This window comes from Nonomuraea sediminis, assembly GCF_018531495.1.
Lineage (GTDB): Bacteria > Actinomycetota > Actinomycetes > Streptosporangiales > Streptosporangiaceae > Nonomuraea > Nonomuraea sediminis.
Genome location: NZ_JAHDTI010000009.1, coordinates 506368 through 563166, shown reverse-complemented (window position 1 = coordinate 563166; position 56799 = coordinate 506368). Strand labels below are relative to the sequence as shown.

At 69.9% G+C, this 56799-nt stretch carries 49 protein-coding genes (1 of these 49 only partly in view); 25 read left to right on the top strand and 24 right to left on the bottom strand.

Annotated elements, in window-relative coordinates:
* The first annotated feature begins 5 nt into the window (after positions 1-5).
* Positions 6-1298: an RNA-guided endonuclease InsQ/TnpB family protein gene (locus KIK09_RS34260; protein ID WP_250574146.1), complete on the top strand. Its 1293-nt coding sequence runs from the start codon at positions 6-8 to the stop codon at positions 1296-1298.
* Positions 1299-1349: 51 nt separating this feature from the next.
* On the opposite strand, the gene KIK09_RS34255 is transcribed toward KIK09_RS34260, so the two are convergent.
* The 3 genes from KIK09_RS34255 to KIK09_RS34245 all read right to left on the bottom strand — a co-directional run bounded on the left by KIK09_RS34255 (position 1350) and on the right by KIK09_RS34245 (position 5114).
* Positions 1350-2522 carry a trypsin-like serine peptidase gene (locus tag KIK09_RS34255; RefSeq protein ID WP_214323531.1) on the bottom strand — a complete coding sequence of 391 codons (1173 nt, stop codon included), beginning with the start codon at positions 2520-2522 and terminating at the stop codon, positions 1350-1352.
* A gap of 199 nt (positions 2523-2721) precedes the next feature.
* Complete coding sequence (locus tag KIK09_RS34250) at positions 2722-3804, bottom strand: trypsin-like serine peptidase (protein WP_214323530.1); 1083 nt, start codon at positions 3802-3804, stop codon at positions 2722-2724.
* 188 nt (positions 3805-3992) lie between these two features.
* A complete protein-coding gene (locus tag KIK09_RS34245; RefSeq protein ID WP_214323529.1) occupies positions 3993-5114 on the bottom strand; it encodes a trypsin-like serine peptidase in 1122 nt (373 codons plus the stop codon).
* 263 nt (positions 5115-5377) lie between these two features.
* Between KIK09_RS34245 and KIK09_RS34240 the strand changes: the two genes are divergently transcribed.
* The 4 genes from KIK09_RS34240 (at position 5378) to KIK09_RS34225 (ending at position 9620) form a co-directional block, all read left to right on the top strand.
* On the top strand, positions 5378-6817 hold the full coding sequence (locus tag KIK09_RS34240) for a TLP1 C-terminal extension domain-containing protein (RefSeq protein WP_214323528.1): 1440 nt from the start codon (positions 5378-5380) through the stop codon (positions 6815-6817).
* Positions 6818-6862: 45 nt separating this feature from the next.
* The gene (locus tag KIK09_RS34235) at positions 6863-7744 is read left to right on the top strand and encodes a hypothetical protein (protein WP_214323527.1); all 882 of its coding nucleotides are present in this window, start codon (positions 6863-6865) and stop codon (positions 7742-7744) included.
* A gap of 9 nt (positions 7745-7753) precedes the next feature.
* Complete coding sequence (locus KIK09_RS34230) at positions 7754-8710, top strand: zinc-binding dehydrogenase (protein ID WP_214323526.1); 957 nt, start codon at positions 7754-7756, stop codon at positions 8708-8710.
* Between the two features lie 76 nt (positions 8711-8786).
* On the top strand, positions 8787-9620 hold the full coding sequence (locus tag KIK09_RS34225; protein WP_214323525.1) for an oxygenase MpaB family protein: 834 nt from the start codon (positions 8787-8789) through the stop codon (positions 9618-9620).
* On the opposite strand, the gene KIK09_RS34220 is transcribed toward KIK09_RS34225, so the two are convergent.
* From KIK09_RS34220 to KIK09_RS34200, 5 genes are all read right to left on the bottom strand, one after another.
* A complete protein-coding gene (locus KIK09_RS34220; protein WP_214323524.1) occupies positions 9617-10360 on the bottom strand; it encodes a PadR family transcriptional regulator in 744 nt (247 codons plus the stop codon). The two genes, KIK09_RS34225 and KIK09_RS34220, sit on opposite strands and share 4 nt — an antisense overlap.
* The gene (locus tag KIK09_RS34215; RefSeq protein WP_214323523.1) at positions 10357-11157 is read right to left on the bottom strand and encodes a DUF4097 family beta strand repeat-containing protein; all 801 of its coding nucleotides are present in this window, start codon (positions 11155-11157) and stop codon (positions 10357-10359) included. Before KIK09_RS34215 ends, KIK09_RS34220 begins: the two co-directional genes overlap by 4 nt.
* Before the next feature lie 69 nt (positions 11158-11226).
* A complete protein-coding gene (locus KIK09_RS34210; protein ID WP_214323522.1) occupies positions 11227-11403 on the bottom strand; it encodes a DUF6104 family protein in 177 nt (58 codons plus the stop codon).
* Positions 11404-11470: 67 nt separating this feature from the next.
* A complete protein-coding gene (locus KIK09_RS34205) occupies positions 11471-15118 on the bottom strand; it encodes a multifunctional oxoglutarate decarboxylase/oxoglutarate dehydrogenase thiamine pyrophosphate-binding subunit/dihydrolipoyllysine-residue succinyltransferase subunit (protein ID WP_214323521.1) in 3648 nt (1215 codons plus the stop codon).
* A gap of 204 nt (positions 15119-15322) precedes the next feature.
* Positions 15323-15967, bottom strand: coding sequence for a B3/B4 domain-containing protein (locus tag KIK09_RS34200; protein WP_214323520.1), 645 nt, complete (start codon positions 15965-15967; stop codon positions 15323-15325).
* A gap of 72 nt (positions 15968-16039) precedes the next feature.
* Here KIK09_RS34200 and KIK09_RS34195 point away from each other — a divergent pair, with 72 nt between their 5' ends.
* Both KIK09_RS34195 and KIK09_RS34190 read left to right on the top strand, forming a co-directional pair.
* Positions 16040-16597, top strand: a complete 558-nt coding sequence (locus KIK09_RS34195) for a winged helix-turn-helix domain-containing protein (RefSeq protein WP_214323519.1) — start codon at positions 16040-16042, stop codon at positions 16595-16597.
* Positions 16594-17883, top strand: a complete 1290-nt coding sequence (locus tag KIK09_RS34190) for an MFS transporter (protein WP_214323518.1) — start codon at positions 16594-16596, stop codon at positions 17881-17883. The genes KIK09_RS34195 and KIK09_RS34190 overlap by 4 nt, the downstream gene beginning before the upstream one ends.
* On the opposite strand, the gene KIK09_RS34185 is transcribed toward KIK09_RS34190, so the two are convergent.
* The gene (locus KIK09_RS34185; protein WP_214323517.1) at positions 17810-18679 is read right to left on the bottom strand and encodes a glutathione S-transferase family protein; all 870 of its coding nucleotides are present in this window, start codon (positions 18677-18679) and stop codon (positions 17810-17812) included. The two genes, KIK09_RS34190 and KIK09_RS34185, sit on opposite strands and share 74 nt — an antisense overlap.
* A gap of 46 nt (positions 18680-18725) precedes the next feature.
* Between KIK09_RS34185 and KIK09_RS34180 the strand changes: the two genes are divergently transcribed.
* The 7 genes from KIK09_RS34180 (at position 18726) to KIK09_RS34150 (ending at position 25343) form a co-directional block, all read left to right on the top strand.
* The gene (locus KIK09_RS34180) at positions 18726-19781 is read left to right on the top strand and encodes an MBL fold metallo-hydrolase (RefSeq protein ID WP_214323516.1); all 1056 of its coding nucleotides are present in this window, start codon (positions 18726-18728) and stop codon (positions 19779-19781) included.
* Between the two features lie 186 nt (positions 19782-19967).
* Complete coding sequence (locus KIK09_RS34175) at positions 19968-20954, top strand: ABC transporter substrate-binding protein (protein ID WP_308164450.1); 987 nt, start codon at positions 19968-19970, stop codon at positions 20952-20954.
* Positions 20951-21715 carry an ABC transporter ATP-binding protein gene (locus KIK09_RS34170; protein ID WP_214323515.1) on the top strand — a complete coding sequence of 255 codons (765 nt, stop codon included), beginning with the start codon at positions 20951-20953 and terminating at the stop codon, positions 21713-21715. Before KIK09_RS34175 ends, KIK09_RS34170 begins: the two co-directional genes overlap by 4 nt.
* Positions 21716-22334: 619 nt before the next feature.
* Positions 22335-23069, top strand: a complete 735-nt coding sequence (locus KIK09_RS34165; RefSeq protein WP_308164449.1) for an ABC transporter permease — start codon at positions 22335-22337, stop codon at positions 23067-23069.
* Positions 23069-24343, top strand: coding sequence for an LLM class flavin-dependent oxidoreductase (locus tag KIK09_RS34160; RefSeq protein ID WP_214323514.1), 1275 nt, complete (start codon positions 23069-23071; stop codon positions 24341-24343). Before KIK09_RS34165 ends, KIK09_RS34160 begins: the two co-directional genes overlap by 1 nt.
* Entirely contained in the window at positions 24340-24852 is a 513-nt protein-coding gene (locus KIK09_RS34155) for an NADPH-dependent FMN reductase (RefSeq protein WP_214323513.1), read from the top strand. Before KIK09_RS34160 ends, KIK09_RS34155 begins: the two co-directional genes overlap by 4 nt.
* Positions 24849-25343, top strand: coding sequence for a flavin reductase family protein (locus tag KIK09_RS34150; protein WP_214323512.1), 495 nt, complete (start codon positions 24849-24851; stop codon positions 25341-25343). The genes KIK09_RS34155 and KIK09_RS34150 overlap by 4 nt, the downstream gene beginning before the upstream one ends.
* 316 nt (positions 25344-25659) lie before the next feature.
* Here the strand turns inward: KIK09_RS34150 and KIK09_RS34145 are convergent, their stop codons facing one another.
* Both KIK09_RS34145 and KIK09_RS34140 read right to left on the bottom strand, forming a co-directional pair.
* Positions 25660-30123, bottom strand: a complete 4464-nt coding sequence (locus KIK09_RS34145; protein ID WP_214323511.1) for a ThuA domain-containing protein — start codon at positions 30121-30123, stop codon at positions 25660-25662.
* 302 nt (positions 30124-30425) lie between these two features.
* Complete coding sequence (locus KIK09_RS34140) at positions 30426-31475, bottom strand: NAD(P)H-dependent amine dehydrogenase family protein (RefSeq protein ID WP_214323510.1); 1050 nt, start codon at positions 31473-31475, stop codon at positions 30426-30428.
* A gap of 157 nt (positions 31476-31632) precedes the next feature.
* Here KIK09_RS34140 and KIK09_RS34135 point away from each other — a divergent pair, with 157 nt between their 5' ends.
* The gene (locus KIK09_RS34135; protein ID WP_214323509.1) at positions 31633-32505 is read left to right on the top strand and encodes an SDR family oxidoreductase; all 873 of its coding nucleotides are present in this window, start codon (positions 31633-31635) and stop codon (positions 32503-32505) included.
* On the opposite strand, the gene KIK09_RS34130 is transcribed toward KIK09_RS34135, so the two are convergent.
* Positions 32502-32657 (bottom strand): alpha/beta hydrolase, encoded by a 156-nt coding sequence (locus KIK09_RS34130; protein ID WP_214323508.1) that lies wholly within the window; start codon positions 32655-32657, stop codon positions 32502-32504. The two genes, KIK09_RS34135 and KIK09_RS34130, sit on opposite strands and share 4 nt — an antisense overlap.
* Entirely contained in the window at positions 32654-33013 is a 360-nt protein-coding gene (locus KIK09_RS34125; protein WP_214323507.1) for a hypothetical protein, read from the bottom strand. Before KIK09_RS34125 ends, KIK09_RS34130 begins: the two co-directional genes overlap by 4 nt.
* 81 nt (positions 33014-33094) lie before the next feature.
* Between KIK09_RS34125 and KIK09_RS34120 the strand changes: the two genes are divergently transcribed.
* Complete coding sequence (locus tag KIK09_RS34120; protein WP_214323506.1) at positions 33095-34246, top strand: ROK family transcriptional regulator; 1152 nt, start codon at positions 33095-33097, stop codon at positions 34244-34246.
* Here the strand turns inward: KIK09_RS34120 and KIK09_RS34115 are convergent.
* Genes KIK09_RS34115 through KIK09_RS34085 form a run of 7 tightly spaced genes read right to left on the bottom strand, consistent with a single transcriptional unit; the run spans position 34218 to position 41894 of the window.
* Positions 34218-35561 (bottom strand): alkaline phosphatase family protein, encoded by a 1344-nt coding sequence (locus tag KIK09_RS34115; protein WP_214323505.1) that lies wholly within the window; start codon positions 35559-35561, stop codon positions 34218-34220. The genes KIK09_RS34120 and KIK09_RS34115 overlap by 29 nt on opposite strands.
* The gene (gene eboE / locus KIK09_RS34110) at positions 35561-36652 is read right to left on the bottom strand and encodes a metabolite traffic protein EboE (protein WP_214323504.1); all 1092 of its coding nucleotides are present in this window, start codon (positions 36650-36652) and stop codon (positions 35561-35563) included. The genes KIK09_RS34115 and eboE overlap by 1 nt, the downstream gene beginning before the upstream one ends.
* Positions 36652-37494, bottom strand: coding sequence for a TatD family hydrolase (locus tag KIK09_RS34105; RefSeq protein WP_214323503.1), 843 nt, complete (start codon positions 37492-37494; stop codon positions 36652-36654). The genes eboE and KIK09_RS34105 overlap by 1 nt, the downstream gene beginning before the upstream one ends.
* Positions 37481-38782, bottom strand: coding sequence for an EboA domain-containing protein (locus KIK09_RS34100; protein ID WP_214323502.1), 1302 nt, complete (start codon positions 38780-38782; stop codon positions 37481-37483). Before KIK09_RS34100 ends, KIK09_RS34105 begins: the two co-directional genes overlap by 14 nt.
* Complete coding sequence (locus KIK09_RS34095; RefSeq protein WP_214323501.1) at positions 38779-39645, bottom strand: SCO3242 family prenyltransferase; 867 nt, start codon at positions 39643-39645, stop codon at positions 38779-38781. Before KIK09_RS34095 ends, KIK09_RS34100 begins: the two co-directional genes overlap by 4 nt.
* Positions 39642-40760: an inositol-3-phosphate synthase gene (locus tag KIK09_RS34090; RefSeq protein WP_214323500.1), complete on the bottom strand. Its 1119-nt coding sequence runs from the start codon at positions 40758-40760 to the stop codon at positions 39642-39644. The genes KIK09_RS34095 and KIK09_RS34090 overlap by 4 nt, the downstream gene beginning before the upstream one ends.
* Before the next feature lie 21 nt (positions 40761-40781).
* On the bottom strand, positions 40782-41894 hold the full coding sequence (locus KIK09_RS34085; protein ID WP_214323499.1) for an ROK family protein: 1113 nt from the start codon (positions 41892-41894) through the stop codon (positions 40782-40784).
* 151 nt (positions 41895-42045) lie between these two features.
* Between KIK09_RS34085 and KIK09_RS34080 the strand changes: the two genes are divergently transcribed.
* The 8 genes from KIK09_RS34080 to KIK09_RS34045 all read left to right on the top strand — a co-directional run bounded on the left by KIK09_RS34080 (position 42046) and on the right by KIK09_RS34045 (position 54173).
* Positions 42046-43476 (top strand): sugar ABC transporter ATP-binding protein, encoded by a 1431-nt coding sequence (locus tag KIK09_RS34080; RefSeq protein WP_214323636.1) that lies wholly within the window; start codon positions 42046-42048, stop codon positions 43474-43476.
* Positions 43469-44416: an ABC transporter permease gene (locus KIK09_RS34075; protein WP_214323498.1), complete on the top strand. Its 948-nt coding sequence runs from the start codon at positions 43469-43471 to the stop codon at positions 44414-44416. Before KIK09_RS34080 ends, KIK09_RS34075 begins: the two co-directional genes overlap by 8 nt.
* Positions 44413-45336, top strand: coding sequence for an ABC transporter permease (locus KIK09_RS34070; RefSeq protein WP_214323497.1), 924 nt, complete (start codon positions 44413-44415; stop codon positions 45334-45336). The genes KIK09_RS34075 and KIK09_RS34070 overlap by 4 nt, the downstream gene beginning before the upstream one ends.
* Positions 45326-46528 (top strand): ABC transporter substrate-binding protein, encoded by a 1203-nt coding sequence (locus KIK09_RS34065; RefSeq protein ID WP_214323496.1) that lies wholly within the window; start codon positions 45326-45328, stop codon positions 46526-46528. Before KIK09_RS34070 ends, KIK09_RS34065 begins: the two co-directional genes overlap by 11 nt.
* Positions 46525-47352 carry a sugar phosphate isomerase/epimerase family protein gene (locus KIK09_RS34060; RefSeq protein WP_214323495.1) on the top strand — a complete coding sequence of 276 codons (828 nt, stop codon included), beginning with the start codon at positions 46525-46527 and terminating at the stop codon, positions 47350-47352. Before KIK09_RS34065 ends, KIK09_RS34060 begins: the two co-directional genes overlap by 4 nt.
* Positions 47353-47412: 60 nt before the next feature.
* Positions 47413-51918, top strand: coding sequence for a ThuA domain-containing protein (locus tag KIK09_RS34055; RefSeq protein ID WP_214323494.1), 4506 nt, complete (start codon positions 47413-47415; stop codon positions 51916-51918).
* Positions 51919-52005: 87 nt separating this feature from the next.
* The gene (locus tag KIK09_RS34050) at positions 52006-53103 is read left to right on the top strand and encodes a Gfo/Idh/MocA family protein (protein WP_214323493.1); all 1098 of its coding nucleotides are present in this window, start codon (positions 52006-52008) and stop codon (positions 53101-53103) included.
* A 41-nt stretch (positions 53104-53144) separates the two neighbouring features.
* Entirely contained in the window at positions 53145-54173 is a 1029-nt protein-coding gene (locus KIK09_RS34045) for a sugar phosphate isomerase/epimerase family protein (protein WP_214323492.1), read from the top strand.
* Here the strand turns inward: KIK09_RS34045 and KIK09_RS34040 are convergent.
* The 4 genes from KIK09_RS34040 to KIK09_RS34025 all read right to left on the bottom strand — a co-directional run bounded on the left by KIK09_RS34040 (position 54163) and on the right by KIK09_RS34025 (position 56571).
* Positions 54163-55026 carry a pyridoxamine 5'-phosphate oxidase family protein gene (locus tag KIK09_RS34040; protein WP_214323491.1) on the bottom strand — a complete coding sequence of 288 codons (864 nt, stop codon included), beginning with the start codon at positions 55024-55026 and terminating at the stop codon, positions 54163-54165. The genes KIK09_RS34045 and KIK09_RS34040 overlap by 11 nt on opposite strands.
* Positions 55027-55028: 2 nt before the next feature.
* Positions 55029-55454: a VOC family protein gene (locus tag KIK09_RS34035; protein WP_214323490.1), complete on the bottom strand. Its 426-nt coding sequence runs from the start codon at positions 55452-55454 to the stop codon at positions 55029-55031.
* Positions 55455-55540: 86 nt separating this feature from the next.
* Entirely contained in the window at positions 55541-56146 is a 606-nt protein-coding gene (locus KIK09_RS34030; RefSeq protein ID WP_214323489.1) for an NAD(P)-dependent oxidoreductase, read from the bottom strand.
* Positions 56143-56571: an SgcJ/EcaC family oxidoreductase gene (locus KIK09_RS34025; RefSeq protein WP_214323488.1), complete on the bottom strand. Its 429-nt coding sequence runs from the start codon at positions 56569-56571 to the stop codon at positions 56143-56145. Before KIK09_RS34025 ends, KIK09_RS34030 begins: the two co-directional genes overlap by 4 nt.
* 107 nt (positions 56572-56678) lie before the next feature.
* Here KIK09_RS34025 and KIK09_RS34020 point away from each other — a divergent pair, with 107 nt between their 5' ends.
* Positions 56679-56799 carry the beginning of a 2-hydroxyacid dehydrogenase gene (locus tag KIK09_RS34020; protein WP_214323487.1) on the top strand. Its footprint extends 815 nt past the window's final position, so the window shows 121 of its 936 coding nt (coding positions 1-121); it begins with the start codon at positions 56679-56681; its stop codon lies off the right edge, out of view.

Sequence of the window (56799 nt, the reverse complement as noted above, 5' to 3'; positions counted from 1 at the left end):
TCACCATGCTGAATCCGCATGTCTACCAGCTGGTATTCGGCTGCCTCGCTCACGGCTCAGGCGATAATGTGTTCGATACGCGAGGCGAGGAGGTGCTGCTGGTGCTGACGGGCCGCCGCTACCGGCTGGAGTTCACCTCGGGGCAGGAACTGTTCGCTGAGAAGATCGGTGCGATCTGTCGCAGCGTCTGGAATACCGGCCTGGAGCAGCGCCGCCATTATCGGCGGCGGGGCGCGTTCATTGGCTACGCCGAGCAGTGCCGCCAGCTTGCCGAAGCCAAAGCGGAGTTCCCCTGGCTGGGCGAGGCCCCGGCCCAGGTGCTCCAGCAGACCTTGAAGGATCTGGATGCGGCCTGTGCTCGGCATGGCGCGTGGAAGGTGCGCTGGCGTGCGGTCCGCCGATGGCAGTCCTCGTTCCGGTTTCCCTCGCCGGGCCAGATCGCGGTCGAACGACTTTCCCGCAGGTGGGGTCGGGCCAAGCTGCCCAAGTTCGGATGGGTCCGGTTCCGCTGGACCCGGCCGCTAGGTGGGATCATCCGATCGGCAACCGTCTCCTTCGATGGCGCGCACTGGCACATCAGTTTCTTGGTCGAGGACGGCCTGACTACCCCTGCGGCGCATCCTGGCCCGGCCGTGGGCATCGACCGGGGTGTGGTGGTGGCCGCCACCACCTCTGACGGCGACCTGTTCAACCGCGTCTTCATCACGGCGGGCGAGGCCGCACGGTACCGCAGGCTGCAGCAGCAACTCGCCCGGAGTTGGAGAGGAAGCAACCGACGTAAGACAGTGGTGGCTCAACTCGGGGCGATCATGCGGCGGGTCCGGTACCGCCGCGCGGACTTCAACGCCCGCACTGCGGCGAGTCTGTGCGATCGGTACGGCACAGTTGTACTCGAAGACCTAAAAACGAAGAATATGACTGCCTCGGCGGCCGGCACTGTCGACCAGCCAGGGACGAACGTCGCCCAGAAGTCCGGGCTCAACCGGGCCATCCTGGACAAAGGCTGGCACGGGCTGGAGCGCTCGCTCGGCAACGCGGCTCGCCGTACCGGCACCCGGATTGTCAAAGTCAATCCGGCTTACACGAGCATCACGTGCTCGGCCTGCGGGTGGGTGGACGCGACATCGCGTGAGAGCCAAGCGCGGTTCGCCTGCACCTCCTGTGAGATGGTCGCGCACGCGGACGTGAACGCCGCTGTCAACATCAAAAACGCGGCAGGACATGCCGTGTCAGGACGTGGAGACCTCGCCGTTGGGCGGTCTACGAAGCGTCAACCAACCAGAACGCCGACGCGGTAGCAGCCCGCGCCGGCGTACTGGGAGTCCCGGTCTTTTAAGACCGGGGGGACGTCATTTGTAGAGTTCGCCGTTCGGGCCGACGATCTTGCCGGACCAGACGCTCTTGGCCGCGTTGTACACCGCCGCCGTCTCGCCGTCGAAGTACGGCGAGGTGATGGTGTCGATGCGGTCGTTCCCGTCCTGGTCCGCGAAGGTGCTGGTGACACCGTTGACCAGGCCGAGACGGCGCCCGTTGTTGTACTGGATCAGCCAGGGGCCGCCGTCGTAGCCGGGCGTGACGGCGCACTTGAGGCCGATGTGCTCCTCGATCTTGAGCCAGGGCGCGCCGACGGCCTTCGCGGTGGTCGGGCCGTAGCAGGTCTTCGGGGTGACACCGGAGTAGGGCCGGTTGCCATCGGGGTGCGGGGCCGCGGGGTAACCGAAGGTGCGGACCGTCTTGCCGGTGGGCTGGTTCCAGGCGATGCCCTGGCCGCCGACGGCGTCACCGAGGCGGCCGGCGTCCTTGGACAGCAGGATGTAGTTGTGCCCGCCGTGGCTCCACTTGGGCCCGGTGAAGCGGCCGTAGTCCTTGGCGTCGACCTGCTTGACCCCGTCGAAGAGGATGCCGTTGTAGACGGTGACGAACGCGTAGTCGCGGTCGTAGTCCTCGTAGGTGTCGAAGTCGTAGTGGGTGAAGGCCTGCTTGCCGACGTAGATGCCCCACGGCATCTTGCCCTGGTAGTAGCCGGGCACGAAGACCCAGTTGTCCAGCACGTCGGTGTTCGCGTCGGTGTCGTAGACGCAGTGGCCGGCGGTGGCGACCAGGTTGCGGTACTGCGACTGGACGGAGGTGGCCGAGCACCAGCGGAACTTGCCCTGCCCGTCGACGAAGAAGACCTTGCCGACGGTCCTGGGGATGTTGACGTTCTGGGCCCTGACGGTCGGCGCCTTGTCCTGGCCGGTCGGGTTGACCGAGCCCGGGCGTCCGTCGGGGGTGTAGGCGCCCTTGGAGACGACCTTCTTCGACACTTCCTTGGAGTCCCAGGTGTACTGGGTCGCCTGGCGGAGAGCGGCGAAGTTGGAGGCCGCCCAGAACGAGGCGATCTTGGAGGCCTCTCCGGTGTTGGAGGCCATCGGGTCCTTGGCGATGTCGTCGGCGGCCTGGGCGGTGCCGCCCATGAGGCTCGCGGCGAGCAGGCCGGTCGCCAGTACGGCGCCGCCGACCGGGAGGAGGATTCGCTTCACGGTTAAGACTCCAGGCTTGCCTTGCGCTGAGTCCGGGCGCGCCCGATAAATCAGCAGATGGTCAGCGCAGGAACCTACCGGTCTGACTCTGGTCATGGGAATTTCCGGTATGCCCAGTCAAAGGCCACCCAAAGATCCAAAACCGGAGAGTGATCGTATCGTCGCTGATCAGCGCGGAGGAGATCGAGTCGGATGTGACTTACGTCACTTTTGACGGCGTGGTCAGCGCCGCGGCGTGTCGGTAGATCTCGCCGGTGACCGAGTCGAAGTTGGGCGAGGAGACCGCGTCGTAGGCCCCCTTGGCGTCCCGGTTCCAGGTCAGGCTGTTGATCCCGGTGAGGTCGCCCAGCTTCTGCGCCGCGTTGTAGTTGACCAGCCAGGGCCCGCCGCTCGCGCCGGCGGTGAAGCTGCACGGCTGCAGCTGCACGCCCTTCTGCAGGTCGAGGCCGGGGGCGACGGTCCAGGAGGTGAGCCCCTTGCACAGCTCGAGGGTCCTGCCGTCGTACGGCCGGCTGCCGTCGGGCTGCGGGCCCGCCGGGTAGCCGAAGGCCAAGGCCGCGCCGCCGATCTTCTGGTTGATCGCCAGGCCATCGCCGCCCACGTTGTCCTGGAGCCGGCCGACGTCCGTCATGACGTACTTGCCGTCCTTCTCGGTCCAGGTGAACCCGCGGTGCACGGTGACGAAGGCGTAGTCGAAGTCGTAGTCGCCCTTGCCCGCCCAGTCCAGGTGCATGCTGATCGAGGAGCCCACGTAGATCCCGTTCGGCGTCTCGCCGTTGGGTCCCGGGTTGGGGACGAAGATCCAGTACTGGGCGGTCACACCCTGGCGCGGGTCATAGGCGCAGTGCCCGGCGGTGGCCACCACGCTGCGGTTGCCCGCGGCGACCGAGCTGGCCGAGCACCAGTACTCCTTGTCGCCGAAGCGGAAGAAGACCTTGCCGATGGTGCTCGCCGCCCCGCCCTTCCTCGGCGCGACCGGCGTCACGCGCGGTGCGGTGCGGCCCTTGAGCACCTTGGTGACCGGCCCGGCGGTGGCCGCGGCGGTGGAGGTGGAGGTGGGGGTCGCGGGCTTGGTGGCCGGAGTGGCGGGGGCGTAGTTGTCGGCCTTCTTGAGCTTGTCCGGGTTCCAGTAGTTGGCGACCTTCTGAACATCGGCGGCTGTCTTGGCCAGCCACACGGTCTGCAAGCTGGAATCGGCCTGCGCCGCCCCGGTGAATCCGGGCAGCACGAGCAGCGCGCCGAAGAGCGCAGCCGCCAGCAGGCGCCGGACCGGGGGGATCATGAAATGCCTTTCTTGGGGTCGTAAGGGTGGATTTTTCCAGATCCACAGGCTGTATTGCAGCTCGGATGGGGATTCGTTATCTGATCAAGAGTGGTGTGCGTTACATAAGAGCCACGTCAAACACGCGTTCCAGCAGCTCAGAGGCCCCGGCCAGGGAGCGGGCCGGGGCCTCGCGAGCAGGCCCGCCGTTACGGCATGTTGCCGGTCCAGAGGTTGGCTGCGGCCTTGTAGACCTTGTAGGTGTCGGTGTTGAAGTACGGCGACGAGATGTGGTCGTAGCGGTCGTTGCCGTCGGTGTCCCACGCGATGCTGTTCACGCCGACCAGGTAGCCGGTGCGCGAGGCGCTCTTGTAGTTGTAGATGAACGGCCCGCCGCTCGCACCGGCGGTGAAGGAGCACCTGAAGCCGATGTGCTCCTGGGCGTTGTACTTCTTGGCCTCGGGCATCGGCGCGGTCTTGCCGTAGCACCACTTCATCGTGCGACCGGTGTAGGGCTTGTCGCCGTCGGGGTGCGGGCCGGCCGGGTAGCCGAAGGAGAAGACGTTCAGCTTGGTGCTGCGGTTCCAGGTGAAGCCCTGGCCGCCGACGTTGTCACCCAGACGGCCGACGTTCTTGACCGTCCACTGCCACTTGTTGTTGACCTTCTCCCATTTGACCTTGATGCCGTTGTAGACGTTGACGAACGCGTAGTCGAAGTCGTAGTCCTCCTTCACCACGAAATCGTCGTGCGCGTTGAACGTCTTGGCCGCGTAGATGCCGTAGGGCGCCTTGCCCTCCCACGCGTTGTCGCCGTCCCAGTACGACGGGATGAAAATCCAGTTGTCGTAGAAAACGTTCTTCTGGGTGTCGTAGACGCAGTGCGCGGAGGTCGCCACGAGGTTGCGGTACTTGCTCTGCACAGAGCTCGCCGAGCAGTAACGCCAGCTGCGCGGGTCGTTCGGGTTGGCCCCTGGCAGCGTGAAGAACACGCGGCCCACCGTGTTGGGCAGGTTGACCTGCTTGCTCTTGACGGTCTTGGTCTTCTCCTCGCCGATCGGCGGGACGGATCCGGGGGGACCGTCGGGAGCGGAGTTGCTGCCCTTGACGCCCTTGGAGCTGGCGCCGACGGAGTTGTCGAAGTTGGTGGCCTGCTTGATGCGGTCAGGTGTCCAGAACTGGACGGCCTGTTCCGCGGGCGTCGTGGCGTTCCTGGACACGACGTCCTTGGGTGAGGACGCGTTCGCCGAGGTGGTGTTCACCAGGCCGGCGGCCAGCCCCACGGCGGCCAGTCCGGCGATCGGGAACGCGATGCGCCTTGCTCGGGAATTCATGAAGCTCCTTCCAAGTTCTCGGCGGCCCAGAGCGGGGTACTGCGCCCCGGTGGGCCAGGAAAACGATCGGAACGTTAATGAATGTCGCGAGAGCTCGGCCACGAAACGACGTGAAAAAGCATGGATCGGTTCCCGTTCCGTTATGGAAATACCGAAACCGCATGTATTCGCAGAAAGTATTTCCGCAGGTGGGAATTTTCTCCGGTAACACCGGCAACACTAATCAACAATTGCAACCGAATCATGTTCTGCTAGATTGAGGCATGGATCCACGCACCCCCTGCCTCGTCGGCGCCGCCCAGCGCACCGTGCGCGAGCAGCCCGGCCCCGAGCCGCTCGACCTGTGGGAGCAGGTGGCCCGCGAGGCCGCCGGAGAAGCCGGTCTCACCCCCGAGAGCCTCGAGTCCATCCAGCTCGTCTACACCGACTCCTGGCAGTACGACGCCCCGGTCGACCGCCTGGCCGCCCGGCTGGGCGCCGTGCCGGGGCACCGGGCCTACTCCAAGGTCAGCGGTACGGCTCCGCAGCTGCTGATCGGCGAGGCCGCCGCCAGGATCGCCGCGGGCGAGCTCGACTCCGCCCTGGTGGCGGGGGCCGAGGCGCTGGCCACCAGGCGCCACTACCGGCAGCGCCAGGAGCGCGCGCCGTGGAGCCACCCGGCCGACCCCAAACCGGCCTACGGCTGGGAGCGGCCGCCCCACCCCAGCGAGCTGGCGCACGAGCTGTTCCTGCCCGTGCACACCTACGCGATCATGGAGACCGCCCGCAGGGCGGCCCGGGGGTGGAGCATCGAGGAGGAGATGGCCGACCGCGGCCGCATGATGGCCCCGATGACCGAGGTCGCCGCGGCCAACCCGTACGCCTGGCGGCGCACCGCGCGCACGCCTGAGGAGCTCGTCACCGGCAACAGGTTCGTCGGCTGGCCGTACAGCAGGAACACCGTCGCGGTCATCGAGGTGGATCAGGCGGCGGCCGTGCTGCTGGTCAGCACCGAGCTGGCCGACCGGCTGGGAGTGCCCCGCGACCGGCGGGTGTACCTGCGGGGGTGGGCGTACGCGGAGGACACCTGGGAGGTGGCCGCGCGGCCCGAACTCGGGTCCTCGCAGGCCATCGGCAGGGCGGCGGAGAACGCGTTCGAGCGGGCCGGGCTGTCCCTCGGTGACATGGACGCCCTTGACGTCTACAGCTGCTTCGCCATCGCGCTGCGCCAGGCCTGCGACGCGGTCGGGCTCGACCCCTGCGATCCCCGCGGGCTCACGGTCACGGGCGGCCTGCCGTACGCCGGAGGGCCCTCGAGCGATTACGTCCTGCACTCGACGGCGACCATGGCCGGGCTGCTGCGCGCGCAGGGCGGGCACGGCCTGGTCACGGCGGTGGGCATGCACCTGACCAAGCACGCCTACGCTGTCTGGTCCACCGAGCCGGGCGGCCGGCTGGGCGACGCGGCGCCGGTGTTCACCGCCAAGCCTGTCGAGATCGTGCCCGCCTACGAGGGCGAGGCGGTCGTGGCCGGTTACACGGTCGCGCACGGGCGCGACGGGGCGGCGCAGCGCGGGATCCTCGTGCTCGACCTGCCCGATCGGACCCGGGCGTACGCGCACGTGACCAGCCAGGACCTCATCGCGGAGGCCGAGTCGCGGGAGCTGGTCGGGCAGGCCGTCAGGGTTACCAGCGATGGGAAGGTCAATGTAGCCGTTTGGTAAGAGCGTCGGCCGTCCGCCCTGGATTGGACTGGGTTCGGAGGGCGTATGTCCGATCAGTTCGACGTGATCGAATCGGGTGAGCGGGGCCGTCGCCGGTGGATCGGCCTGCTGATCGTGCTCGGGCTGCTGGCCGTCCCCGCGATCAGCCTGCTGGCCAGCCGCGAGCCGGGAGCCGTTCCGAAGCCCACGCCGGCGCCGAGCCCGGTGCCGTCGATGGTGGTCACCATCAGCGGCGCCCCGAACGTCCTGTATCCCAAGCCCGTCGTGAAGGGCGGGCAGGCGCGCCTGGACGTGGTCTTCCCCGACGGGCGCGCGGCCGAGGTGCGGTACCCGGCCGACGTGCGGCTGGAGGAGCTGGGGCTGCGGCCGTTCCGTGGCGTGTGGGTGGCCGGGCACTACCTGCCGCTCCTGCCGCCCTACGACGGTGAGATCGAGATCTCCAAGGGCGGGTTGCCGATCAGGAAGCTGTCCTCGAACGTCACGCTCTGGCCGCACCAGCCGGGCTTCCCCTCCGACGGCCAGGTGCTGCTGTACTCCTTCGGGCGCTGGAAGGTGGCCATGTACGACCGGCCGGAGGGGCTGGAGTTCGACCAGCGCATGGCGGCGGCCGGCGACCTGCGCGGCAGGGTCGTCCCCGGCGGCTTCCTCGTGCTCAGCGGCAAGGGCATCGTGCGCATGGCCGCGCCGGGCGAGACCGCGCGCGGCGACCCCGTCGGGCCGCAGCTGTGGTTCGGCGGCGACGGCGGCGACATGCTCACGCTGATCCCCACCCCCGGCTGCCGCCACAACGCCAGGATGCCCTCCGTGATCGACGGGCGCGGGCGGCCCGCCACGTTCGTCTGCAGGGGTGACGTGCAGGTCGCCGCCTCGGGCGACGGTGACTTCGTCCAGCGGGCCATCGCAGGAGTGCGGATCACGCTGAAGTAGGGTGCGGCCATGTTCGCCGTAACCGCCACACAGACCGATCCCGACAATCCGCTGGCCGGGCTGACGCTCGGCGAGCACCCGGAGCCCAAGACGCCGGACGGCTGGACCACCGTCACGGTCAAGGCCGCCGCGCTCAACCACCACGACCTGTGGACGCTCAAGGGCGTCGGCATCAGGCAGGACCGGCTGCCGATCGTGCTCGGGTGCGACGCGGCCGGACTGGACGAGGACGGCAACGAGGTCATCGTCCACTCCGTCATCGGCACCGGCGCCGATGAGACGCTCGATCCCAAGCGGTCGCTGCTGTCGGAGGTGCACGACGGCACGTTCGCCGAGCGGGTGGCCGTGCCCCGGCGCAACCTGGTGCCCAAGCCTGCCGCGCTCAGCTTCGAGCAGGCCGCCTGCCTGCCCACGGCCTGGCTGACCGCCTACCGCATGCTCTTCGACAAGGCCGGGCTCCAGCCTGGCTCGACCGTCCTGGTGCAGGGCGCCGGCGGCGGCGTGGCCACCGCGCTGATCGCGCTCGGCAGGGCGGGCGGCTACCGCGTCTGGGTCACCTCGCGCTCGGCCGAGAAGCGGGAGCGGGCCCTGGAGCTCGGCGCCGACCAGGCCTTCGAGACCGGCGCCAGGCTTCCCGAGCGGGTCGACGCGGTCATGGAGACCGTCGGCCAGGCCACCTGGGACCACTCGCTCAAGGCGCTCAAGCCGGGCGGGCGCATCGTGGTCTCCGGCGCCACCAGCGGCGCGGTCCCGCCCGCCGACCTCAACCGGGTCTTCTTCCTGCAGCTGTCGGTGGTCGGCTCCACCATGGGCACCCGCGACCAGCTCGCGCGCCTGGCCGTGTTCCTGGAGCAGACCGGGGTCCGCCCGCTCATCGACCGCACGCTGCCGCTCACCGAGGCGCGCGAGGGGTTCGCGGCGCTGGAGTCCGGCGACGTCTTCGGCAAGATCGTGTTCACCGTCTGAGATAAGTGATGGGTTACTTCCATGTGTTCCGGGTGATACAAAGAAAGAGGTGTTGTATCACCCGGGAGGCGTGACCATGGACGTTGAGCCCTTCGGCCCCGGCTCGATGCACTGGGAGACGGCAGGCGAATACCGCAACCTGTTCGTGGCCGGCAGCGCACTGGTGATCCAGACCATGCACCCGGCCGTCGGCGCGGCCGTCGCCGAGCACTCCACCTACAAGACCGACCCGTGGGGCAGGCTCAACCGCACCCTCACCTCCGTCCAGACCTGGGTGTACGGCGGGCAGGACGGACCCGCCGAGGGGCTCCGCCTGCGCGAGCTGCACCGGCTCATCAACGGCGTCGACGAGCGGGGCCGCGGCTACCACGCGCTCAACGGCGAGGCCTGGGCGTTCGTGCACCTGTCGCTGTTCGAGCGCTTCATCGTGCTGCGGCGGTACTTCGGCACGCCGTACAGCACCCGGCAGCAGGAGCGGCTGTATGAGGAGGCGCGCCACCTCGGGCGGATCCTGCGGGTCCCGGAGCGGGAGATGCCGCGGGACCTGAGGGCCTTCTGGGCCTACTTCGACGACATGGTCGCCAACCGGCTCGAGGCCCATCCGACGGCGCTCGACGTGCTCGCGCAGTTGCGGCGCAGCCCGAAGCCGCCGGGGCTGCCCGAGGCGCTGTGGAAGCCGTTCGGGATGGGGACGGGGGAGTTCAACTACTTCGTCACCGTGGGCATGTTGCCGCCCGCCGTACGGCAGAAGCTGGGGCTGACCTGGACGGCGCGGGAGGAGCGGCGGCTGCGGCAGGTCGGGCGCGCGGTCGCGGTGATCGCTCCCAGGCTGCCCGAGCGGCTGCGCTACATGCCGATCGCCTACCACGCCCGCCGCGCCGCCAGGAACCCGCGGGAGCTGGCCGCCTAGTCGTGCTCCAGTGTCTGGCGGATCTTGTCGGCCGCCACCTTCAGCGTGGCGCGCACCTCGGTCAGCCGCTGACGGGTCAGGTCGCTGCCTGAGGCCTCCTGCCGCACCTCGGCCACGAAGTCGGCCAGCAGGCCGCCCAGCTCGGTGTCGAGCTCGGCGCGGTTGGCGGGCGCGCCGCCCAGCGTGGCCCAGACCTCGGTCCAGATCCTGCGCCACTCGCCGCTCAGGCGCTCGCTCTCGCCCTGCCAGTTGTGGGCGTGCTCCATCCACTGGCGCTTCTGCTGCTCCTTGATCCGGCGGAGCTCTTCCTTCTGCCGGTCGCGCATGCGCCTGGCGTCCTCGCGGGTGCCGGTGCCCACGTCCTTGGCCATCCTGGTCAGCTCGTCGCGCAGCGACCTGACGGTGTCGCGGACGTCCTCCTTGACCTCGCGGGCGATGTCGCGCACGGAGGCGGAGATCTCCTGCTCCAGGTCGGCGAGCTCGTCCATGCGCGAGTTGAGCTCCTCGCGGCCTTGGTCGGTGATCGAGAACACCTTCTTGCCGTCGATCACCTCGTGCGTCACCAGGCCCTCCTCCTCCAGGCGGGCCAGGCGCGGGTAGATCGTGCCGGGAGAGGGCGAGTAGACCCCGAGGAAGCGGTCCTGCAGCAGCCTGATCACCTCATAGCCGTGCCGCGGGCTCTCCTCGAGCAACTTGAGCAGATACAGCCGCAGCCGGCCATGACCAAAGACAGGGCTCATTCCTTCTCCCCTTTGAGCAGCGCGACCTCGCCCGAGACCGTGGTCGCGGACAGGGAGGCCATGCCGCCGCCCAGCCGCCCCTGGAGCGTCTTGCTCCCGGGGTTGTTCGCGGTGAACAGCTCGTCGAACGTGCTGACCAGGCGGCCCGAGGTGGAGCGGATGTTGACGTCCGCCTCCACGTTCTCCGGCAGCCTGACCAGGATGTCACCGGAGACGCTGTTGAGCGTCACGTGGCCGGTGGGCCGCAGCCGCAGGTCGCAGGTGATCCGGCCGGCGACCGAGTTGGCGCGCAGCCTGCGCGGGGTGCCGTCGGCCACCGTCAGCTCGCCCGAGACGCTCTTGAAGGCCAGGTCGCCCTCCAGGGACCGGCTCTCCACGGCGCCCGACACCGTGGTGGCGCTGACGTCGCCGCTCACGCCGTCCAGCACGATGTCGCCCGAGACGGACCTGACCTGCGTCATCTTCTCGAAGCCCGCGACCACGGCCTGGGCCGAGACGACCCCGGCGTTGACCGAGCAGGTCTTGGGGGCCGTGATGGTCACCGAGGAGTGGCGTTTGTCGCGGCGCAGCCAGCTGAGCAGGCCGTCCCAGGTGAGGTCCTTGTAGGCGACGACGAGCTGCTGGTGCTCCTCGTCGTAGGTCACGATCAGCGGGGACGAGTCGACCTCGGCCACCTCCAGGGTTGGTGGCCCGTCGCTGGCCAGCACGTTCAGCCGGCCCGCCACGATCCGCACGTCCAGGGACCGTACCGGTCCGAACGTCAGCGTCTCAGGCCCCTCGATCGACCACTGGTTCATGTCCCCTCCAAACACGGCGTCTACCGACACGATATGTCGCGTTCGGCGAGAACTCAAGATGTATCGCGTTTATTCGTCCTCGTCGTCCAGCCGGGCCAGCCACGTGGCCAGCCGCTCGACGGGCGTCTCGAACTCCGGGTTGAGATCGACGAACTCGCGCAGCCGCTCACCGAGCCAGGCCAGCGTGACCTCCTCCTCGCCGCGCCGCTCGACGAGCTCCTCGATCCCGCGATCGGTGAAGTACATGGCGTGGAAACTCCCTCATGATGTGGAAAGGCCCCCGCCGGGGCGGGGGCCTTTCACGGGTGATCTGTCAGGCGAACAGCTCCGTCAGGATCCCCTCGAGCTCCGTGTCGTGAGCGTTGTGGGATCCGGTCGCGGGCGAGCTGTTCGGCGTCCGCGAGACGCGGCCGAGCGGACGCCCGCCGAGCAGCTTCGGGTCCTCGGCCAGCTTGAGCGTCAGGTACGGCCACGGGCCCATGTTGACCGGCTCGTCCTGCACCCAGATCAGCTGCACGTTCGAGCCGTAGCGGGCCAGCTCGGCCGTGAGCTCCTCGGTGGGGAACGGGTAGAGCCGCTCGAGCCGGACGATCGCCACGTCGTCGCGGCCGGACTGCTCCCTGCCATGCTCCAGGTCGTAGTAGACCTTGCCCGAGCAGAGCAGGACCTTGGTGACCTTGGCCGGGTCGACCGTGGTGTCGCCGAGCACCGGCTGGAAGGTGCCGGAGGTGAAGTCCGATGCCTTGGACGTGGCCCGCTTGTGCCGCAGCAGCGACTTGGGCGTGAAGACGACCATCGGCTTCTGCCGGCCCGACTCGACCTGCCAGCGCAGCAGGTGGAAGTAGTTGGCCGGCGTCGACGGCTGCGCGACGGTCATGTTGTCCAGCGCGCACACCTGCAGGAACCGCTCGATCCTGGCGGAGGAGTGGTCGGGGCCCTGACCCTCGTAGCCGTGCGGCAGCAGCAGCACGACCGAGGACTTCTGCCCCCACTTCTGCTCACCGGAGGAGATGAACTCGTCGATGATCGTCTGGGCACCGTTGACGAAGTCGCCGAACTGGGCCTCCCAGGCGACCAGCGCCTCGGGTCGCACGACGCTGTAGCCGTACTCGAAGCCCAGCGCCGCGAACTCGCTCAGCAGCGAGTCGTAGACGTAGAACTTCGTGGTGTCCTTGTTGAAGGTCTTGAGCGGCGTGTGCTCCTCACCGCTCATCCGGTCGACCAGTACGGCATGCCGCTGCGTGAACGTGCCGCGGCGGGAGTCCTGCCCGACCAGGCGCACCGGGTGCCCGTCGATCAGCAGCGACCCGAACGCCAGCGTCTCGCCCATCGACCAGTCGATCGAGTCGGTCTCCACCATCTGGCCGCGCCGCTGCAGCACCGGCGCCAGGCGCGGGTGCACGGTGAAGCCCTCAGGCAGGTTGAGCTGGGTGTCGACGATGCGCTTGAGCGTCTCGTCGGAGATCGCGGTGGGCGTGTCGTCGTGCGACCACTTGACGACCTCGGCAGGCGCGACCTTCAGGTCGCTCTCCTGCGGACGCTTGGACGCCTCACGGGTCTCGGTGAAGGCCTGCTCCAGCTTGGCCTGGTAGTCGCGCAGCGCCTGCTCGGCCTCCTCGACCGTGATGTCGCCGCGCCCGATCAGCGCCTCGGTGTAGAGCTTGCGGGTCGAGCGCTTGGCGTCGATCAGGTCGTACATCAGCGGCTGGGTGAAGGCCGGGTTGTCGCCCTCGTTGTGACCGCGGCGGCGGTAGCAGATGAGGTCGATGACCACGTCCTTGCGGAAGGCCTGCCGGTACTCGTAGGCCAGCTGGCCGACGCGGACCACGGCCTCGGGGTCGTCGCCGTTGACGTGGAAGATCGGCGCCTGGATCATCCGGGCCACGTCGGTGGCGTACACGCTCGACCGCGAGGAGGCGGGGCTCGTCGTGAAGCCGACCTGGTTGTTGACCACGACGTGGACCGTGCCGCCGGTGCGGTAGCCGCGCAGCTGCGACAGGTTCAGCGTCTCGGCCACCACGCCCTGGCCGGCGAAGGCCGCGTCGCCGTGGATGAGGACGGGCAGCACGGTGAAGCCCTCTTCGCCGCGCTCCAGCAGGTCCTGCTTGGCCCGCACGACACCCTCGAGCACCGGGTCGACCGCCTCGAGGTGCGAGGGGTTGGCCACCACGGAGGCGTTGATGGTCTTGCCGCTCGGCGCGGTGAACGTGCCGGTGGAGCCCAGGTGGTACTTGACGTCGCCGGAGCCGTGGGCGGTGCGCGGGTCGATGTTGCCCTCGAACTCGCCGAAGATCTGCCCGTAGGACTTGCCGACGATGTTGGCCAGCACGTTCAGCCGGCCGCGGTGGGCCATGCCCATGACGACCTCGTCGAGGCCCTCCTCGGCGGCGTCGCTGATCACCGAGTCGAGCAGCGGGATCAGGGACTCGCCGCCCTCAAGCGAGAAGCGCTTCTGGCCGACGAACTTGGTCTGCAGGAACGTCTCGAACGCCTCGGCGGTGTTGAGCCGGCCCAGGATGTTGAGCTGCTCCTCCCGGTCGGGGGAGGCGTGCGGCTTCTCCACCCGCGCCTGGATCCAGGCCCGCTCCTCCGGGTTCTGGATGTGCATGTACTCGATGCCGACCGTGCGGCAGTAGGAGTCGCGCAGCACGCCCAGGATCTCGCGCAGCTTCATCAGCGGACGGCCGCCGAAACCGCCGGTGGCGAACTCCCGCTCCAGGTCCCACAGCGTCAGACCGTGCGACTGGATGTCCAGGTCGGGGTGCTTGCGCTGCTTGTACTCCAGCGGGTCGGTCTCGGCCATGAGGTGGCCGCGCACCCGGTAGGCGTGGATCAGCTCGATGACACGCGCGGACTTGGCCACGTCGTCGTCGTGCGAGGCGGAGATGTCCTGCACCCAGCGGACCGGCTCGTACGGGATCCGCAGGGCCTCGAAGATCTCGTCGTAGAAGCCGTCCTCGCCGAGCAGCAGCCGGTGGATCTGGCGCAGGAAGTCGCCCGACTGGGCGCCCTGGATGATCCGGTGGTCGTAGGTGCTGGTCAGCGTCATGACCTTGGAGACGGCCAGCCGCGACAGCGTGTCGGGGGAGGCACCCTGGTACTCGGCCGGGTACTCCATCGCGCCGACGCCGATGATCGTGCCCTGGCCCGGCATCAGGCGGGGCACGGAGTGCACGGTGCCGATCGTGCCGGGGTTGGTCAGCGAGATCGTGGTGCCGGCGAAGTCGTCGACGCCGAGCTTGCCCGCGCGCGCCTTGCGCACGATGTCCTCGTAGGCCATCCAGAACTGCCGGAAGTCCATCGACTCGGCGTTCTTGATCGAGGGCACGAGCAGCTGACGCTCGCCGTTGCTCTTCTGGACGTCGATGGCCAGCCCGAAGCCGACGTGCGGCGGCTTGACCAGCGTGGGCTTGCCGTCGACCTCGGTGTAGGAGTGGTTCATCTCCGGCATCGACTTCAGCGCCTTGACGATGGCGAAGCCGATCAGGTGAGTGAACGACACCTTGCCGCCGCGGCCGCGCTTCAGGTGGTTGTTGATGACGATGCGGTTGTCGATGAGGAGCTTGGCGGGGATCGCCCGGACGCTCGTCGCGGTCGGGACCGACAGCGACAGGTCCATGTTGAGCGCCGTACGCGCTGCCGCGCCGCGCAGCTTGACCTCTTCGGCATCTGCGGGCACCGGGGCTGCCGGTTGCTTCGGCTTCTCAGCGGCCGGCTTCTGCACCGGCCTGGGTGGTGCCGCCACGGGAGCGGAGGAGGGCGCGGTCGCTGTGCCGTTCGCCGCCTCCTTGCCCGTGGTCCGGCCTGGACCGTAATCAGGGTTGTAGTCAGCGAAGAAGTTCCACCAGGCCTTGTCTACCGACTCAGGGTCCTGCAGATACTTCTGGTACAGCTCGTCGACAAGCCACTCGTTCTGCCCAAAGCTTGCCAGCGGGTTTGACCGCGACGACTCAGACGACACGGCGGAAATCGCCCTCTTCCGCAGATCGGCGTTGATGTTAGAGAACCTGTCCAAGGCTACTCGCCCGGACCGGCAGCGCGCGCCTTTGAGGCGCTGCCACCTCGCCTGATCCTCTCAGGACAGCCCAGAGAGGTCACGCCCCCCTAGTCAATCCAGGTGGTGCAGCCATTATTACTGTTTGGTATCAACACCTCGACATGAGGTTTATTTCCCTCGGGACACCAATCTGGTAGCGATCTGCGCGTCGGGGGACAGTTCGGACAGCAGCTCGGTCAGCTCCTCGCCGGCCGTCCGCAGCTCCTCCAGCGACATCGGCTCGAGCCGCTCCAGCAGGAAGATCGCGTTCTTGGTCTCCTCGGTGAGCCGGGTGCGGACCACCTGGCGCCAGTTCCACCTGCGGCAGGTGACACCGAGGTCGTCGCGCCAGATCACCTCGCCCGGCTCCGGCGTGCCGAGCGCCTCCTCCGACGCCTCGTCGCCGGTCGCCCTGACGAGCCTGGCGGGACCGCGGTAGGCGTCCAGGTCCTCGCCGCCGATCGGCAGCGCGTGCTTGACGCTGATGGAGTTGTAGGCGTCGACGACCTGGTTGATCTCCGGCAGCGGCAGCCTGCGCGTGAGCGCGTCCACCGACGGGCGCGTCCGCTGCGGCTTGGCGCCGAAGGCCCGGTAGGCCTCCTTCCACGCCTCGATCTTCTCGGGCTGCGCGGCCGCCTGCGACGCCTCGGCCAGCCATGTGCGGGACCGGTCGTCGGTCGGCCCGTTGACCAGCCCGTGAGCCGTGATGACCAGGACCGCGAAGTCGGGACGCAGCTCGTAGATCGCCTCGTCCACCCAGATGTCGTCGAGCATGCCAGGAAGCTTAGGCGAGGCAAGCCGCAAAATTCACTTTGCAAAATTGTCTTTGCGATTTACCGTGAGGGCATGGACGAGGTCTTCCGCATCACCGATCCCCAGGTGCTCAAGGTGGTGGCGCACCCGCTGCGGGTCAGGATGCTCGGGCTGCTGCGCTCCGACGGTCCCGCCACCGCCAGCGAGCTGGCGCGCAGGGTGGGCGAGAGCTCGGGCTCGACCAGCTACCACCTGCGCGAGCTGGCCAAGTACGGCTTCATCGAGGAAGACCCCTCGCCCGACGGGCGCGAGCGCCGCTGGCGCGCCCGCCACCGCTACACCTCGTGGGACAACGCGCAGATGGCCCGCACGCCCGAGGGCCGCGAGAGCGTGCGGATCATGCACCTGCGTCAGGTGGAGTCGCTGGCCCGCGCGATGGAGGGCCTCGACCTGAACGCGTGGTCCAGCGAATGGGTCGAGGTCAGCGGGATGGCCGACCACCTCATGCGCCTCACCCCCGCCGCGGTCCGTGAGCTGGAGCTGCGCTTCGAGGCGCTGGTCGAGGAGTTCCGCGCGCGCTACGACGACGATCCCGAGGCGCGGCCCGTGCAGGTCTGGACGGCCGCGATCCCGCGTGGGGACGAGACGTGAACGCCGGCTCCGCGCGCCGGCGCTACCTGCTGGTCAGCTTCCTGACCTGGTTGCCCGCCGCGCTGTCGATGGCCGTCATGGTGCTGCTGATGACCGAGCGGGGGCTGAGCCTGGCCGAGATCGGCCTGGCCACGACCGTGTTCTCGGTGGTCACCATCGGGCTGGAGCTGCCCACGGGCGGGCTGGCCGACGTCGTCGGCCGCCGGGCGGTGCTGGCGGTCTCGGCGGCCGTCAGCGTGGTGGCGATGGTGCTGATGGCCTTCTCCACGACGTTATGGATGTTCCTGGTCACGGGGGTGCTCAAGGGGATCGCCCGGGCGCTGTCCAGCGGCCCCGCCGACGCCTGGTACGTCGACACGCTGCACCGGATCGAAGGGCCTGACGCCGACCTCAAGCCGGGGCTGGCGGGCGGCAGCGCGATGGGCTCCGTGGCGCTGGCCCTCGGCGTGCTGGCCGGCGGGTTCGTGCCGCTGGCCGTACCGGAGAAGCTGATCCTGCCGCTGGCGGTGCCGCCGCTGCTGGGGGCGGGGGCGGCGGCCGTGCTGCTGGCGGTCGTGGTCGTGGCGATGCCGGAGCCGCAGCGCGGGCGGCGCACGCCGGCCGGCGTGCTGCGCGAGGTGCCCGCGACGGTCGTGGCGGGCGCGCGGATGGCCCTGGGCAGGGGGCTGCTGCGCAGGCTGATGCTGGCGGCGGTGGCGACGGGGGTGGCGCTGACCGCGGTGGAACTGCTCACGCCGGGGCGGCTGGCCGGGCTGACCAGCTCGCCGACGCTTGGCTCGAGCGCGTACGCGGTGGTGGCGGCGCTGGGCTTCGCGGGCAGCGCGCTCGGCAGCGCGGCCGCGCCGCGGTTGGCCCGGCTCACGCGCGGCTCGGTCCGCGGCGCCATGGCGGGGATCGTGGTCACGGCCACCTCTCTCGCCGCGCTGGCCGCGTCGGCCGGACTTGCGGGCCTGGCCGGAATCGTCGCGGCGGCGCTGGCGTACGTGGCGATGTTCGCCGGGCTGTCGGCCGGTCAGGTGCTGTGCATGGAGCTGACGCACAAGGCGGTCACGGCCGCCGAGCGCACCACGCTCACCTCGGTCGCCTCGCTGGCGCAGCAGGCCGGCGGCGCGCTGTCCAACCTGCTGTTCGGCGTGCTCGCCGGGCTCTTCGGTACGGCTGCCGCCTGGTCGGTGGCCGCCGTGGTGGTGCTGGCCTCGGCCGGGCTGTTCGTCAGGATGCCCGCGACCAGTCGAGCCGCGGACCCAGCGGCACGATCCGCGACGGGTTCACGTGCGTCTGGGTGATGAAGTAGTGGCGCTTGATCTGGTCGAAGTCCGTCGTGTCGCGGAAGGCCGGCATCGCGTACAGCCGCCGCGCGTAGGCCCACAGGTTCGGATAGTCGACCAAGCGCCTGATCGAGCACTTGAAGTGCGAGTGGTAGACCGCGTCGAAGCGGGCCAGCGTGGTGTAGAGCCGCACGTCGCTGTCGGTCAGCCCGTGGAAGAGGTAGGTACGGTCGGCCAGGCGTTCCTCCAGGAAGTCCAGCGTCTGGAAGACGCGCGTGACCGCCTCCTCGTAGGCCGCCTGGCCGCGGGCGAAGCCCGCCTCGTAGACGGCGTTGTTGAGCCCGTGGTAGAGGCGGTCGTTCATGGCGTCGATCTGGTCGCGCTCGGCCCGCGGATACAGGTCGGGAGCCGTGTCGCCTGTCCAGGACAGCTCCAGATCCAGGGTGATCCGCGGGAAGTCGTTGGTGACCAGGCGCTTCTCGCGGACGTCCCAGACGCACGGGACCGTGTACCTGCCGGGGTAGCCGGGATCGGTGGCCAGATACAGCTCCGACAGGTACTCCACGCCGGTGACCGGGTCGCCGCCGGGGACGCGCCAGCCCTTCTCGTCCCTGATCGGGTCGACGATCGTCACGCCGAGCAGGTCCTGGATCCCGAGCAGCTCGCGCACGATCAGCACCCGCTGCGCCCACGGGCAGGCGTAGGAGGCGTACAGCTGATACCGGCCGGGCTCGGGAGGGCCGAGGCGGTCGGTGAACCGGTTCGGCTGGCGGACGAAGCGGCCGTCGTCCGCGATCTCGCGACCTAGCTTCATCACCCCAGTAGAACATGATTCGGGATCTGGGGGCACAATCGTGTCCATGGCGAAGTTTGTGGTGACCCCGGCGAACGAGGCGCAGCGCGACGCATGGCTGGACCGTACGGTCCCCGCGGTCGAGCGGGTGCGGCCCGGGTTGTGGTCCATCCCGGTTCCGATTCCCATCAATCCGCTGCGGTACGTGCTGGTCTATGCGCTGGAGCTGCCCGACGGGGTGGCCATCATCGACGCCGGGTGGAACACGGACGAGGCCTACGACGGGCTGGTCGCCGGACTGCGAGTAGCGGGGTACGAGATCACGGATGTCAAGGGCGTCCTGGTCACCCACATCCATCCCGACCACTACGGGCTCGCCGGGCGGATCAGGGAGGTCTCCGGCGCGTGGATCGCGCTCCACCCCAAGGACGCCGCGCTCGTGCACGAGCGCTACGACGACAGCGCCATCGACCGGCTCGTGGAGAAGGAGCGCGGGCTGCTGGTCAGGGCCGGGGTCCCGGCGCTGACGCTGGACGAGCTGGCGGGCGCCTCCATGATGATCAGGCACATGGTCTCGATGGCCAAGCCCGACCGGCTGGTCGAGGACGGCGACCGGCTCGACCTGCCCGGCTGGGACCTGCGGGCGGTCTGGACGCCCGGGCACTCGCCGGGCCACCTGTGCTTCGTGTCGGAGTCGCGGCGGCTGCTGTTCTCCGGCGACCACGTGCTCGCCAAGATCACGCCGATCGTCGCCGTCCACCCGCAGTCCGGGCCGAACCCGCTGGCCGACTACCTCGACTCGCTGGCCGCGGTGCGCAAGTTCGACGTCGAGGAGGTGCTGCCCGCGCACGAGTACCGCTTCCTCGAACTGGCCGAGCGGGTCGACTACGTGATGGCGCACCACGACGAGCGGCTGGCCGAGGTCGAGCAGGCGGCCCAGGGGCTGAGCTGCTGGGACATCGCCACGCGGCTGACCTGGTCGCGGCCGTGGGAGACGATCCCGCCGTTCATGCGCCGCTCGGCCAACGGTGAGACGCTGGCTCACCTGGTCTGGCTGGAGGCCAAGGGGCGGGTGCGCAGGGAGGCGGGGGAGCCGGATCTCTGGTTCGCGACGGAGGGATAGCCGTACGCGAGATATTTCATGTAAATCAAGTAGGGAATGTTGACTTCTGGATCGGGCCTGCGTAGCGTCGAAGACATGAGCCCGGTCCTGACCCGGCGCGCGCATGTCGACTACTGCCGCGTCGTCAGCGCACAGTGTCGCTGATCACGATCTTTCGCCCCCTTCCACGACTGAAGAGGACATATCGTGATCAAACGTCTCATTCCCCTCATTTTCCTGCTGACCGCGTGCGGCACCGCGCAGGGTTCCACGGAGACCCAGGAGCTGCGATACCAGGGCAGCGTCGGCGCCGTCACCTTCCCGGAACTGGCCGAGGACCTCGGCTACCTCAAACCCGTCAAGCTCAAGTGGATCGGCAACACCATCAGCGGCCCGCAGGACATCCAGTCGGCCGCGACAGGACAGACGGACTTCGGCGGCGCCTTCAACGGCGCGGTGGTCAAACTGATCGCCGCCAAGGCCCCGATCAAGGCCGTCATCAGCTACTACGGCAGCGACCAGAACTCCTACCAGGGCTACTTCGTCCTGGACGGCAGCCCGATCAGGTCCGCGCGTGACCTGATCGGCAAGAAGGTCGGCATGAACACCCTCGGTGCGCACGCGGAAGCCGTACTCAAGGAGTATCTGACCCGCGGCGGCCTGACCCCCGCCGAGGTCAAGCAGGTCGAGGAGGTCGTGGTGCCGCCGGTCAACACCGAGCAGGCGCTGCGGCAGAAGCAGATCGACGTGGCCGTGCTCGGCGGGATCCTGCGCGACAAGGCGCTGGAGCGCGGCGGCATCCGCCCGCTGTTCAAGGACGTGGACCTGTTCGGGAACTTCTCGGCGGGAACCTACGTGCTCACCGACCGCTTCATCGCCAGGAACCCGAACACCACCAGGAAGTTCGTCGAAGGCGTCGCCAAGGCCATCCAGTGGACCCAGACGCACAGCCGTGAGGAGGTCGTGGCCAGGTTCAAGGAGATCATCGCCAAGCGGCACCGCAACGAGGACGCGTCCTCCGTCGGCTACTGGAAGAGCAGCGGCGTCTCCGCCACCGGCGGGGTGATCGCCGCCCAGGAGTTCCAGCGGTGGATCGACTGGCTGGAACGCTCGGGCGAGATCAGGCCGGGCCAGGTCAAGGCGGCCGACGCCTTCACCAACGCCTACAACCCGTTCGCCGGGGGTGCCCGATGAAGATCCAGTTCGTGAACGTGACCAAGGAGTTCGCGGTCCGCGGCGAACACTTCACCGCTCTGTCGGAGGTCTCGCTGGATGTCCGTGAAGGGGAGTTCCTGACGCTCGTCGGGCCGAGCGGGTGCGGGAAGTCGACGCTGCTCGACCTGCTCACCGGGCTCACCACGCCGACCAGCGGCCTGATCCTCATCGACGGCGCGCCCGTCACGGGGCCGGGGCTGGACCGGGGGATCGTCTTCCAGCAGTACGCGCTCTTCCCCTGGCGTACGGCGCTGGCCAACGTGGAGTTCGGGCTGGAGGCCAAGGGGGTGCCGCGGCGGGACCGGCCCGGGCTGGCCCGGAAATATCTGGATCTGGTGGGGCTGTCCGGCTTCGACGGCCGCTATCCCCACGAGCTCTCCGGCGGCATGCGGCAGCGCGTGGCCATCGCGCGCAGCCTCGCCTTCGATCCCGACGTGCTGCTCATGGACGAGCCCTTCGCCGCGCTCGACGCCCAGACCCGCGAGTCGCTCCAGGAGGAGCTCCTGCAGATCTGGGCCAAGACCGGCAAGACCATCATCTTCATCACCCACGCCATCGACGAGGCCGTCTACCTGGGTCAGCGCGTCGCCGTCATGACCCCCTCGCCCGGCCGCATCAGGGACGTCATCCCCGTCACCTTCCCCACCCGCGAGGGCGATCTCCGCGCGGCTCCCCGCTTCGGCGAGTACCGCCACGCCATCTGGACCCTGCTCCACGAGGAGGCGACCCCCGTTGCCTAGACCTTCCACGGCCACCGGCCTGTCCGCCTCCGCCCTCGACGCCAACCCCTTCACCCTCACCGACGCCCTGACCGGCACCTCACCCCCACCAACCACCCCCACTACGGCAAGCCCCCCTATCACCGCAGAACCCCCAAGCACGGCAACCCGACCCACCACATCGACCAACACCCCAACCCCAACCAACACAACCACCCCAACCGACACGGGCACGGCACCTAGTACGAGCACGCCGACCGGCACGAGCACGCCGACCGGGGCGGCGACGGCGACCGGCACGGGCACGCCGTCCGGCACGGGCACGTTGACCAACGCGGACACGGCGAGCGCGGGCACGGCGACCGGCGTGGCGGCGGGTGTGGTCGCGACGGCGAGCGTCAGCGAGCTGGAGCTCTCCCTCGGGGCGGGCCCCCAGGCGCCGGGTCGGCGGGAAGGGGTACGGCGGAGCCCGGCGCCCTCGAACGGCGCTCAACCGGCGACGACCACGGAGCCGCGGCTCGAGCAAGAGATAGAGCCACGGCCAGAGGAAGAGACGGAGCCACGGCCCGGGCAGGAGGCATCGCGGAAGCGCGGGCGGCCTGGTGGACGTGGGCGGGCTTGGCCGGCCGTACTCGGGAAAGTGGGGCGCGCGAGTGCGGCGGTCAGCGTGCTGGCCGCCATCTGGGAGACGCTGCCGAGGCTGGAGGTCGTGGACCCGACGTTCCTGCCCCCGCTGAGCGAGGTGCTGGCCGCCTGGTTCGAGCTGCTCCGAGGGGGCGAGCTGGTCGAGCACGTCGAGGCGTCCCTCATCAGGTCGGGCGCCGGCTTCGGCCTGGCGATCGCGACGGCCATCCCGCTGGGGCTGCTGATCGGCTGGTACCGCCCGGTGGCCGACTTCCTCAACCCGGTGCTCGAGCTGTTCAGGAACACGGCCGCGCTCGCGCTGCTGCCGGTCTTCGTGCTGATCCTCGGCCTGGGCGAGACCTCGAAGATCTCGATCATCCTCTACGCCTGCTCCTGGCCGATCCTGCTCAACACCATCGCGGGCGTCAAAGGCGTCGACCCGCTGCTGATCAAGTCGGCCCGGTCGATGGGGCTCGGGCCGGCGAGGCTGTTCCAGAAGGTCATCCTGCCCGCCGCGGTGCCGACCGTCTTCACCGGCGTACGGCTGGCGGGCGCGTACTCGATCCTCGTCCTGGTCGCCGCCGAGATGGTCGGCGCCAAGGCCGGGCTCGGCTACCTCATCAACTACGCCCAGTTCAACTTCCGGGTGCCCGACATGTACGCGGGGATCATCACGATCTCCGTGCTCGGGCTGGTCGTCAACCTGCTCCTCGTCCGTCTGGAGCGCCGATTCTCGACGTGGAGGACCTGATGCATCTCAACGCTTTCCTGATGGGCGTCGGCCATCACGAGGCCGCCTGGCGGCACCCGCTGACCGAGCCGAGCCGTATCACCGACATCGGGCACTTCCAGGAGCTGGCCAGGATCGCCGAGCGGGGCAAGCTCGACTCGGTGTTCCTCGCCGATGGCCTGGCGCTGTGGGGCAACGTCAAGCACAACGCGCTCGGCGGGCTGGAGCCGCTGACGCTGCTGGCCGCCCTGGCGGCCGTCACCCACCACATCGGGCTGATCGCCACGGTCTCCACCACCTACAACGAGCCGTTCCACGTGGCGCGCAAGTTCGCCTCGCTGGACCACATCAGCGGCGGCAGGGCCGGATGGAACATCGTGACCTCGGCGGGCGAGGCCGAGGCGCACAACTTCGGCATCGAGCGTCCGGCGCACGGCGACCGCTACCAGCGGGCGGAGGAGTTCCTGGAGGTCGTCAACGCCCTGTGGGACAGCTGGTCGGAGGGCGCGATCGTCAACGACCGCCAGAGCGGGGTCTACGCGGACACGTCGCTGATCAACCCGATCAACCATCGCGGCACCCACTTCGCCGTCAAGGGTCCGCTCAACATCCAGCGGACCCCGCAGGGCAGGCCGCTGCTGGTCCAGGCGGGCTCGTCGGAGGACGGCAAGGAGTTCGCCGCCCGCCACGCCGAGGCCGTCTTCACCGCGCAACAGACCCTCGAGGACGCCCAGGAGTTCTACGCCGACCTCAAGGCGCGCCTGCCCCACGGACGGCAGCTGAAGATCCTGCCCGGCATCTCGCCGATCATCGGCTCGACCGAGCGGGAGGCGCTGCGGCTGGAGAAGGAGCTGGAGGAGCTGATCGTCCCCGCCTACGGGCTGCAGCAGCTGTCCAACATCTTCAGCATCGACCTGACAGGGCACCCGCTGGACGGTCCGCTGCCGGACATCCCGGGCAATCCGGATGGGCAGCAGAGCCGGGTGCGGCTCATCAAGGACCTGGCCGCCCGCGGCAACCTGACGATCCGCGAGGTGATCAACAAGCTGGCCGGAGGGCGCGGCCACCGGGTGATCGCGGGCACACCCGAGCAGATCGCCGACGAACTGCAGGAATGGTACGAGAACGGCGCCGCCGACGGGTTCAACATCATGCCTCCCTATCTGCCGGGCGGCCTGTCCGACTTCGTCGACCACGTCGTGCCTGAGCTGCAGGTCCGCGGCCTGTTCCGCACGGAGTACGAAGGCCGCACGCTCCGCGAGCGATACGGGCTGTCCCTGGTGGAGGCACGATGAGCATCGTCACCGTCATCGGCAACCCCCGCTCCGGCTCGCGGACGTACGGCGCGGCGGTCGCGGCCACCGACGCCATCGTCGACAGGCTCGGCTACGAGGGGCCGCGGGACGTCGTCGACCTGTCGGCGCTCGGCCCGGCGCTGCTGGACCCGGGCGCGCACGCCGGGGTCGAGATCGCGCTCGAGCTGGTGACCGGGGCGGCGGTCACGGTGTTCGCCAGCCCCACCTACAAGGCCACCTACACCGGGCTGCTCAAGGCGTTCGCCGACCGGCTGCCGCCGAACGCGCTGGCCGGGCAGGTGGCGCTGCCGCTGCTGGTGATGGGCCACGCCAGGCACGCCCTCGCCGTGGAGGTGCACTTCCGTCCGCTGCTGACCGAGCTGGGCGCCTTCGTCCCGACACCCGGACTGGCGCTGCTGGAATCCGAACTGCCGGGCGGCGAGCCGCTGGCCCGGTGGGCGGACCTCGTCACCCCGCAGATCGCCGCCAGACAGGGGGCGCTGCGATGACGATCACCGAGACCGGCGTGGGCGCCGACCACTTCCGCACCGCCCTCGCCCAGCACGCCGCCGGGGTCGTCGTGGTCACGGCCAGGCCCGAAGGCGTGCCGGTCGGCCTCACGGCCACCTCGTTCTCCTCGGTCAGCCTCGACCCGCCGCTCGTTTCCTTCTACGTCGACCGCTCCTCCACCACCTGGCCGTGGCTCCGCCTGGCCGACCACTTCGCCGTCAACGTCCTGGCGGGCGACCAGCACGACCTGGCCACCCGCTTCGCCCGCCGCGGCATCGACCGCTTCGGGCCGCCGACGCGCTGGCGCCCGGGCCCGCACGAGACGCCCCTGCTCGACGACGTCTCGGCCCACCTCATCTGCGTCCCTCACACGACGATCGACATCGGCGACCACGTCCTGGTCGTCGGCCTCGTCACCGCCGCCGCCACCGGCCCCGCCCGCCCCCTCCTCTACCACCGCGGCCGCTACGGCCGCTTCCTGCCGCACTGATATCGCCGGCTCCTGCCGTACGACACCCTCCTGTCGTACGGCAGGCCACCGCCACCGACCGCCCACCACACTTCGGCTCAGGGCCCGCGCCCGGCGCTTCCGGCGAGTCGACGCCACTCGCCCACCGCCACGCCGCCCGAGACCCACGTCCCCCGGCCCGCGTCCCGCCGACCCACACCCCGCCGCCCCGGCAGAATTAGACGGCGACGATTCTGACCGCCTTGCCGCACAGCTTGTGCATGTCGTCTTCGTCAGAGATCGCGCCGATCACCTCCCTCGCCGCCGGATCCTCGATGCCCTCGGCCTTGGACCTGAACTACCGGAGCACCCTGACCCTGCCGGGTTCCGCCGCGTGGTCGGCGGCCTGGAGCTTCGCCCTGGTGGCGGGCGTCCTGGTGGCGGGCGCCTGCCGTACCAGGGTGAAGTCGTCGACGTCGAAGTCGGCGCCGGTGAAGGTGAGGTAGAGCCGCTGCGGGCCGTTCGGCACGCCGGTCAGCGGTGTGGAGACGTCCTGGTAGGACTCCCAGCCGCCGGTCGCGGGTACGGTGACCCGCCCGAGCACCGGGCCGGTGGCAGAGCCGGTGCGGATCTCGAAGCCGCCCGTCGGTGTGGGCGCGGCCACGCGGGCGGCGAAGGAGGTGACGCCGGTCAGGTCCACGTCGTCGTAGGCCGCCCAGTCGCCGGGGTTGACGTAGCCGAGCACGGTGCCGCCGTGCGCGGGGGCGTGCGGGTAGGTCTGCACGCCCCCGGCCTGCGACCAGGACTCGGCCTGGATGACGGTGTCGCCGGTGGGCGGGCCGAGCTCCTTGATCCGGATGTTGCGGAAGGAGACGGTGTCGCCGTCGCCGTGGTTCTGGATGCCGATGTGCCCGTCCTTCAGCGAGCGCGCGGGATCGGTGTTGGTGTAGTCGTTGACCTTGACGCCGTTGAGGTAGACCTGGACGCGCTCGCCCTCGACGCGGACCTCGAAGGTGTTCCACTGTCCCGGCGGGTTGAGCGCCCTGTCGCGGGCGGCGATGTCGGGTGATTTGAACCCGTAGACGGAGCCGGTGGTCTTCTCGGGCGCGTCGGTGGCATCGATCTGGATCTCGTAGCCGTTGTTCACCGCCGACCACGGATCCGTGGAGGGTGGGAAGCCGATGAAGACGCCGGAGTTGTCGTCACCGGCCATCTTCCAGTCGAGCTTGAGCGAGTAGCCCTGGGTGAACTGCTTGGCCTTGTACCAGTAGAGGCCCATACCGCCGGTCGAGGTCAGGGTGGCGTCGGCGTTGGTGAAGGCGCCGGGTCCTGCCTGCTCCCAGCCGGTGGTGGAGCCGTTGTACAGGGCGGTGTAGCCGGTCTCGGGGCGGCAGTCTGCCTGCGCCGCGCCCATGGCGTACGCGATGCCGCCCTTGAGGTGCTGGAGGAAGGCCGGGTCCGAGAAGCTCTCCGCGGTGTGGCCGAGACCGGTGTAGAACGAGCGGCCGCCCTGGTAGGTCTTGCACCAGGAGATCGGGTGGTCGGCGCCCATCGCGCCGCCGGAGTAGGACGACTCGTCCAGCGTGGCCAGCACGTGTGCCGTCGCGCGGGGGTTGGTGCGGTAGTTGTACCACTCATCGGTCCTGGTCCAGGTGGCGGGCAGGTGGGCGGTCGCGGGGTGGGCCCGGTCCTCGACTTTCACCTTCGCCTGCTGGATCGCGGGGTGCGAGGAGAACCAGGCGCCGACCAGCTCGCCGTAGAACGGCCAGTCGTACTCGGTGTCGGCCGCCGCATGCACGCCGGCGTAGCCGCCACCCGCCTTGATGTAGGACTCGAAGGCCGCCTGCTGCGCGGCATCGAGCACGTCGCCGGTGGTGCTGAGGAAGACCACGGCCTTGTACCCGGCCAGGTTGCCGGCGGTGAAGGCGGCCGGGTCCTCGGTCGCGGTCACCTTGAAGCCCATGTTCTTGATCGCCTGGATGCCCGCGGCGATGGAGTCGTGGCGATATCCGGCCGTACGGCTGAAGACCAGCACGTCACCGCCGCCGCCGGGCGGGGTGAAGCGCTGGTTGGCGCCGCCGTCGCAGGTCTTGATGACCAGCTGGGACCGGTCGGTCGCGTCGAGGCACTTGCCCAGCGCCTTGACCGTGCCGCCGCCCGCGGCCCACTTCTGCGCGGCGGTGCCGTTGCAGGTCCAGATCTGCACCTTGGTGCCGTCGGCGCTGTTGCCACCCGCCACGTCCAGGCACTTGCCGAGCGCCTTGACGGTGCCGGAGGCGGCGTCGACGGTCCAGGCCTGGGCGTTGGTGCCGTTGCATTCGTACATCTGCACCCTGGTGCCGTCGGCCGAGTTCGCCCCCGCGACGTCGACACAGCCGCCCCCTGGGCCGCCGATGGGCCCGCTGACCGGCTGCGACACGGGGTCGGCCGAGAGCGTGAAGGAGTCCACGTCGAACAGGGCGCCCGCGCCGCCGGTGAAGACCAGGAACAGGCTGGTGGACGTGGTCGTCACGCCGGTCAGTGGCGCCTGGACGTCCACGAAGTTCTCCCAGCCACCGGTCTTCGGTACGGTCGCCTTCCCGACGACGGGGCCGGTCTGCGAGCCCGTGCGCAGCTCGATGGTTCCTCCCGCGCCGCCCGAGGAGACGCGGAAGGCGGCCGACTTCGCCCGGCTGAGCTCGTAGGGGGTGAAGGAGATCCAGTCCCCGTTGTCGATGTAGCCGACTGTCCTGCCGCCCTCGGCCGCCGCCTTGTCCACCCGCTGGACACCGGAGGCGGCGGCGTAGTGCTCGGCCTGCCGATGCCGGGGCTGCAAGACGATCTCCGTGCTGCCGCTCAGCCCGCCCTTGTCGGTGTAGGAGGCGTTGAACACGGCGAAGATGTTGGCCGCGCTGTCGTGCTCGCCGTCACGGGGGATGGTGATCTCACCTTCGCAACCGTTCTTCGAGGTGATCGGATGGCCGTGGCTGTCGTGCCCGAGGACGTAGGTGACCTTGACCGTGGCACAGTCGACGGTGCCGTCCTCCGGGTCGGCGACGGTGACCTTGAAGGGCACCGTGTCGCCCCACTCGAACAGCTGCCCCGCGCGCGGCGCCTGGAAGGCGATGGTCGGGGCGGTGTTGCCCACGGTGATCGGGACGCTCGCCGTACCGGTGTTGCCCACGGGATCGCGGACGGTCAGCGTGGCGGTGAAGTCGCCCCTGGCGGTGTAGGTGTGCTTGGGGTTGGCCTCGGTGGACTTGGCGCCGTCTCCGAAGTCCCAGGCGTAGGTGATGGGCCGGCCCTCGGGGTCGGCCGAGCCGGCGGAGGAGAACGTGACGGCCAGCGGGGGCTGGCCGGAGGTTCTGTCCGCCGAGACGCGAGCGGTCGGGCTGCGGTCGCGGCCTTTGATGTACTCGATGCGGTAGAGCGCGGAGTTCTCGTCGCCGCCGAAGTAACCGGTGCCGTAGTCGAGGACGTAGAGCGCGCCGTCGGGACCGAACGCCAGGTCCATCACCTGGCTGCCGGTCCACGGGAAGTCTTGGATGTGGTTGTCGGCGAGGGTGACGGCTTTGATCCAGCGGCGTCCGAACTCGCCGAGGAAGGCCGTCTTGTCCATCTCCTGCGGGAACTTGACCTGCGAGTCGAGGTCCGGGTCGTAGTGGTAGACCGGGCCGCCCATCGGCGACTCGGATCCGGTGCCGAACTCGGGCGGGCTGCCGGCGTCGCCGCCGTATCTGATCCAGGCCGGCAGTGCGGGTGGCAGCGTGCCCAGCCCGGTGTTGCGGAAGGAGTTGTTCACCGGTCCGCCCGCGCAGTCGTACTTCGCGCCCGACGGGCCTGAGGGGAAGGTGTACTCGTTGTAGGTCTCGGCCGGGGTGTTGGTCCCCGTGCAGTACGGCCAGCCGTAGTTGCCCGGCCTGTCCACCTTGTCGAACTCCACCTGCCCCGAGGGGCCGCGGCTGGGGTCGCTGCTGCCCGCGTCCGGCCCGTAGTCACCGACGTACACGATGCCCGTGAGCCTGTCCACGCTCATGCGGAAGGGGTTGCGGAAGCCCATCGCGTAGATCTCGGGCCGGGTCCTGGCGGTGCCGAGCGGGAAGAGGTTGCCCTGCGGGATCGTGTAGGTGCCGTCGGCCGGGTTCACCTTGATGCGCAGGATCTTGCCGCGCAGGTCGTTGGTGTTGGCGGCGCTGCGCTGGGCGTCGTATGCCGGGTTGCGGTCGGCCCGCTCGTCGATCGGTGCGTAGCCGGCCGAGTCGAAGGGGTTGGAGTCGTCGCCGGTCGACAGGTAGAGGTTGCCTTGGGCGTCGAAGTCGAGGTCGCCGCCCACGTGGCAGCAGATGCCCCGGTCGGCGGGCACGTCCAGGACCTTCTTCTCGCTGGTCGGGTCCAGCGTCCAGTCGGCCTTGAGGGTGAATCTGGACAGCCGGTTCACGCCCTGCCAGGCGTTCCAGTCCGATCCGGTGGCCGGGGCGTCCCCGGCCGGGGTCGACAGCTTGGGTGCGTAGTACAGGTAGACGGTCCTGTTGGTGGTGAAGCCCGGGTCGGCGGCCACGCCCTGCAGACCCTCCTCGTCGTGGCTGTAGACCGGCAGGGCGCCCAGCACTCGGGTGTCGCCCAGTTTGTCGGTACGGCGGAGCGTCCCGTCCCGCGAGGTGTGCAGGACCGACAGGTCGGGGAGCACGGTCATGGTCATGGGCTCGCCCATGTCGGGCACGCCTCTGGCCAGCTCGATGCGCTGGTAGTCGGCGGGGTCGACGGCGTCGTGGGCGCGGGCGGGTGCGACCCATAACGGGATCAGGGATAACGCGCACAGGAGTGCTAAGAGACGACGAAACATGCCGGATTCCCTCCACAGATGGGGTACTAACGCGGCGTTCCGACGCAATATATGGCGCTATGTCACGACTGCACAGACTCTTTCGCCGAGAATCGACCTAAGCCTGTCTAATAAGCAACATAAAGAGACGGGCCCGCAGACCAGGGGGCCGTGGTGCCCGGGTCACGAAGTGGCGTGGCGGCGAGCAGGTGGCATCGACTCGCCGGATGCGCCGGGCGCGGGTCCTCAGCCGAAGTGCGGGCGGCGGCCGGTGGCGGCGGCTCGCCGTACGGGAGAAGGCCGATCAGTACACGAGAAGGCGATCAGTAGAGGCGGACACGGCCGCGGGCGGTGGGGAGGGGAAGGTCGAGGACGGTGCGGATGCCGGGAGCGGAGGCGCAGACGGCGGGGACCGCGTTGACGGCGTGGGCGGCCGCGGCGGCCAGGCCGTGGGAGACCTCCTCGACGGCGATCGTCATCTGCGGGACGCCCTCGATGTGGATGGTGAAGCCGGGGTCGGGCCAGCGGGTGACCTGGGTGGCGTCGGCCTTGTAGACGACCTCGACCGTCATGAACGGCCGGCCGTGGACGAGCCCGGAGAAGACCCAGCGGGAGGCGCACACCGTGCCTTCGCGGACGAGCCCGGCGGCGATCTCGAACTCGTGCGAGGCCAGCTCGAACTCGTCGCTCTCCTCCACCTCGTCCAGCCGCACGTCGAGCGCGTCGGCCACGAGCTGGACGCTCTCGGCGAACAGCTGCCGCTGGAAGGCCCGGTACGGCCGGACGGCGGCGGTGTAGTCCTTGGCCGAGCGGGTGAAGCCGACCAGGTCGACCACCACCTGGCGCGACGGGTGGCCGCGGAAGTCGGAGGATTCGCGCACGTAGATGTGGTCGACCCGGTCCGACAGGCCGGTCAGCGCGAGCGGCAGGTAGTCGCTCATGAAGCCGGGGTTGACGCCCGTGCCGTGCATCGTGGTGCCGCCGCGGGCGCAGGCCGCCTCCAGGCGGTCGACCACGGCGGGGCCGTACGACCTGGGGTAGACGAAGCCTGTGGTGGTGATGACGTTCTTGCCTGAGGCAAGCAGCGCGCAGATCGTCTCGAGGTCGGCGGCGTGGTCGTTGCCGAAGTAGGCGGCCGGCAGCGGCGTGTGCAGCACGCAGTCGGCTTCCAGCGCCAGGATGCGCTCCACGTCGTCGGTGCACGGCACGCCGGCGGGCGGCAGACCGACGAGCTCGCCCGCGTCACGGCCCACCTTGTCGGGGTCGTAGACGAGGACTCCCGCGAGCTCGAGTCCTGGCCTGGAGAGCACGCCGCGCAGGGCATGGCGGCCGACGGCGCCGGTGGCCCATTGGACCACGCGCAGATCGGGCATATGTGGGCCTCCATCCGGGGTGGACGGCCTCGCGGAGCCCAGAACTCTAGCAGAAAAAGAAGCGCCTGATCACTATCCGCGACGATCAGTAACGCTGGCTTCCGCCCCGGATATTGTGCAAACTCTAGAATGTTGTTCTCTTTCAGTGGGAGGTTCGATGCTTCGGTTCGATGACAGGGTCGCGATCATCACGGGGGCCGGGCACGGCCTCGGCCGGTCGCACGCGCTGCTGCTGGCGGAGCGGGGCGCCAAGGTCGTGGTCAACGACCTGGGCGGCGCGCTCGACGGCACCGGCGCCTCCGCGAGCCCGGCGGCCGAGGTCGTCGAGCTCATCACCAAGAACGGCGGGCAGGCCATCGCCAACGCCGACAACGTGGCCACCCCCGAGGGCGCCCGGGCGATCGTCCAGGCGGCCGTCGACGCGTTCGGCAAGATCGACATCGTGGTGAACAACGCCGGGATCCTGCGCGACAGGTCGTTCGGGAAGATGTCCGTGGAGGACTTCGACGGCGTGCTGGCCGTCCACGTCAGGGGGTCCTACCTGGTGAGCCAGGCGGCGTACCCGCACATGAAGGAGGCCGGCTACGGCCGCATCGTCAACACCTCCTCGCCCGCCGGGCTGTTCGGCAACTTCGGGCAGGCCAACTACTCCACCGCCAAGATGGGGCTGGTCGGGCTCACCAAGACGCTCGGCATCGAGGGGGCGCGCAACGGCATCAAGGCCAACGCCATCGCGCCCATCGCCTGGACCCGGATGACGGAGTCGCTGCTGCCGGCGGAGTTCGAGGCCAAGTTCACACCTGAGCGGGTCAGCGCGCTGGTGGCCTACCTGGCACACGAGTCGTGCGCGTCGACCAGCGAGGTCTTCTCTGTCGGCGGCGGCCGCGTGGCCCGCGTCTTCGTCGCCGAGGGGCCGGGGTGGAAGACGGACGACCTCACGCCTGAGGCGATCGCCGACAACTGGGAGGCGGTCATGGCCGAGCAGCCTTACGTCCTGACGGCCGCCGACTCGATGAAGGCCATGCTCTAGCAGGTGACGTCGCCGCTGGGGACTACCCCCTTGAGGAGGTAGTCCCCGACGGCCCGATCCACGCACCCGTTCCCGCGCCCGTAGGCGGTGTGCTGGGTCGCGTCCACCGTGACGAGCTTCGTGCCCTTGAGCCAACGAGCGAGCCAGGTCACCTCACGATGTCGTAGCGCGTGTTGAGCGCGTCGAACATTCCCGGGGCCCAGCCGAGTGCGCTGATGCCGGAGATTCCCGGCCCGCCATAGTTGACGACGAGCGAGCCGATCCTGTGTGCCTGGTCCTTGGCGGGAATCTTGGCCACGCCCAGGTCCAGCGTGCGTTCCTCGGGCCTGTCATGGTCGAGCGGGACCCGGACCGTGGCGCACTGGAGTGCCGGTTTGTCCGGGCACGGGCTCCAGGTCGGGTGCTGGGCGCGCAGGGCGTCGTCCGTCTGGTTGGTGATCTCGGTGTAGCCCCACCCGGCCGCCAGCAGGACGACGATCACCGCCAGTGGGCGTAATCGACGAAGCACCGGCCAATCTAAGCACGCGACGGCCTCTGTGATCATGGCCCGCCGTACCGCGGTTCTGCCGAATATCGGCATAATCGCGGCATGACCTCAACGGCCGGCGACCTCCTGGCTCTCATCAGCGCCGGGGCGGCGACCACGCGAGCCGACCTGGCCAAGCTCACGGGCCTGGCCAGGTCGACCGTCTCCCAGCGGATCGACGCGCTCGTGGAGCGCGGCCTGCTGGAGGAGAGCGAGGCCATGGAGTCGACCGGCGGGCGCCCGCCGCGACACCTGCGGCTGGCGACGGACAGGAGCACCGTGGCCGGCGTGGACCTGGGTGTCACGCACTGCCGCGTCGCGCTGATGGACCTGTCGGGGCGGGTGCTGGCGTGCGTGGAGGACCCGATCAGGATCGAGGAGGGGCCCGAGGTCGTGCTGGCCCACGTCGACCGGCGGGTGGAGGGCCTGCTGGCCGAGACGGGGCGGACCAAGGGGTCGCTCGAGGCCATGGGCATCGGCGTGCCGGGGCCGGTCGAGTTCGCCACGGGGCGGCCGAACAACCCGCCGATCATGCCGGGCTGGAACGAGTACCCGATCCCGGACCACTTCGACACCAAGGTGCTGGTGGACAACGACGTCAACGTGATGGCGCTGGGCGAGCACCGCAACGCCTTCCAGCACGTCGACCACCTGCTGTTCGTCAAGATCGGCAGCGGCATCGGCTGCGGGATCATCGCCGACGGCAGGCTGCACAGGGGCGCGCAGGGGTCGGCGGGCGACATCGGCCACATCCGGGTGAGCGGGCACGAGGATGCGGGCTGCCGCTGCGGCAACAGCGCCTGCCTGGAGGCCGTCGCGGGCGGGACCGCGCTGGCGCGACGACTGACCGAGCTGGGCATCCCCGCCGAGTCCGGCTCGGACGTGGTGGCCCTGGTGCAGAGCGGCAACACGCAGGCGCTCAGGCTGGTGCGGGAGGCCGGCCGGCTCATCGGCGAGGTACTGGCCGGCCTGGTCAACTTCTTCAACCCGCAGGTCATCGTGATCGGCGGCGTGATGGCCAGGGTTCACGAGCACCTGCTCGCCGGCATCCGCGAGACGATCTACCGGCGCTCGCTGCCGCTGGCCACCCACGAGCTGGAGATCGCGCCGAGCCACACCGGGGAGGACGCGGCGGCGCTGGGCGCCGGGATCCTCGCCATCGAGCACCACCTGTCGGTGGCGAACGTCAACCGGCTCGTCGCAGGCGCAGGATGAGCTGCTTGACGTCGGTGGCCGCGTACTTCTCCGCCGCCACCGACGGGTCCGAGCACAGCAGCACCGGGCCGTCGTCCCGGCTGTCGGGCAGCTGGCCGTGACTGCCGCGCACGCCCGACGGGTCGAGCGGCACGACGTCCATCAGGTAGCGCAGCCCGGTCTTCTTGCGCAGCAACGCCCTGGCGGCGCGCAGCTTGCCGCCCGGCGCGAACAGCAGCTCGGCCGGGTCGTAGCCGGGCTTGCGGTGGATCTCCACCGCGCGGGCGAAGTCGGGCGCGCGCGCGTCGTCCAGCCAGTAGTAGTAGGTGAACCACGAGTCGGGCTCGGCCACGGCCACCAGGTCGCCGGCGCGCTCGTGGTCGATGCCGAAGGCGGGTTTGGTCTCGGCGTCCAGCACCAGGTCGACGCCGTCGAGCTCGGCCAGGACCGCCCGCGTCCTGCCCAGGTCGGCAGGGTCGCGGACGTAGACGTGGGCGACCTGGTGGTCGGCGACGGCGAAGGCGCGCGAGGTCCACGGGTCCAGGTACTCCATGCCGTCCTGGGTGTGCACGTGCAGGAGCCCGGCCCTGCGCAGCGCCCGGTTGACGTCGACGGGCCGGGAGACGCCGGTGATGCCGTACTCGGAGACGACCAGCACCTGGTCGCCGCGCTCGCGGCACAGCTCGATCAGGGGCCGCAGCGCCGTGTCCACCTCGGTGGCGGCCCGCACCGCCTCGCCTGAGGAGGGCCCGAAGCGCTGCAGGTCGTAGTCGAGATGCGGGACGTAGACGAGCAGCAGGTCCGGGGCGTGGCGCTGGAGAACGCGCCCGGCCGCCGCGATGATCCACCGGCTGGAGGCGATGGACGCGGTCGGACCCCAGTAGGTGAAGAGCGGGAAGCCGCCGATCCTGGAGACCAGGTCGTCGTGGAGGTCGGCAGGGTAGGTGTAGCAGTCGGGCTCCTTGCGGCCGTCGGCGTAGTAGATCGGGCGCGGGGTGACCGTCCAGTCGACGCGCGCCCCCATGGCGTACCACCAGCACAGGTTGGCGACCGTGCCGTCCAGCTCGTCCCAGACCTTGGAGCCCTGGACGAGGGCGTTGTGCTGCCGCCACAGGTGGACCTCGCCCAGGTCGCGGAAGTACCAGCCGTTGCCGACGATGCCGTGCTCGCGCGGCGGCAGCCCGGTGAGCATGGAGGACTGGACCGAGCAGGTCACCGCGGGGAAGACCGTCTCGAGCGGGGCCGAGAAGCCCTGGTCGGCCACCGAACGTACCGCGGGCATGTGCGGGAGCAGGCGCGGTGTGAGGCCCACCACGTTGATCACGACGAGCGCCATCACGCCTCCTCGAGGCCGAGTTCGATCAGGGTGTCGCGGGTCCAGGCCAGCTCGGCGGCGATGCCCGCGGCCAGGTCGTCCTGCCTGCCGGGCAGGACGTCCCAGGTGTAGGTCTCGACCTCGAGGTGGTCGGCGTCGGTGCTCGCCAGCACCTCGGCCAGCGCCTGCCGCAGCACCGGCCGGGTGCTGGACAGCGGCGGCGGCGGGTCGGCGTGCAGGGGGATGTGGAAGTGCACGCGCCAGGGCCGGTCATCAGGCAGTACGGCCAGCGCCTCGTCGAGGTCGTCGGCGCCCAGCGAGCCCGCCCTGGTCTGGTGCAGGAAGCGGGGCTCGACGAAGCGCTCCAACTCCCGGCGAGCGGCGGCGGGGTCGCGGGCCTCCAGGGCGGCGGACGCCTGGACCTTGACGACGGGTAATCCGCCCAGCTTGTCGAGGGCCTCGCGGGGATCCTCGTGCATAACCGCGAGGTGGCACGTGTCCAGGCATATCCCGAAATATCGGGGATCGAAGTCTTTGAGGAGGGCGGCGGCCTGGTCGACGGTCTCGATGACGCACCCGGGTTCCGGCTCGAATCCGACCCGGATCCTGCGCCCGGTGGCGCTCTCGACTGCCTGGAGTTCGATCGCCAGCAGGTCCAGGGCGGCCAGTGCGGCGTCGGCCGAGCGGGTGCGCCAGCACAGCGGCAGCGTGGAGATGCTGCCACGGGCGGCGTCCTCCGGCAGCAGCGCGGCCAGCGCCCAGGCCAGGTCGGCGGTGTAGGCCAGGCGCTCCGGCTCGGCCCAGTCCGGCCGGTACACCGCCCCCTTGACCACCGGCCGCTGGAACCCGTCGTAGGGGAAGCCGTTGAGCGTGACCACCTCCAGGCCCCGCCCCGCCAGCTCGGCCCGCAGCCGCTCGGGATGGGCCCGTACCTCGGCCGCCGCGGGAGCCGCCAGCCACAGGCCCAGCCCCAGCAGCCCGGCGCCGAGCCGCTCGCGCACGGGGACCGCGTACCGGTCGAACTGGGCGACCACCCCCGCCAGGTCCTCAGCGGGATGGACGTTGGTGCAGTAGGCGAGGTGGACCAGGCGGTCGCGGTGGCGGAAGCGCATCAGCCACCCCGCTTGATCGAGTTGCCGGCGAAGGTCTCACCGGCCGCGGTGTCCAGCGCCAGCCGGCCGCTCTGCCCGTAGAACTCGACGGGATTGCGCCACAGCACCCGGTCGACGTCGTCGTCGGAGAACCCGGCCGCTAGCATCGCCTCGCCGGTCCTGCGGGTCTTCAGCGGGTCGCTGCGTCCCCAGTCGGCGGCCGAGTTGATCAGGATGCCGGCCGTGCCGTACTCCTGGAGGATCTTGACCATGCGCCGCTCGTCCATCTTGGTGTCCGGGTAGATGGAGAAGCCCATCCAGCAGCCCGACCCGGCGACCAGGCCGACGGTGAGCTCGTTGAGGTGGTCGACCACGACGCGCTCGGGCGCGATCCCCGCCTCGCGGACGACGTCGAGGGTGCGCCTGGTGCCCGCCACCTTGTCGCGGTGCGGGGTGTGCACGAGGACCGGCAGGCCGGACTCGCGCGCGAGCGCCAGCTGGGCGGCGAAGACCTCGTCCTCCTCCGGGGTCATCGAGTCGTAGCCGACCTCGCCCACGGCGACCACCCGGTCCTTGGCGAGATAGCGCGGGATGATCTCCAGCACCTCGCGGCAGCGCGGGTCGTTGGCCTCCTTGGGGTTGAGCGCGATCGTGCAGTGGTGGGCGATGCCGAACTGGCCGGCGCGGAAGGGCTCCCAGCCGACCAGCGAGTCGAAGTAGTCGGCGAAGCTGGCCGCCGAGGTGCGCGGCTGACCCAGCCAGAAGGCCGGCTCGACCAGGGCACGCACTCCCGCCGCGGCCATCGCCTCGTAGTCGTCGGTGGTCCTGGACGTCATGTGGATGTGGGGATCAAAGATGCGCATGGACGACCTCCATCACGTCCGCCGCTACCTCGCGGCCCGCCGCCGTCCGCTCCCTGGCGTAGTCGGCCAGCATGCGGACCAGTTCCGGGTCGGTCCGCTGCCCGAGTCCCGCCACCCGGGCCAGCGGGATGCCGCAGAACACGCACTTGAGCACGCCCTGCCGCCAGGCGTCGGCGGGCAGGTGGGCGGCGGCGTAACCGCCCATCGCCGACTCGATCAACCGGGTGTCGTTGGTGCGCAGCGCGTCGAGCACGAGGGGCACGCCCTCGTCACCGTCGATCGCCTCCAGCGCGCGCAGGACGGCCAGCTTCTCCCCGGCGTCGCCGTACCGGTAGAGATCGGGCAGCTCGCGCGCCGCAGCGTCGCGGGGGAGCGCCGCGATCAGCTGCTGCCGTGACTCCTCTCCCCAGGTGCGGGCGGCCGCGGGGAAGAGGGTGGCGATCTTGCGGGGTTCGGTTCTCAGCAGGTCACACGCCTCGTGCAGGGATCGCGCCATGCTCTCCGCCTTCCGGAGGAATGCCAGGGAACGGCGGGCCACGTCCACCGCCGCGTGGGAGTGCCGGGGCAGCTCGACGGCGACCAGGCCGGGGAAGTCGCGCAGCGCCGCGAGCACGGGGGCGAACTCGATCTCGCCCTCGCCGAACTCCAGGTGCTCGTGCACGCCCCGCCGCATGTCGTCGATCTGCACGTTGACCAGGTACGGCAGGGCCCGCCGTACGCATTCGGCCACCGGGGCGGGCTCCAGGCAGCGGCAGTGGCCGATGTCCAGCGTGAGCCCGAACAGGTCCGGCGCGCCGAGCCGGTCGCGCAGGGCCAGGTAGCCGTCGATGGTGTCGATGAACATGCCGGGCTCGGGCTCGAACCCGAGCGGGACGCGGTACCTGTCGGCCGCCTCGAGCACCTCGGCGCAGGCGTGGGTGAGGCGGTCCCAGGGATCCTCCAGATCGGGAGGGCTGCCGCTCCAGAAGGAGACCGCCGTGGCGCCCAGGTCGGCGGCCATGGCGCACGCCCTGCGCAGCAGGTCGATCCTCCTGTCGGAGTCGAAGAGGGTGGGCTGGTGCTTGCGCCAGGGGTCCAGGAGGTAGCGGGCGCCCGTCTCGACGACGCAGGACAGGCCCAGGTCGCCGAGTCGCCGGGCGATGCGGCTGACGTCGGGGAAGGAGTAGGGATCGAGGTGGTGGTGGTCGAGGGTGATGGCGACGCCGTCGTAGCCGAGGTCGGCCAGGATGGCCAGGGCGTCGTCGAGGCGGTGGTTGTCGAACCCGTTGGTCCCGTAGCCGAACCTCATGTTGGGGAGACCTTCCTGGCCAGGCGGCTGGCCAGCGGGTGGGCGGCGACCACGGCCAGCGCTCCCGCCAGGTTGCCGCTTCCTGCGATCAGGGCGGCCTGCAGCGGGATCAGCGCCATGATTCCCGCGCCCACCGCCTTCCTGACCGTGGGCGGCGACCCGTCCTTCACCGTCTCGACCTGGGCCCTGCCGAAGGACCCGAGGTAGGAGGCGGCCAGCACGCCGGTGACCGCGCGGGTCCCGGCCGGGGCGCCGCCAATGGCGCGGCCCGTCATGGTCGCGGCCGTAACGGCGATGGCGGTGGTTGCGGCCAGGGTGGCGGTGGGTACAGCGGGGCCGGTGCCCTCGACCTCGCGCCTGCTCAACGCGGTGACCGCCGCGGTGTGGGCGCCCACGAGCAGCGCGGACGGCACCGCCCTGGCCGAGCGGCCGCCTAACAACACGTTGAGCGCACGGCAGGCCGCCATGGCCACCGGACCTACGGCCGTGGACTTCAGCCGCAGGTCATAGGCCCACACGGTGGCGGCGAGCGGCACCGCGACCGCCATCGCCCGTCTCCCGCCCGAGACGGCGGCCAGTGCCAGCCCGGCGGCGGTGAGCCCCACGCTCGCCCCCAGCGCGGCTCCGGGCGAGACTCGACCCGACGGGATCGGCCGCTCGGGGCGCTCCCGCGCGTCCACCTCCCGGTCGGCGTAGTCGTTGAGAGCCATCCCCGCCCAGTAGAGGCAGATGGACCCCGCCACCAGCCCGGGCTTCACCGGCCTGCCCGCCGCCGCGGCCCCGGCCAGCAGGTCGCCGGGCACCGACAGCGCGGCAGAGGCACGGACCAGCTCGAGCAGGGCCCGTAACCGGCCCGGCCTCACAGCGCCCCGGCCCAGGCCACGAGGGCGTCGAACTGCCGCGACAGGGCGTGCTGGGTGGTGTCCACCGGGTCCTTGAAGAAGAAGCCCAGCTCGGGGACAGGACCGGCGCGGCCGGCGGCCTGGGCGGCGGACATGAACCTGGCCAGGTCGAGCACCAGCGGCGCGGCCAGCGTGGAGTCGCACCCCTGCCAGGTGAACTGCAACGTCATCCCCACCCCGAGGAACCCCTCGAAGGAGACGTGGTCCCAGGCCGTCTTCCAGTCGCCCAGGTCGGGGACGTAGTCGATGTGGATGTCGCCGTCGACCGGGTAACCGAGCACCTCGGTGGTCAGCCGGCCCTTGGAGGAGATCTTGCTGCTGGCCGCGAGCGGATCGGCCAGGGTCTGCCCGTCGCCGCCGCCCAGCAGGTTCGTCCCCGACCAGGAGCGCACCCGCAGCGCGCGCTGGGCGAACATCGGCGCCAGCACCGACTTCACCAGCGTCTCCCCGGTCTTGGCGTCGCTGCCCGCGTACGGCACGCCCCGGGACAGCGCCAGCTCGCGCAGGGCGGGCAGGCGCCCGCCGGTGGAGGGGGTGAAGTCGACGTAGGCGCAGCCGCCGCCCATGGCGGCGTAGGCGTACAGGGAGCTGGAGTCCAGGACGTGCAGGTCGGCCTCGAGGGAGGCCAGGTCCCGGGTGGCCGGGTGGGGTTCGGAGCGGGGCTGGGTGGAGGCGACGTTGATGACGACCACCCGCTCCAGGTCGTGGCGCCGCCGGAAGTCCGCGAGGTCGTCCCGCAGCCGCTCGACCGCCTGGCCAGGATCCCCGTCCTGGTGGCCCGGCCTGATCTCCGCCTCGGCGGCCTCGATCGCCGGGCCCACCTGGCGGACGACGTGCTCGGGTACGGCACCGCCTCTGGCCAGTTGCTCGGCCCGCTTGGCCAGCGGTATCCCGGTCACGTCGTGGCCGCCGAAGACCAGGTCGGCCACGTCGGGCAGGCGCGCTCCCGCGAAGTCGGGCAGCTCGCTCACGCAGCCCACCGGCGGGACTAATCGGGCCCGCAGCGCCGCGGCGCCGATCACGGTCGCCGTGGCCACGGATCCTCTAGCTCCGATCAGCCAAACTCCTGTCCGCATTCCGGTCACCCTCTCTCATGGTCAATCCACCGAGGCCAGCACGTGTTCGATCACCATCACGGCGGCGCCGATCATGCCTGCCCGGTCTCCCAGCTCGCTGGCCTGGATGCGCAGGTGCTCGGTGGCCAGCGGGAGCGAGCGGCTGTAGACCACCTCGCGTACCCCGGCCAGGACGTGCTCGCCCGCCTCGGCTATCGCGCCGCCGATGACGATGGTGGAGGGATTGAAGAAGTTGACCATGGAGGCGAGCACGGAGCCGATCTCGCGTCCCGCCTGCCGTACCAGCTGGACCGCGGGCAGGTTGCCCGCGCGCACCAGGTTGACCACGTCGCGGCTGGTCACGGCGCCCTCGAGCTGGGCGGCCAGGGCGGCGCCGCCGGCGATGGCCTCCAGGCAGCCGGTGTTGCCGCACCGGCACAGGGCCAGCTCGCCGCCCGCCACCTGGATGTGGCCGATGTCGCCCGCCGCCCCCTGAGCGCCGCGGTGCAGGTGGCGGTCGGAGATGACGCCGCACCCGATGCCTGTGCCGATCTTGACGAAGATCAGGTGGTCCGTCTGGGGATGCGCGGCCCAGTGCTCGCCCAGGGCCATGATGTTGACGTCGTTGTCGACCAGCACCGGCACGCCGAGCCGCGCGCCCAGCCACTCCGGTACGGCGAAGCCGTCCCAGCCGGGCATGATCGGCGGATTGACCGGGCGTCCCGAGGCGTGCTCGACCGGGCCCGGCAGGCCGACGCCGACCCCGCAGACGTCGTCCAGCGTGTACCCGGCCTCGGCGAGCAGGTCGGTGAAGCTGGTGACGAGCCAGCCCAGCGTCGCCTCGGGCCCGCGGTCGATCGCCACGTCGGCGGTCCGCTCGGCCAGGATCTCGGTGCCGAGGTCGGTGATCGCCAGCCGGTCGTGCGTCGCGCCGAGGTCGGCCGTCAGCACGACCCTGGCGGCCCGGTTGAAGGAGAACGCCGTGGCGGGACGCCCGCCGGACGCGATGGCCTCCTCGTGAGGCACGATCCAGCGGTTGCTCAGGAGCGTGTCGAGCCGCTGCGAGATCGTGGACCTGGCCAGCCCGGTGAGCTGGGCCAGGTCGGCCTTGGTCCGGGCCTGGCCGTCCCTGAGTATGGCGAGCAGCGCTCCCATGCCGTCCACTCCGTTGAATCCCCTCGTGTCGGACTATTTGCGGTTGTATCACAACTTTTGCTTGACCGTCGTTATAAGTCCCTCTTACGATCCGATCTGCGACTAGTTATGTCGACCATCGACATATCACTGGAGGTCGGCAGTGCTCAACATGAGCGGGATCGGCAAGAGCTTCCTCGGCGTTCGCGTCCTGTCCGGCGTTGACCTCGAAGCCCAGGCGGGCGAGGTGCACGCGGTTGTCGGTGAGAACGGCGCGGGCAAGTCGACGCTGATGAAGATCCTCGCCGGCGTCCACGTGCCGGACGAGGGCACGATCACGATCGACGGCCGTACGGTGGCCTTCCACCACCCGCTCGACGCGCAGCGCGCCGGGGTCGCGATCATCTACCAGGAGTTCAACCTCCTGCCCGAACGCAGCGTCGCCGAGAACGTCTTCGTCGGCAGGGAACCCGCACGGCGCGGTGTCGTGGACCGCGCCGCCATGGAGGCCGAGACCGAGCGATTACTCGGCGAGCTCGGCGAGACCGGGTTCGGCCCCCGCCACCGGGTGGGCGCGCTCGGCGTGGCGCAGCAGCAGGTCGTGGAGATCGTCAAGGCGCTGTCGATCGACGCGCGGATCATCGTCATGGACGAGCCCACCGCCTCGCTGGCCGAGCACGAGGTCGAGCTGCTCCACACGCTCGTGCGCCGCCTGCAGGAACGCGGCATCGCGATCCTCTACATCTCGCACCGCCTGCGCGAGGTCTTCGACCTGGCCGACCGCGTCACCGTGCTGAAGGACGGCGCGCTCGTCGCCACCCGCCCGATCACCGAGCTGACCACGGCCGAACTGGTGCGGCTCATGGTCGGCAGGGAGCTCAGCGACTACTTCCCGCCCCGGGCGACGCCCGGCGAGATCGGGGACGTCCTGCTGAAGGTCGCGGACGGGGGCAACTCCCGGCTCCGCGGCATCGACCTGGAACTGCGCGCCGGGGAGATCACCGGCGTGGCCGGGCTCCAGGGGTCCGGCCGTACCGAGCTGGCCAAGGCCGTCTTCGGCGCCGAGCCGTTCACCGAGGGGCACATGACGCCCGTCAGGCCCAGGACCGTCCGCGAGGCCATGGCCGCCGGCATCGGCCTGGTCACCGAGGACCGCAAGGCCGAGGGCCTGGCCCTGCGCCAGTCGGCCGGCGACAACGCCCTGCTGGCCGCCCGCGCGACCGGGATGCGCAACGGCAAGGTGCGCGAGCTGCTCCAGCGCGTGGGCCTGGCCCCGCCCGACCCCGAGCGCGAGGTCCGGTACCTGTCAGGCGGCAACCAGCAGAAGGTGGTCCTGGCCCGCTGGCTGAACGTCAAGCCGCGCGTGCTGGTCTTCGACGAACCCACGCGCGGTGTCGACGTGGGCGCCAAGGCCGCCATCCACGACCTGGTCAGGGACCTGGCCAGGGACGGGGTGGCGGTGATGATGATCTCCTCCGAACTGCCGGAGCTGATCGGCATGAGCGACCGGATCATCGTGCTGCGCGAGGGCCGGATCGCCGGGATCCTGCCCGCGGGCTCCTCGGAGGAGACGATCATGCACCTGGCGGCCTCCCATGAGTGAGCAGGTGATCAGAAGGCTGCAGTGGAGCCCGGTCAGGGTCGTCTTCCTGGCCCTGGTCCTGGTCGCCGTCATCGGCGCGGCCGTCGGCGGCGGCGACTACCTCACGCTGGAGACCGTCGTCGGGATCCAGCAGCGCTCGGCGGCGCTGGGCATCGTCGCCGCCGGCCAGACGCTGGCCATCCTGGCGGGCTCGCTGGACCTCAGCGTGGCCTACCTCATCAGCCTCAGCTCGCTGGTGGCCGCCGAGATCATGGAGACGGGCGACGTGGCCGGGGGAGTGGCGGCGGTCGTCGCGATCAGCGCGCTGGTCGGCCTGGTCAACGGCACGGTGATCACCAAGCTGAGGGTGCACGCCTTCATCGCCACGCTCGGCGTGGGCCTGGTCATCAGAGGCGTCATGGACCACCTCTACGACGGCCCCGCGGGCAAGGTGCCCGAGTCGTTCCAGCTGCTGGGCTACTCCCGGATCGGGCCGATCCCGATCTCGGCGATGCTCTGGGCGGGCGTGGCGCTCGCCGTCTGGTTCCTGCTCGCCAGGACCCGGTACGGCTACCGCGTCTACGCCGTCGGCGGGGACGTCGACGTGGCGCGGCTGTCGGGGGTCCGGACGGATCGGGTCGTGATCGTGACCCACGTGCTCTGCTCGCTGTGCGCCGGGATCGCCGGGCTGCTGCTCGCCAGCCGGTTGGGCGCGGGCGCGCCGACGGTCGGGAGTGACGGCGGCTACGACCTGGAGTCCATCGCCGCGGTGGTGCTCGGAGGCACGGCGCTGGCCGGGGGCAGGGGCGGCGTGGGCGGCACCGTGGGCGGGGTGCTGCTGCTGGCCGTACTGGACAGCGTGTTCAACCAGCTCGAGGTCAACTCCTTCTTCAAGGACGTGGTGCGCGGCGTGGTCATCGTGGCGGCCGTGGCGATCTACGCCAGGAGGCGCAAGTCATGAAATATGCGATCTTCGTGGTCCTGATCGTGCTGCTCGCCGCGGTTGCCGTGGCCAACCCCTACTTCCTGGAGCCGGCCGGGATCCTGGCCTTCCTCAAGCGGGCGACGCCCCTGGTGATCCTGGCGGCCGGGCAGTACTTCGTGATCGTCTCCGGCGAGTTCGACCTGTCGGTGGGATCGCTGGTGACGGTCGAGGTGGTCGTGGCGGCGCGGCTGATCGACGGCAGTGAGGGGGCCACCTGGCCGGTGCTGGCGCTGCTCGTCGTGCTCGGACTGCTGGTCGGGCTGGTGAACGGGCTGGTCACGACCCTGCTGAGGGTGCCGTCGTTCATCACCACGCTGGGGATGATGCTGATCCTGTCCGGCGCGGTCTTCCTGTGGACGGGCGGGGCGCCGCGCGGGGCGCTGTCGCAGAACTTCCGGATCTTCGGGCGGGACACCGTCTGGGCGGTCGCCATCCTGGTCGTGGTGGTCGCGGCGGCGGTCCTGCTCAGCAGGTCCACCTTCGGCAAGACGCTCATCGCCACCGGCGACAACGAGCGGGCGGCCAAGCTCTCCGGCGTGCGGGTGAACCGGGTGCGGATCCTCGCCTTCGCCCTGTCGGGGCTGGCCGCGGCGATCGCCGGCATCATGCTGGGCGGCTTCGCCGGGGTCTCCGCCCAGGTGGGCCAGGGGCTGGAGTTCTCGGCCATCACCGCCGTCGTGCTGGGCGGCGTGGCGCTGGGCGGCGGCAGGGGCGCCGTCGTCTCGGCGATGGGGGGCGCGCTCACGCTGGAGGCGCTGTTCACCCTGCTCAACCTGTACGGGATCTCGGGGGCTCTCGAATACGCCGTGCAAGGCGTGATCATCGTTGCCGCTGTGGCGGCGGGAGCCGTACGGCTGCCTGCGATTCTCAGAAAGGGAGACGCTCATGCGTCATAAGTCGACAATCCTGCTGTTCGCCACGGCGTTAGCGGTGGCGGGCTGCACCACCGACAAGCCGGCCGCGACCGCGTCCCAGAGTGCCAAGCCGAGCGCGAGCGCGAGCGAGGCCACGGGCAGCGGCACGGGCGAGCAGTCGAAGTTCTTCGTCCAGGCCGACTACGACGCCCAGCTGGCGATGCGCGGCAAGACGCCGCAGGGGCCCGCCGACAAGCCGTGGGAGCAGGCCATCGACCCGCAGATGGTCAGCACCGCCAAGTACAAGAAGTCCGGGAACATCCACCTGTGCTTCTCCAACGCCGCGGTCAACAACCCGTGGCGGCAGGTCGGCTGGAAGAGCATGCAGGCCGAGGTGTCCACGCACAAGGAGATCACCAAGTTCACCGCGCTTGACGCCGAGGGCAAGGACGACAAGCAGATCACCGACATCGCCGAGCTGACCGGCAAGGGCTGCGACGCGCTCATCGTCTCGCCGAACACCACCGCCACCCTCACGCCCGCCGTCAAGGCCGCCTGCGAGAAGGTCCCGGTGATCGTCTTCGACCGCGGCGTGGAGACCGACTGCCCCGTCACGTTCATCAACCCGATCGGCGGCTACGCCTTCGGCGCCGACGGCGCCGAGTTCCTGGTCGAGAAGGTCCCGGCCGGCGGCAAGATCCTCGCGCTGCGCATCCTGCCCGGTGTGGACGTGCTGGAGACCCGCTGGTCGGCGGCGAAGGTCAGCTTCGACAAGAGCCAGCTGAAGGTCGTCGGCGTGGAGTTCACCGACGGTGACGCCGCCAAGACCAAGAACATCGTCACCGACTACATCCAGCGCTTCGGCAAGATCGACGGCGTCTGGATGGACGCCGGCGCCACCGCGGTCGCCGCCATCGAGGCCTTCGAGGACGCCGGCCTGCCCGTCCCGCCGATCGTGGGCGAGGACCAGCAGGACTTCCTGCAGAAGTGGAAGCAGAACAACCTCACCGCCATCGCTCCCACCTACCCCACCTACCAGTGGCGCACCCCGGTCATCGCGGCACTGAAGATCCTCAAGGGCGAGGAGGTGCCGAAGACCTGGAAGCTCCCGCAGCCCAAGATCACCTCCGACAACCTCGACAAGTACCTGCAGCCCAACATGCCCCCGCTGCACTACGCCCTGTGCGGCTGCGAGGCCCTGCCCGGCTATCCCCAGACCTGGGGTGGCAAGTGACCTCGATCGGGGTCAACACCTGGGTGTGGGTCTCGCCGCTGACAGACGACGATCTGGTACGGCTGGTACCGCGCATAGCCGGCTGGGGCTTCGACGTGATCGAGCTCCCGGTCGAGCAGCCGGGCGACTGGGACCCCGCCCGGGCCAGGGACCTTCTCGACGCCCATGGCCTCAGGGCGTCGGTGGTCCTGGTCATGCCGCCCGGCAGGGAACTGGTCGCCGCGGACAAGGTCGCCGAGACGCAGGACTACCTCCGCCACTGCGTCGACGTGGCCTCGACTGTCGGCTCGCCGGTCATCGGCGGACCGGCCTACGCCTCGGTCGGCCGTACCTGGCGCATGTCGCCTGAAGAACGAGAGGGGATCTATGCCGAACTGAGGCGGAACCTCAGGCCAGTGCTGGACCACGCGGCCGAGAAGGGTGTCCGCGTGGCCGTCGAGCCGCTCAACCGCTACGAGACCAGCCTCGTCAACACCGTCGAGCAGGCACTGGAGGCGCTGCCCGAGGACGCGGGGATCGCCCTGGACGTCTACCACATGAACATCGAGGAGAAGGACCCGGCCGAAGCCGTGCGCCTGGCGGGCGAGCGCATCGCCCACGTGCAGGTGTGCGGAACCGACCGGGGCACGCCAGGACAGGACCGCTTCGACTGGCCCGCCTTCACGCGGGCCCTCGATGCCGCGGGCTATCGCGGGCCGCTGGTCATCGAGTCTTTCACCGCACACAACCAGAGCATCGCCACGGCCGCCTCCATCTGGCGGCCGCTCGCCCCGAGCCAGGACGCCCTGGCCGCGGACGGGCTGGCCTTCCTCAGATCGCTCTAGCAGGAGTCGGAATCCGCCATGCGCAGAGTTCTCGCTGCCCTCATTTCCCCTTTACTCGCCTTGTTATGGGTCGCTCCCGCCCAGGCACACGACACCTTCAAAGCCCTGCTGTTCACCAAGGCGGCCGGGTACGTCCACGATTCCATCCCCGCCGGGATCCAGATGGTCAAGGAACTGGCGACCGACAACCACTTCGCGGTCGAGCAGAGTGACGACCCGGCCGTCTTCAACGACGCCAAGCTCGCCGAGTTCAACGTGATCATCATGCTGAACACCTCCGGCATGGTGTGGACCAGCCAGGAGCAGGAGGACGCGCTGCAGCGCTACGTCCGCTCCGGCAAGGGCGTGGTGGCCATTCACAACGCCCTCGACATGGAGATCGACAACCAGTTCCCCTGGTGGGACGAGCTGATCAACGCCGGCTCGCACATGCCGGGCCACTCGCCCGGCATCTTCCAGGGCACGGCCAAGGTGGCCGACCGGGTGCACCCGTCGACGAAGAACCTGCCGCAGATCTGGCCGCGGGCCGAGGAGTGGTACAACTTCTCGCCCAACAACCGCGGCAAGGTGCACGTGCTGGTCACCGCGGACGAGACCACCTACACCCCCGGCCCGAACGCCATGGGCGACGACCACCCGATCTCCTGGTGCCGCAAGGCCGAGGGCGGCAAGGTGTGGGCCACCGCCATGGGCCACCAGGCCTCCTCCTACAGCGAGCCGTTCTTCCGCGAGCACGTGCGCGGCGGCATCATGTGGGCGGCCGGGGCCGAGGAAGGAGACTGCGGGGCCACGGTCTCCAGCAGCTTCGAGAAGATCACCCTCGACGACAACACCGCCGACCCGATGGAGCTGGACGTCGCCAAGGACGGGCGCGTCTTCTACGTCCAGCGCCAGGGCGCGGTGAAGGTCTACAAGCCCGACACACACAACACGGTCACCGCCGCCCAGCTGAACGTCTACACCGGCGGCGAGGATGGCCTGGTCGGCATGGAGCTGGACCCGGGCTTCGACACCAACCACTGGATCTACCTGTACTGGTCACCGGCGGACAGCACGACGGACGTCAACCGGCTCAGCCGCTTCACGGTCACGGGCGACACGATCGACCTGGCCAGCGAGAAGAAGATCCTCGACGTGCCCGCCTACCGCGACCGCACCTACCCCGAGCCGGGGCACACCGGCGGCGCGGTCGAGTTCGGCCCCGACGGCACGCTCTACCTGAGCACCGGCGACGACACCCCGCCGAACCTGTCGCCCGACTGGCAGGGGTACGCGCCCATCGACTGGCGGCCGGGGCAGTCCATGCTGGACGCCGCCCGCAGCGCGGGCAACACCAACGACCTGCGCGGCAAGATCCTGCGCGTCAAGCCCAAGGCCGACGGCGGCTACGACATCCCCGACGGCAACCTCTTCCCGCCGGGGACGGCCAAGACCCGGCCGGAGATCTTCGCCATGGGCTTCCGCAACCCGTTCCGCTTCACGGTGGATCAGAAGACCGGCTGGGTGTACGCGGCCGACTACGGTCCCGACCGGGGCGGGCCGACCACGGACCGCGGGCCCGAGGGGCTCGTCGAGCTGAACGTCATCAAGAAGGCGGGCAACTACGGCTGGCCGTTCTGCCACGGCGACAACCAGCCGTACGCGCCCTACAACCCGGACACCAAGGTCGTCGGGCCCAAGTTCGACTGCGACCACCCGGTCAACGAGTCGCCCAACAACACCGGCCTGACCGAGCTGCCCCCGATCCAGAAGCCGGTCATCTGGTACGGCTACGGCACCTCGCCCACCTTCCCCGAGCTGCTGTCGGGCGGGTCGGCGCCGATGAGCGGTCCCGTCTACCGCTACAACCCGGACAACCCGTCGCCGACCAAGTTCCCCGCCTACTACGACGGCGTGAACTTCTTCTACGAGTGGGCGCGGCACTACGTCAGGGAGATCCACCTCAACGACGCGGCCGACTCCGCCGTGAAGATCAACTCGTTCCTGCAGGACGGCTCGTTCAAGAAGCCGATGGACATGACCTTCGGCCCGGACGGGTCGATGTACCTGCTCGAGTGGGGCACCGACTTCGGCGGCGGCAACAACGACTCCGGGCTCTACCGGATCGACTACTCCGCCGGGGCCAGGTCGCCGGTGGCCAAGGCGACCGCTGACCACACCGACGGGCCCGCGCCGCTGGCCGTACAGTTCGACGGGTCGGCCAGCTACGACCCCGACGGCGACCCGCTCACCTACGCGTGGGACTTCGACGGAGACGGGACGTTCGACTCCACCGAGGCCAAGCCCTCGCACACCTACGCCAAGGGCAAGTACACCGCCCAGCTCAAGGTGACCGACGCGACGGGCAAGGAGGGCTTCGCCAACATCGAGATCGTCTCGGGCAACTCCCGGCCCGTGGTGACCATCGAGACGCCGGCCAGCGGCACCCCGATCGAGTTCGGCCAGGACGTGCCGTACAAGGTCAAGGTGACCGACCCCGACAACGCCACCATCGACTGCCAGAAGGTGATCGTGAGCCCGGCCCTCGGGCACGACGACCACGAGCACGAGACCACCCAGATCCCCGGCTGCGAAGGCGTGATCAAGACCGGTGACCTGGGCGGCCACCCCGAGGGCGCCAACCTCTACTACGTGATCAACGCCCAGTACGCCGACGGCGGCGACCCGCCGCTGACCGGGTACGCCAAGGCGGTCCTGCAGCCCAAGCGCAAGCAGGCCGAGTACTACACGGCCCAGTCGGGCACCAGGATCGTCGAGGAGCCGGGCGCCGAGAGCGGCAAGCGCATCGGCGACATCAGCAACGGCGACTGGGTGGCCTTCACCCCGATGAACCTCAGCCAGATGGGTTCGGTCTCCTACCGCCTGTCCAGCCCGAGCGGCGGAGGCCTCATCGAACTCCACGCCGACACGCCCACCGGCACCCTGCTGGCCAGCACCCCGGTGCCGAACACCGGCGGCTGGAACACCTACAAGATGACCACGGCCGTGCCGATCAAGCAGGGCGTGGCGAGCAAGACGATCTACATGGTGTTCAAGGCGAGCGGCAACAACTCCTTCGACGTCGACTCCATGCAGGTCAGCGGCGACCCGGCGCCCGGCGACGACCTCAAGGCGGGCACCTACACCGTCACCGCGCAGCACAGCGGCAAGAACATGCAGCCGCTGTCGAACGTCGACGACGCCAAGATCGTCCAGCAGGGCGCGACGGGCGGCGCCGAGCAGCGCTGGCAGGTCATGCCGACCGACGGCGGCGGCTTCCAGCTGAAGAACGAGGCCAGCGGCAAGTGCCTGGACGTGCCGGGCGGCTCGACCACGCTGGAGACCCAGCTGGTGCAGTGGACCTGCCACGGCACGGGTGACCGCGACCTGATCAACCAGCGCTTCTACGCGGCCAAGGCCGGTGACGTCTACCAGGTCACCTCCGCGGCCAGCGGGCTGTGCCTGGACGTCAAGTACGTCTCGCAGGACGACGGCGCCGCCGTCATCCAGTGGACCTGCGTCAACGCGCCCAACCAGCAGTGGAGGTTCACCGCGTCCAACACCGACCACACGCCGCCTGTCACCACCGTGTCCGGGGTGACGCCGGGCTGGCACACCGGACCCGTCGAGGTCTCGTTGAGCGCGACCGACGACGCCAACCAGGTGGCGGTCACCGAGTACCGCCTGGACGGCGGAGCCTGGACCACGTACCTGGCGCCGTTCACCGTCAGCGGCGACGGGGTCAGGAAGCTGGAGTACCGCTCGCGGGACTCGGTGGGCAACACCGAGGAGGCCAAGTCGGCCGAGATCTCCATCGACGCCACGGCTCCGCAGACCACCGCCACCTTCGCGCCGCCGTCCGACACCGGATGGCACGGTTCGGCGGTGCCGGTGACACTGGCGGCCACCGACGCCGCCTCGGGAGTGGAGCGGATCGAGTACGCCCTGGACTCAGGGGACTGGAAGCCCTACACCGATTCGGTCGTCGTGTCCGGAGAAGGAGCGCACGAGCTGAAGTACCGGGCGATCGACAAGGCCGGCGTCCGCGAGCCCGACAAGGCGGCGACTCTGAAGATCGACACGACCAAGCCCACGCTGCTCGTGGCCGGGGCCGCCGACGGCGCGACCTACGGCGACGCGCAGGACCTGCGGATCTCCTGGCAGGCCGTGGACAGCACCTCGGGGGTGAAGTCGTCCAGCGGCGTGATCGACACGGCCACGCTGCTGAACGACACGGTGCTGCCGCTGTTCACGCTGAGTCTGGCCAAGCACACGGTCGCGGTGACGGCGAGCGACAACGCCGGCAACACGACCACCTCGACGGTCGGCTTCACCGTGGTCACGTCCCTGACGGACGTCCAGCGCCTGGTCGACCGGTTCGCCGCGACGAGTTGGCTGTCGCCTGCCGAGCACGGGCAGCTGACCGACAGCCTCGCCGCGGCCGCCAAGGCCGTCAAGAAGGGACAGAAGGCGAAGGCCATACGTGATCTCGAAGCGTTCAAGACCCTGGTCGCCAAGGTGAGCAGGGACGATGTGCGGCAGGTGCTGACCCGCGACGCCGACAAGGTGATCGCGAGCCTGCGCTGACGCGCGACCCGCGCCGCGGCTTGGCTCGCCGGCCGCGGCGCGGGACTCTACTCATAAGCTCTCTCGAACCGTGATCGGGGGCAGGCAGTGACTGACCGGACCATCGGCGTCGGCATGGTGGGATACGCCTTCATGGGGCGTGTCCACTCCCAGGCGTGGCGCACCGTATCCGCCTTCTTCGACCTTCCGCTCCGCCCGGAGATGCGGGTGATCTGCGGCCGGACGAAGGAGGCCACCGAGACCGCTCGGCGCAGGATGGGCTGGGACGAGGCGCTGACCGACTGGCGCGAGCTGATCAGCCGGGACGACATCGACATCGTGGACATCTGCACGCCTGGCGACTCGCACGCCGAGATCGCCATCGCCGCGCTGGCGGCGGGCAAGCACGTCATCTGCGAGAAGCCGCTGGCCAACACGGTGCCGGAGGCTGTTTCCATGGTCGAGGCCGCGCAGGCCTCCCCGGCCAGGAGCATGGTCGCCTTCAACTACCGGCGGGTCCCCGCGGTGGCGCTGGCGAGCCGGCTCGTGGCCGAGGGCAGGCTGGGCACGATCAGGCACGTGCGGGCCCAGTACCTGCAGGACTGGATCGTGGACCCGGAGTATCCGCTGGTGTGGCGGCTGCAGAAGGACAAGGCGGGATCCGGCGCGCTCGGCGACATCGGCGCGCACATCATCGACGCCGCCCAGTTCATCAGCGGCCAGCGGATCGTCGGGGTTTCCGGGCTCACCGAGACGTTCGTCCGCGACCGTCCAGGCGGACGGGTGACCGTGGACGACGCCGCGCTCTTCGTGGCCCGCATGTCGGGCGGCGCGGTCGGGTCGTTCGAGGCCACCCGCTTCGCCACGGGACGCAAGAACGCGCTGCGGATCGAGCTCAACGGCTCGCTGGGCAGCCTGTACTTCGACTTCGAGGCCATGAACGAGCTCTGGGTCTCCTCCGGGGACGAGGGGTTCACCAGGATCCTGGTGACCGAGCCCGACCATCCCTACGTGGGCGCCTGGTGGCCGCCCGGCCACGGCCTCGGCTACGAGCACTCCTTCACCCACGAGATCAAGGACTTCCTGGAGGCGATCGCCCAGGGCACCGATCCGTCGCCGTCGTTCGCCGACGGGCTGCGGGTACAGCAGGTGCTGGCGGCGGTCGAGGAGAGCGCGGCCGAGGGCCGCTACAAGGAGGTCATGTGACTGAGCAACGCGAAGGAACCAATAAACACAGCAGACCTGTCTTGGGGCCGACGAAGGAGGCCCCAAGACCGGTAACGCTGTTCACGGGCCAGTGGGCGGATCTGCCGTTCGAGGAGGTGTGCCGGCTGGCGGCGGACTGGGGCTACGACGGCCTCGAGATCGCCTGCTCGGGTGACCATTTCGACGTCGCCGCGGCCGTGGAGGACCCCTCCTACGTCACGAGGAAACGCGACCTGCTGGAGAAGTACGGGCTCCAGGTCTGGACGATCTCCAACCACCTCGTCGGCCAGGCCATCTGCGACCACCCCATCGACGAGCGGCACAAGGCCATCCTGCCCTCCCGCATCTGGGGCTCGGGAGACCCGGAGTCGGTACGGCAGGCCGCCGCGGAGGACATGAAGAACACCGCCCGAGCCGCGGCCCTGCTGGGCATCGACACGGTGGTCGGCTTCACGGGCTCGTCGATCTGGCACACCGTCGCCATGTTCCCTCCGGTGCCCGCCGCCATGGTCGAGGCCGGATACCGGGACTTCGCCGACAGGTGGAACCCGATCCTGGACGTCTTCGACGAGGTGGGCGTCCGCTTCGCGCACGAGATCCACCCCAGCGAGATCGCCTACGACTACGTCAGCACGGTCAGGACGCTGGAGGCCATCGGCCACCGCCCCGCCTTCGGACTGAACTGGGACCCGAGCCACATGGTCTGGCAGGACCTGGACCCGGTGGCGTTCATCCTGGACTTCGCCGACCGCGTCTACCATGTCGACTGCAAGGACACCCGGGTCCGCGTGGGCGACGGCCGCCGCGGCCGGCTGTCCTCCCACCTGCCGTGGGGCGACCCGCGCCGCGGCTGGGACTTCGTCTCCACCGGCAGGGGGGACGTGCCGTGGGAGGACTGCTTCCGTGCGCTCAACTCGATCGGCTACCAGGGTCCGATCTCGATCGAGTGGGAGGACGCGGGCATGGACCGGCTCCACGGCGCCAAGGAGGCCCTGGCCTACATCAGGAGGCTCAACGCCATCACGCCGCCCGCGGCGGCCTTCGACGCCGCGTTCTCGGCTAGGGATTGAAGCGCGAGTACTCCGGCGCGCTCCAGCGCAGGCGGGTGGCGTGCCGGGTCTCGTGGACGGCCTCGACCTCGAACTCGACGAAGCGCTGTTCCGGGTCCCACACGGTGCGCGCGGTGCCGGTGAGCTGGAGCGTCGAGCCGGTGTCCCAGCCGGGCACCAGCAGGCCCGCCGCCGGGTGCACCGCCAGGTTGCCCAGCGTCAGGAACATCGAGTTGCCGAGATAGTCGGGCCAGCGCAGCCGGGTGGGGGAGACCACCTCCACGAAGCCCGGGTTCCCGCCGCGGTGCGAGGCGTCGGCGTCGCCGCCGGACGTCGCCGTGGCCACGAAGAACGTGTCCGCCAGGCGGATCTGCTCCTGCTGGTCCCCGGTCAGCGCCAGGCCCGTGCTCGCCACGGGCCTGGCCTCCGCCGCGGGTACGGCGGGCGTCCGCAGCTGCAGGTACTTCGGGCAGTTGGAGATCGCCTGGTCGATGTCCACCCGGAACCCCTGGCCCGTGGGCGTCGAGTGCCCGTTGACGCGCATCCTGCGCCGGGTGGCGGGCTCGATGGCGATCATCCCCACCTCGGCGGGGCCCGCGAGCGCCTCGGCCAGCGGATCGTCCGGCAGGGGCAGCGTGTCCACGACCAGAGTCCGCGGGTCGGGCGTGCGCAGGAAACCGGGCGCGCCGGTCACCAGCGAGGCCCACATCCGTCCCGCGCCGTCGGCGGCCCCGACCACGATCATCGGCTGGGCGGCCAGGAAGTCCGAGGCCACCTCGGGCACGGCCTGCCTGATCCCGCGCAGCGCGCTGCCCGCCTGCCGCAGCCGCCCGGCCCGCTCCTGCACCTTCAGCTCGCCCCGGTGGTAGCTCATGGCTAGAAGAAGCCGCAGGTCGGCGCGCCGGGGTTGGGGGCCGTGGCCTCCTCGGCCCCGGACGGCGCGTAGATCTCCAGGCGGATGCCGTCGGGGTCGGTGAAGAAGATCCCGCCCGAGGCCCTGCCCTCGCCGTGCGGCACCACGCCGTCGTAGGTGAACTCGGCGCCCAGCGCCTTGAGCACCCCTTCGGCCTGCCTGACGGCGTCGATCGAGTCCACCTGGAAGGCCAGATGGTGCAGACCCGAACGGTCCTTGGCGAACCCCTCGCCGCTCTGACGCCACAGCGTCACGTGGGGCACCCCGTCGAACCCCAGGAACGTGAACCCGTCGCCCGAGCCCGTCACCTGGAACCCGAAGACCTTCGTATAGAAGCCCACCGACCGATCCAGATCGGTCACGTTCAATCCCACATGCCCAGTCCGCATGGACCTACCTCCTTAACCGGCAAAAATGACGTTACTGGTTAATTCTCACGATGGTCAACCCCCAAAAATGAAATAGCCGGTTAGTCTCATCGGGAGGAGACGGCCACGGCCTGGTGGTAGGTGGCGGGGTCGTGCAGGTGGGTGAGGATGTAGGCGGCCAGGTCCGCGCGGGAGGTGCGGGGGCCGACCGGGGCGCTTGTGCCGACGGAGGCGCGGGTGCGGCCCGTGGCGGGCGCGTCGGTGAGGCCGGTGGGGCGGATCGCGGTCCATGTCAGGCTCGAGGCCGCCAGGAGTGACTCCATGCGTTCCATGTCGGCGTAGGTGTGGCGCATCACCTGGTGGAGGACCCGGCCGGCCAGGCGGGTGAGGAGGCCGGCGCCGTCCGGGGTGGACAGGCCGGCCGAGGAGACGACGACCAGGCGGCCGCCGGCGGGCATGGCCTGGATGAGGGCGGCCGTGACCGCTGAGTAGACCGTGGTGGGGCCGCGGCCCGCGGCCCCGGCGGCCGAGATGACCGCGTCGTGCCCGGGGAGGACCTCGCCGAGCGCGTCCATGGGCGCCCTGGCGAGGTCGGGGGACAGGGCCGACGGGTCGCGCGCGATGGCGGTGACCGTGTGGCCCGCTGTACGGGCGAGGTCGACGAGGAGGCGGCCGGTGCGGCCGGTGGCGCCGACGACGGCGATGCGGTTCATGCCCGGGGCCTGCTCTTCGGCTGGAAACGGAAGGCGATGCCCTCGAGCAGCGCGTTGTGCTTGGTCTTCTGGACCGCGGCGATCCGCCACTCGCCGTCGGCGCCGCGGGCGATCAGGTACGTCGCGACCTTGCCGAGCTTCTTGGGCTTGCCCTTGTGGGTTTCGCCACGCGTCACGGCCACCGCCGTGTCGGAGCCGTAGAAGCGGATGTCGACGATCTCCATCGTCAGTCGCGTGCCCTTCAGGAAGCTGTCGAACATCACCTGGTGGGCCGAGCCGATCTCCTTGCCGCCGTGGTAGATCGTGCCGACGAAGGTCACGTCCGTGGCGTCCTCGGTGAAGCACTCGCCGTAGGCGGTGCCGTCGGCCCGGTTCCAGGCCTCGACGGAGCGGTGGAGCAGGTCGCGGATCTCGTTCTCGCTCATGCCAGTTCCTCTCACTTGGAGCAGCTTCTGTATGAGATAAGTATCTGCATAAGTGCAGAGAATGTCAATCGGGTACGGCATGCCGTACAAAGGGACCCATGATCTGTGTGACGCGAACGTTGACCGACGCGGCGATGGCCCAGGTGAAGGCGCTCGGACACCCGGTGGTGACCGGCGGCGAGGAACCGCCGGACCGTGAGACGCTGCTACGGCTGGCGGCCGGGGCCG

What these genes read in the sequence shown, in the direction of transcription:
- KIK09_RS34260 (WP_250574146.1), top strand. Translation starts at nt 6, where the DNA reads ATGCTGAATCCGCATGTCTACCAGCTGGTATTCGGCTGCCTCGCTCAC.
- KIK09_RS34250 (WP_214323530.1), bottom strand. Translation starts at nt 3,804, where the DNA reads ATGATCCCCCCGGTCCGGCGCCTGCTGGCGGCTGCGCTCTTCGGCGCG.
- KIK09_RS34245 (WP_214323529.1), bottom strand. Translation starts at nt 5,114, where the DNA reads ATGAATTCCCGAGCAAGGCGCATCGCGTTCCCGATCGCCGGACTGGCC.
- KIK09_RS34240 (WP_214323528.1), top strand. Translation starts at nt 5,378, where the DNA reads ATGGATCCACGCACCCCCTGCCTCGTCGGCGCCGCCCAGCGCACCGTG.
- KIK09_RS34235 (WP_214323527.1), top strand. Translation starts at nt 6,863, where the DNA reads ATGTCCGATCAGTTCGACGTGATCGAATCGGGTGAGCGGGGCCGTCGC.
- KIK09_RS34230 (WP_214323526.1), top strand. Translation starts at nt 7,754, where the DNA reads ATGTTCGCCGTAACCGCCACACAGACCGATCCCGACAATCCGCTGGCC.
- KIK09_RS34225 (WP_214323525.1), top strand. Translation starts at nt 8,787, where the DNA reads ATGGACGTTGAGCCCTTCGGCCCCGGCTCGATGCACTGGGAGACGGCA.
- KIK09_RS34220 (WP_214323524.1), bottom strand. Translation starts at nt 10,360, where the DNA reads ATGAGCCCTGTCTTTGGTCATGGCCGGCTGCGGCTGTATCTGCTCAAG.
- KIK09_RS34215 (WP_214323523.1), bottom strand. Translation starts at nt 11,157, where the DNA reads ATGAACCAGTGGTCGATCGAGGGGCCTGAGACGCTGACGTTCGGACCG.
- KIK09_RS34210 (WP_214323522.1), bottom strand. Translation starts at nt 11,403, where the DNA reads ATGTACTTCACCGATCGCGGGATCGAGGAGCTCGTCGAGCGGCGCGGC.
- KIK09_RS34200 (WP_214323520.1), bottom strand. Translation starts at nt 15,967, where the DNA reads ATGCTCGACGACATCTGGGTGGACGAGGCGATCTACGAGCTGCGTCCC.
- KIK09_RS34195 (WP_214323519.1), top strand. Translation starts at nt 16,040, where the DNA reads ATGGACGAGGTCTTCCGCATCACCGATCCCCAGGTGCTCAAGGTGGTG.
- KIK09_RS34185 (WP_214323517.1), bottom strand. Translation starts at nt 18,679, where the DNA reads ATGAAGCTAGGTCGCGAGATCGCGGACGACGGCCGCTTCGTCCGCCAG.
- KIK09_RS34180 (WP_214323516.1), top strand. Translation starts at nt 18,726, where the DNA reads ATGGCGAAGTTTGTGGTGACCCCGGCGAACGAGGCGCAGCGCGACGCA.
- KIK09_RS34170 (WP_214323515.1), top strand. Translation starts at nt 20,951, where the DNA reads ATGAAGATCCAGTTCGTGAACGTGACCAAGGAGTTCGCGGTCCGCGGC.
- KIK09_RS34160 (WP_214323514.1), top strand. Translation starts at nt 23,069, where the DNA reads ATGCATCTCAACGCTTTCCTGATGGGCGTCGGCCATCACGAGGCCGCC.
- KIK09_RS34155 (WP_214323513.1), top strand. Translation starts at nt 24,340, where the DNA reads ATGAGCATCGTCACCGTCATCGGCAACCCCCGCTCCGGCTCGCGGACG.
- KIK09_RS34150 (WP_214323512.1), top strand. Translation starts at nt 24,849, where the DNA reads ATGACGATCACCGAGACCGGCGTGGGCGCCGACCACTTCCGCACCGCC.
- KIK09_RS34145 (WP_214323511.1), bottom strand. Translation starts at nt 30,123, where the DNA reads ATGTTTCGTCGTCTCTTAGCACTCCTGTGCGCGTTATCCCTGATCCCG.
- KIK09_RS34140 (WP_214323510.1), bottom strand. Translation starts at nt 31,475, where the DNA reads ATGCCCGATCTGCGCGTGGTCCAATGGGCCACCGGCGCCGTCGGCCGC.
- KIK09_RS34135 (WP_214323509.1), top strand. Translation starts at nt 31,633, where the DNA reads ATGCTTCGGTTCGATGACAGGGTCGCGATCATCACGGGGGCCGGGCAC.
- KIK09_RS34120 (WP_214323506.1), top strand. Translation starts at nt 33,095, where the DNA reads ATGACCTCAACGGCCGGCGACCTCCTGGCTCTCATCAGCGCCGGGGCG.
- KIK09_RS34115 (WP_214323505.1), bottom strand. Translation starts at nt 35,561, where the DNA reads ATGGCGCTCGTCGTGATCAACGTGGTGGGCCTCACACCGCGCCTGCTC.
- eboE (WP_214323504.1), bottom strand. Translation starts at nt 36,652, where the DNA reads ATGCGCTTCCGCCACCGCGACCGCCTGGTCCACCTCGCCTACTGCACC.
- KIK09_RS34105 (WP_214323503.1), bottom strand. Translation starts at nt 37,494, where the DNA reads ATGCGCATCTTTGATCCCCACATCCACATGACGTCCAGGACCACCGAC.
- KIK09_RS34100 (WP_214323502.1), bottom strand. Translation starts at nt 38,782, where the DNA reads ATGAGGTTCGGCTACGGGACCAACGGGTTCGACAACCACCGCCTCGAC.
- KIK09_RS34090 (WP_214323500.1), bottom strand. Translation starts at nt 40,760, where the DNA reads ATGCGGACAGGAGTTTGGCTGATCGGAGCTAGAGGATCCGTGGCCACG.
- KIK09_RS34085 (WP_214323499.1), bottom strand. Translation starts at nt 41,894, where the DNA reads ATGGGAGCGCTGCTCGCCATACTCAGGGACGGCCAGGCCCGGACCAAG.
- KIK09_RS34080 (WP_214323636.1), top strand. Translation starts at nt 42,046, where the DNA reads ATGAGCGGGATCGGCAAGAGCTTCCTCGGCGTTCGCGTCCTGTCCGGC.
- KIK09_RS34075 (WP_214323498.1), top strand. Translation starts at nt 43,469, where the DNA reads ATGAGTGAGCAGGTGATCAGAAGGCTGCAGTGGAGCCCGGTCAGGGTC.
- KIK09_RS34070 (WP_214323497.1), top strand. Translation starts at nt 44,413, where the DNA reads ATGAAATATGCGATCTTCGTGGTCCTGATCGTGCTGCTCGCCGCGGTT.
- KIK09_RS34065 (WP_214323496.1), top strand. Translation starts at nt 45,326, where the DNA reads ATGCGTCATAAGTCGACAATCCTGCTGTTCGCCACGGCGTTAGCGGTG.
- KIK09_RS34040 (WP_214323491.1), bottom strand. Translation starts at nt 55,026, where the DNA reads ATGAGCTACCACCGGGGCGAGCTGAAGGTGCAGGAGCGGGCCGGGCGG.
- KIK09_RS34035 (WP_214323490.1), bottom strand. Translation starts at nt 55,454, where the DNA reads ATGCGGACTGGGCATGTGGGATTGAACGTGACCGATCTGGATCGGTCG.
- KIK09_RS34030 (WP_214323489.1), bottom strand. Translation starts at nt 56,146, where the DNA reads ATGAACCGCATCGCCGTCGTCGGCGCCACCGGCCGCACCGGCCGCCTC.
- KIK09_RS34025 (WP_214323488.1), bottom strand. Translation starts at nt 56,571, where the DNA reads ATGAGCGAGAACGAGATCCGCGACCTGCTCCACCGCTCCGTCGAGGCC.